Below are 41,897 nucleotides of genomic sequence, written 5' to 3'. Positions count from 1 at the left end.
ATGCTGAGCGACTACCGGGAGCCGCGCACGCCCGAGCGCATGGCCGCGGCCCTGCGCAGCCTCTCCTCGCAGCCCAAGCCGTCGGAGGTGGTCATCCCAGGCCTCCTCGACGGACTTGACCGGGTGCAGGAGCGGCTTAAGGCTCTCGTGGAGACCAGGGCCCCGTTCGCGCCTGCCTACCATCAGGCCGCCGAGTAAGAAGACGAATGCTTCCTTCGAAGACAGCCCGACGCATCGCGGTCGTCGTGAAAGGCTATCCGCGCCTGTCCGAGACCTTCATCGCGCAGGAGGTCCTCGCCCTCGAACAGCGCGGCCTGAACCTCGAGATCTGGTCCCTGCGCCACCCGACCGAGCGCGCGGTGCATCCCATGCACAAGGCGATCAAGGCGCCCGTCGCCTACCTGCCGGAATATCTCTACGAGGAGCCCCTGCGGGTGCTGCGGGGAGCGGTCTGGAGCCTGAGGCAGAAGGGCTTTGCGGCGACGATCCGGGCCTTCTGGCGCGACCTGAAGCGCGATTTTTCGGCCAACCGGGTGCGCCGCCTCGGCCAGGCCTTCGTCATGGCGCGCGAGATGCCCGCGGAGGTTCGGCACCTGCACGTCCATTACCTGCACACGCCCGCCTCCGTCGTGCGCTACGCCGCCCTCCTGACAGGCCGCAGCTGGACCTTCTCGGCCCATGCGAAGGACATCTGGACCACGCCCGACTGGGAGAAGCGCGAGAAGATGGCGGAGGCGCTGTGGGGCGTGACCTGCACGGCGCAAGGGGCCGCCCATCTCCAATCCCTGTCGCGGCCCGAGCAGGTCACGCTCGTCTATCACGGGCTCGACCTCTCCCGCTTCCCGGCAGCGCCCGAGAGCCGCCTCCTGCGGGACGGCTCCGATCCGCTCGATCCGGTGCGGATCGTTTCCGTCGGGCGCGCGGTGGCGAAGAAGGGATACGGCGATCTCATCCGGGCTCTCGCCGCCCTGCCGCAGGACCTGCACTGGCGCTTCGCCCATGTGGGCAGCGGCGAGCTGCTGAATGCCCTCAAGGCCCAGGCCAAGGATGCCGGCATCGCCGACCGGGTGGCCTTCCTCGGCTCCAAGGCGCAGCCCGACATCATCGCCCTCCTGCGCGAAGCGGACCTCTTCGTCCTGCCGTCGAAGGAGGCGAAATCGGGCGACCGGGACGGGCTGCCGAACGTGATCATGGAAGCCGCGAGCCAGGGGCTTGCCATCATCGCAACCGATTTCGCCGGCATCCCGGAATTCATCCGCAGCGACGTGGAGGGGCATCTCGTCCCGCCGGGCGACTGGGAGGCGTTGTCCAACGCCCTCAACATGCTGGTCCGCGACCCGGAGAGGCGCAAAGCTCTCGGCTCCGCCGCCTTCGCGCGCCTGCGCCGCGACTTTTCCATGGAAGGCGGCATCGACATTCTGGAGGCGCGCCTGCGCGCCGCGATCGACAGCCCTGCCAGAGAGCCGGAGCGGGTGTGAGCACCGCGCGGCCCGTTGCGTTCTACGCCCCCCTGAAAAGCCCGAACCATCCCCTGCCCTCGGGCGACCGCACCATGGCGCGCCTGCTGATGAAAGCCCTCGACCGCGCAGGCTTCCGGCCCGAGCTCGCCAGCGAGCTGCGCAGCCTCGACAAGGCCGGCGACCGGCAGCGCCAGGAGGCGATCCGGCAGACGGCCGAAGACGAGGCCTCGCGCCTCATCGCGCATTACCGGGCGCTGCCGGAGAGCAGCCGCCCCCGCCTGTGGTTCACCTACCATGTCTACTACAAGGCGCCGGACTGGATCGGGCCCCGGGTCGCCGAAGCGCTCGGCATCCCCTACGCCGTCGCGGAAGGGTCCCGGGCGGCAAAGCGCGCGGGAGGGCCGTGGGCGCTCGGGCACGAGGGAGCGGAGGCCGCCCTCGACCGGGCCGACGCGGTTTTCGTCATGACGCGCCACGACCGGGAGGCCCTCGAAGCGGCCCGCCCGGACCGGCAGGCGCTCATCGACCTGCCGCCCTTCCTGGATCTGGAGGACTGGCCCGCGCCTGAGGCAATCCCTTCCCGTGCGAGCGAAGCGCGGCTTCTCACGGTGGCGATGATGCGCCCCGGCGACAAGCTCGCCTCCTACCGCATCCTCGCCGCCGCTCTCGATGCCATCGCCCATCTGCCCTGGACCCTCGACATCGTCGGCGATGGCGAAGCCCGCGCGGAGGTGGCAAGCCTCTTCGCGGCCCATGCCCATCGCGTGCGCTTCCACGGGCAGATGGACAGCGCCGGCCTCCGGGCGCTCTACGGGTCCGCCGACCTCTTCGTGTGGCCCGCGGTCAACGAAGCCTACGGCATGGTGCTGCTGGAGGCCCAGGCCATGGGCTGCCCGGTGGTTGCGGGCGCCTATGGCGGCGTGGCGAGCGTGGTGCGGCACGGCGAAACGGGATGGCTGACGACACCCGGCGACGCCGCCGCATTCTCCGATGCCGTGGCCGGGCTGCTGCGCGACCGGAAGCGGCTGCTGAGCCTCGGCCTGCATGCCTGCGACTTCGTCAGGCAGGAGCGCGATCTCGAGAGCGCCGCCCTCCGCCTGCGCCATGCGCTCGACCCGCTCACGCGCTAGGTTGCTCCCATGAGTCTGCGCGTTCTCATCGCCGTCACCCACCTTCTCGGAGCAGGCCACCTGACGCGGGCGGCCGCCCTCGCCCGCGGCTTCGCCCGTGCGGGCCACGCGACCACCCTCGTGTCGGGCGGAACTCCTGCCCGCCTGAACGATCTCGACGGCGCCCGCGTCGTCCAGCTGCCGCCCGTGCGCACGGCAGGCACGGACTTCAGGACCCTGCTCGACGAAAATCTCGCCCCCGTCGACGACGCTTATCTCGCCCGGCGCAGAGACCTGCTGCTCGACACCCTGAGGTCCACGCGCCCCGACATCCTCATCACCGAGCTCTTTCCGTTCGGCCGCCGCGTTCTGGCCGCCGAGTTCGACGCCCTGCTCGAAGCGGCTCGGGGCCTGTCCCCGCATCCGCTCGTGCTGTGCTCGATCCGCGACATCCTCGTGGCCTCCTCCAAGCCCGAGCGGATCGAGGAGACGCATGCGCGCCTGCTGCGCGACTACGACGCCGTTCTCGTGCACGGGGATCCCGGGTTCCTCCCGCTCGAGGCGTCGTGGCCGGTGAACGAGCGGATCGCACCGCTCATCCGCTACACCGGCTATGTGGACGAGAGCGAGGAGTCCGTGCCGGCGGCCGAGCGGCGCGGGATCGTGGTGTCGGGCGGGTCGAGCGCGGCAAGCCTGCCCCTCTACCGCGCGGCCATCGAGGCATCGCGGATCGTGATCGACCGGCCCTGGCACGTTCTCGTCGGGCGCGGGGTCGCGGAAGCGGAGTTCGCGACCCTGCAGGCCACCGCCCCGTCCCATGTCATCGTGGAGCGGGCCCGGCCCGACTTCCGGCATCTGCTCGCAGGGGCCGAGCTGTCGGTCAGCCAGGCCGGCTACAACACGGCGGTGGACCTGCTGCGCTGCGGCGCAAGGGCCATTCTCGTCCCCTTCGAGGCCGGACAGGAGACGGAGCAGCGCCTTCGCGCCGAGCGGCTGAAGGCGCGGGGCTTTGCGGAGATCGTCCCCGAGGACGAGCTTTCGCCGGAGCGTCTCGCGGAGGCGATCCGCCAGCGGCTGGGGCAGCCCCCGCCCCCCTCTCTGTCCATCCCCACCGACGGCGTTCGGCAAAGCGTCGCGCTCGCGGCCGGTCTGGTGCGCCCTGGGCCCGCCCTGCATCGATCCATCGACTGGCGCCCCCTCGACGAGGCTCTGGAACGAGCCGGGGATCGGGGCTTCTCCCTCGGCTTCTGGTGGCGCGACGACGATGCGGCAGCCGAAACGCCCCAGCTCGACCGGCTTCTGCGGCTCGCCCGCCGCTACGAGGCCGGGATCGGCCTCGCCGCCATCCCGGCGACGATCCGGCCCTCGCTGGCCGCCCGCCTGGCCGAGGAGGAAGGAGCCTTCGCCCTGGTGCATGGCTGGAGCCATGCCAATCATGCCCCCGAAGGCGAGAAGAAGGCCGAGTTCGGGTCTCACCGGGATGTGGCGATCATGGCCGCGGAAGCGGAGCGCTCCCTGCAGGCGGCCCGCGCGAGCCTCGGCGCCCGGCTCCTGCCCGTCTTCGTGCCGCCCTGGAACAGGATTGCGAAGGAACTCGTGCCCGTCCTGCCGCGCCTGGGCTTTGCCGGCCTGTCCACCTTCACCGACCGAACAAGGGCCCGCCCTGCGGAAGGGCTCGTCCAGGTCAACACCCACGTCGACCCCATCGACTGGCATGGGACCCGCAGCCTCGCCGAGCCCGAGCGGATCGTGGCGAGCCTCGCCCGGGCCGTCGAGCGGCGGATCGCGGCCACGGCGGACAGGGATGAGCCCATCGGCTTCCTGACTCACCATCTCGTCCACGACGAGGTCATCTGGTGGTTATGCGAAAAGCTTATCGCTCACCTGGCCGCCAGAAACATCCGCTTCCTGCCGCCGGATGCGTGCTTTGGAATGGAAACAAGATTGCAATTGCGATCTAATGAGATCTGATGCGTTATGCTCATAGGTCTGGAGGAGCATATGGAAGCGCCACTCCTGTCGGTTCGCCAGCTGACGGTGGATTTCAGCACCGATGCCGGAGACTTCCGCGCGGTGGACGGCCTCACCTTCGACATTCCGAAGGGCAGGACCGTGGCGCTCGTCGGCGAATCCGGATCGGGCAAGTCGGTGACGGCCCAGGCCATTCTCCAGATCCTCTCGAACAAGGCCCGGATCGCGGGCGGCTCCATCCTCTTCAACGATCCCTCGGGCGGGCAGAGCGTCGACATCGCGGCGCTGAAGCCGGAGAGCGATGCGATGCACGGACTGCGCGGCGGGCGCATCGCGATGATCTTCCAGGAGCCGATGACGTCCCTGTCGCCGCTCCACACCATCGGCGACCAGATTTCCGAGGCCCTGATGATCCACGCCAGGGTGGATCAGGAAAAGGCCAACCGGCGGACCATGGAGGTGCTCGCCCGGGTCGGCTTTCCCGACCCGAAGCGCGCCCTGCGGACCTACCCGTTCGAGCTGTCCGGCGGCCTGCGCCAGCGCGCCATGATCGCCATGGCGCTCATCACCCGCCCTGCGCTCCTGATCGCCGACGAGCCGACGACGGCCCTCGACGTGACCACGCAGGCGCAGATCCTCGACCTCATCAAGGAACTCCAGGCCGAGACGGGCATGTCGGTGCTGCTCATCACCCACGATCTCGGCGTCGTGGCGAACGTGGCCGACGAGGTGGTGGTCATGTATCGCGGGCGGGTCATGGAAGCGGGCTCCCGCGAGGAGATCTTCCGCAACGCCCAGCATCCCTACCTCCAGGCGCTGATGCGCGCCGTCCCCCGCTTCGCCATGGCGGAGAACGAGCGGCTGACCCCGATCCGCGAGGTCGGAAGCGCGAGCCTTGCCTCCGCCGGCGCGCCGGCGCGCCCCCAGCCGGCAGGCCCGATCCTGAAGGCCGAGCGCCTCACCAAGTGCTTCACGCTGCGCTCCGGCTGGTTCTCGGGCCGCACGCAGCAGATCCGCGCCGTCAGCGAGGTCGACCTCGCGCTTCCCGCGGGCCGGACGCTGGGGCTCGTGGGCGAGTCCGGCTGCGGCAAGACCACCGTGTCGAAGATGATCATGCGGGCGATCACGCCCGATTCCGGCCGGGTGCTGTTCGACGACGGCACCGGCCCCAGGAACGTGCACGAGCTGGACGGCGATGCGCTCACCGCCTACCGGCGGTCCGTGCAGTTCATCTTCCAGGATCCGTTCTCGTCGCTCAACCCGCGGATGACGGTGTACGAGATCCTCACCGAGCCCCTGCGCATCCACGACATCGGCACGTCGGACGAGCGCTACGAGCGCGCAAAGCAGCTGCTCGACATGGTCGGCCTCGACCAGCGTTCGCTGCGCCGCTATCCGCACTCCTTCTCCGGCGGCCAGCGCCAGCGCCTCGGCATCGCCCGCGCCCTCGCCCTCGAGCCCCGGGTGCTGCTCTGCGACGAGCCGGTTTCCGCCCTCGACGTGTCGGTGCAGGCGCAGGTGCTCAACCTGCTCAAGGACCTGCAGGCGGCGCTCGGCCTGTCCTATCTCTTCGTGTCGCACAACCTCGCCGTGGTGGATTACATCGCCGACACCATCGCGGTGATGTGCCGGGGCTACATCGTCGAGGAGGCGCCGAAATCGTCCCTCTTCCGCAACCCGGTCCATCCCTACACCCAGGCGCTTCTTGCCGCGGTTCCGGACCCGGACATCGACCGGCCGCTCGACTTCGCCAAGCTGCGGGCCGGCCGCTTCTCGCATCCCTCCGAATGGCCGGAGCCTTTCCGCATCGAGCCCGGCGGGTACGGGGCCATGAAGGAAATCGAGCCCGGCCACAAGGTCCGACTGGGATCGCCGGCAGCGCGGGAGGCTGCGTGATGACGCACACGATCCGAAACCTCTCCTCCGCATTGGCCCTTGCCGCTGCGCTCCTGGCGCCGCCGGCCTGGGGGCAGGACTACAAGGAGCCGCCCTTCTTCGGGAACCTGCCGAAGGACAAGAAGCTGCCGCCCATCGCCGAGCGGCTTCCGAAAACGCCCATCGTGGTCAACACCTCGGGCCAGTACGGCGGGGAGATCGTGACCCTGGTGCCGCGCCCGCGCGACATCCGCTACATCTCGACCTACACCTATACCCGCCTCGTGGGCTACGACAGGAGCCTGAACCTGCAGCCCGACATCCTCGAAAAGTTCGAGAACGAGGACGACCGGATCTTCACCTTCACTCTGCGCGAGGGCCACCGCTGGTCCGACGGCTCGCCCTTCACCGCGGAGGACTTCCGCTACTACTGGGAGGACGTGGCGCAGAACCTGGATCTCTCCCCCGCCGGCCCTCCGGAATTCATGCTGGTGGACGGCAAGCCGCCGCGGTTCGAGGTTCTGAACGAGCGCACGGTTCGCTACACCTGGGACAAGCCGAACCCCCGCTTCCTGCCGCAGCTCGCCGGCCCGCTCGATCCCGGGATCTACCGCGCCTCGGCCTATCTCAAGCAGTTCCATGCCAAGTATGCCGACAAGGCTGCGCTGGAGGAGAAGGCCAAGCAGCAGAAGCTGAAATCCTGGGCGGCGCTCCACAACCGCATGGACGACATGAAGGAGCAGACCAACCCGGCCCTGCCGACCCTCATGCCCTGGCGCGTGACGAATGCGGCCCCTGCCAACCGCTTCGTCTTCGAGCGCAATCCCTATTACCATCGCGTCGATGCGCAGGGGCAGCAGCTGCCCTATGTGGACCGGATCCTCATGGACGTGTCGGCGAGCGGCCTCTTCGCCGCCAAGGCCAATGCGGGCGAGGAGGACCTCCTGTTCCGCGGCCTGTCCATGGGCGACATTCCCGTGCTCAAGGAAGGAGAGAAGGCGAAGGGCTACACCACCCTGCTCTGGCCCTATGCGCGCGGCACGGAGCTCGCGCTCTACCCCAATCTCAATGCGGTCGATCCGGTCTGGCGCCGGCTCAACCGGGACATCCGGTTCCGCCGCGCCCTGTCGCTCGGCATCGACCGCCGCACGCTGAACAACGCCCTGCTCTTCGGCCTCGGCACGGAAGGCAACAACACCGTGGTGGCGGAAAGCCCCCTCTTCTCTCCCGAGCTGCGCACCGTCAACGCCACCTACGACCCGGCGGAAGCCTCGCGCCTGCTCGACGAGATCGGGCTGACGGAGCGCAACGGCGCCGGCATCCGCCTGCTGCCCGACGGACGCGAATTGGAGATCATCGTCGAGACCGACGGCGAGAGCAGCCTCGTGGTGGATGGCCTCACCCTGATCGGCGAGTTCTGGCGCGAGATCGGCGTTCGCCTCTTCGTGAAGCCGCAGGACCGCACGGTGCTGCGCAATCGCTCCTATGCGGGCTTGACCGTGATGGTGGCCGCGCCCGGCCTCGACAATGCGATCCCGACCGCCATCATGCCGCCGACCGAACTCGCGCCGATGCGCCAGGACAACTACGCCTGGCCGAAATGGGGCCAGTATGTGGAGACCAAAGGCAAGAACGGCGAACGTGTGGACATTCCGGAGGCCGAACGCCTCCTCAAGGCTTACGAGACCTGGATGAACACCGGCAACCGCGACGTTCAAAGGGCGGCATGGCGCGAGATGCTGCAGAACCATGCCGAGAACCAATGGACCATCGGCACGGTCGCCGGCGCCCTGCAGCCCATCGTGGTGAAGAACGGCCTGCATGGCCTTCCCGCCAAGGCGCTCTACAGCTGGGAGCCGACGGCGATGCTCGGGATCTACCGGCTCGACGAGATCTACTGGAACAGAGCCGCCGTCAAAGAGGCCCGTCGATGATCCGCTTCCTGTTGCGTCGCATCGTCACCATGGCGGTGACCCTGCTGATCATTTCGGCGCTGGTGTTCTTCATCATCAAGCTGCCGCCGGGCGACTTCCTGACCAATCAGATCGCCGAGCTGCGCGCCCAGGGCGAATCCGCCTCCGTCGCCAAGGCGGAGTTCCTCATCAAGCAGTACGGGCTCGACAGGCCGGTGTGGCAGCAATACCTCGTCTGGCTCGGGGTGATGCCGGGGCCCAACGGCTTCTCGGGCCTGCTGCAGGGCGACTGGGGCTGGTCCTTCGAATACGACAAGCCCGTGGTGGAGGTGGTGGGCGACGCGCTCTGGCTGACGCTTCTCGTCAACTTCGCGGTGGTGATCTTCATCCATCTGATCGCGATCCCGATCGCCATCTACTCGGCCACGCGGCAATATTCCATCGGCGATTACTTCGCGACCTTCATCGGCTATATCGGCCTTGCGACGCCCAGCTTCCTGCTCGCGCTGATCCTGCTCTATTACATGAACCGCTGGTTCGGCATCTCCATCGGCGGGCTCTACGATGCGCAATATGCGGGCGAGCCCTGGACCTGGCCCAAGATCCAGTCGCTGCTCTCGCATCTCGTGGTGCCCACCGTCGTGATCGGGCTCGGCGGCACGGCGGCGATGATCCGGCGCATGCGCGCCAATCTCCTCGACGAGCTCGGCAAGCAGTACTACGTCACCGCGAAGGCGAAGGGCCTCGGACCCACCAAGGCGCTGCTGAAATATCCCTTCCGCATGTCGCTCAACCCCTTCATCGCCGATATCGGCAACCTGCTGCCGCATCTCGTGTCGGGCTCGGTGCTGGTGTCGCTGGTCCTGAGTCTTCCCACGGTCGGGCCGATCCTGCTGAACGCCCTGAAGAGCCAGGACCAGTTCCTCGCCGGGTTCATCCTCATGTTCGTGGCCGTGCTCACCGTCGTCGGCATGCTGATCTCCGACCTGCTGCTCGCCTGGCTCGATCCGCGGATCCGGATGGGGGGCGGACGATGAACACAGCCGTCACGGCCAAGCGCCACTACGTCGATCCGGCCCCCTTCGATCCCGGCACCACCGAGCCGGTGGGCACCGGGAGCGAGAGCTTCTACCGGGCCTCGTCCTGGCAGCTGATCTGGTGGAAGTTTCGCCGGCACAGGGTGGCTCTCGCCGCGGCCTTCGTGCTCCTGTTCTTCTATGCCCTCGTACCCTTCGTCGAGGTGATCGCCCCCTACAACCAGACGAAGCGGCACGGCGATTTCCTCTATGCGCCGCCCCAGGGCATCCACCTGATGCACGAGGGGCGGCTCATGCGTCCCTTCGTCTATCCCTATACCTACAGCTTCGACCTGGAGAACTTCCGGCGCGTCTACACCCTCGACACGTCGAAGCCTCAGCCCATCCGGTTCCTCTGCCGCGGCGATGCCTACGAGTTCTGGGGCATGTGGCAGACGGACCTCCACCTGTTCTGCCCGCCGGAGGGCGGCACGATGTTTCTGCTCGGCACCGACAGGCTCGGGCGCGACCTGCTCTCGCGCATCATCTACGGCGCGCGGATCTCGCTCACCATCGGCATCGTCGGCATTGCCGTGTCCTTTGCGCTGGGGCTCTTCTTCGGCGGGCTGGCCGGCTATCTCGGCGGCTGGGTCGATCACGTGATCCAGCGCATGATCGAGATCCTGCGTTCGCTTCCGGAGCTGCCCCTGTGGCTTGCGCTCTCGGCGGCGCTGCCGCCGAACTGGAGCCCGATCCTCGTCTTCTTCGGCATCACGATCATTCTCGGCCTCCTCGACTGGCCGGGGCTGGCCCGCGCCGTGCGCTCGAAGCTGCTCTCGCTGCGCGAGGAGGATTTCGTGAAGGCGGCGGAGCTGATGGGAGCCTCCAAGCAGCGCATCATCGCGCGCCACCTGATCCCCAACTTCATGAGCCACCTGATCGCCTCGGCAACGCTCTCGATCCCGTCCATGATCCTCGGCGAGACCGCCCTCTCCTTCCTCGGATTGGGCCTGCGCCCTCCCGTGACGAGCTGGGGCGTGCTGCTCAACGAGGCGCAGAACCTCGCGGCCGTGCAGCTTCACCCGTGGCTGCTCTTCCCGATGGTGCCTGTGGTGATCGTGGTTCTCGCCTTCAACTTCATGGGCGACGGCCTGCGCGACGCGGCGGATCCGTATCACTAGAGCTGTTTCCATTGACATGGAATCAGCTCTTGTCTTGGCTTGCCGCAATTTTGACGGCGAACCGGGTCCACTTCGCCGAGAGATGCTCTAGGCATCAAAGCTGTTGTCCTCGGCCTAAGGGAATGCGAGACATCCTGCTGCGATGACGTTGGCAGAGGTGTTCCGTGGCCGAGTACCGGATTGATGCATCCCCCAAGACCGTTCACTGGGGCTATTTCGACGCGGGCATTCCCCCGCTCATCACGGTGGATTCAGGCGACACGGTCACGATCTCGACCATCTCCGGCAGCCCGGAGGCGATGCCGAAGCCTCCCTTCGCGATCCCTGAGGCGCTCGCGGCCGTGCATGCGGCGCAGCGCCCCAAGCTGCCGGGCCATATCTGCACCGGCCCGGTGGCTCTGCGGGGCGCGAAAGCAGGCCAGGTGCTCGAGGTCCGCATCCGGGACATCCAGCTGCACTATGACTGGGGCTACACCTATGTGGCGCCGCAAAAGGGTGCGCTGCCCGACGATTTCGACGAGATGCACCTCATGCACATTCCGCTCGACCGCGAGCGCATGACAGGCCGCATGCCCTGGGGGCTGGAGCTGCCGCTAAAGCCCTTCTTCGGGGTGATGGCCGTCGCGCCGCCCGCCGCCTGGGGCAGCGTGAGCACGCTCCCGCCGCGCCGCAACGGCGGCAATCTCGACAACAAGGAGCTGGTGCCGGGCACGATTCTCTACCTGCCGATTCACGTGGACGGCGCCCTCTTCTCCGTCGGCGACGGACACGGCGTCCAGGGCGACGGGGAGGTCTGCGTCACCGCCATCGAGACCGGGCTGATCGGCACCTTCGAGCTGCACCTGCGCGAGGACATGCATCTCGCCTGGCCCATGGCCGAGACGCCGACGCATGTCATGACCATGGCCTTCGATCCGGATCTTGACGATTGCGTCGTCATCGCCCTGCGAAGCATGATCGATCTCGTCGTCGCCCGCACCGGCATCACGAAGGCTGAGGCCTATGCCCTGTGCAGCCTCGCGGCTGATCTGCGCATCACGCAGGTGGTCAACGGCAACAAGGGCGTCCACGTGATGCTCGACAAGAGCCTGCTGCAGAAGGCGCAGCGCTAGAGCTGTTTCCATTGGCATGGAATCATCTCTTTTCTTGGCGTGCCGCATTTTTGACGGCGAACCGGATCCACTTCGCCGAAAAATGCTCTAGAGCGGTTTGTCGCCATTTCGGGCGGAAAACCGGTTTCCACTTTTCCTGAAAGGGCTCTAAGCGCCCCCAGGCGGCGGCTCGTCTCCGAAGATCGAGCGGCCGCCATAGGCATGCGACTTCGCCGTCTCCCGCCTGACATGCTCCTCCACGTCGGGGCCTGTGGCATGGCGTTCGAGGGCGCGGGCCTGATCGTCGAGGCGCTTGAGGGCGAAAAGCTCCTCCTGCTGCCCGAGCTTCGCCTTCCGGACGGCGGATTTCAGCACGCGGATCGTCTCGTCATAGACCCGCACCGGCACCGGATAGGGATGCCGGTCCTTGCCGCCATGGGCGAAGGAGAAGCGCGCGGGATCGCTGAAGCGGCACGGCGTGCCGTGCACGACCTCCGCCACCATGGCGAGGGCCTCCACCGTGCGCGGTCCCACGCCGGGCGTGAGCAGCAGATCGGGAAAATCCTCAGGGCCGCGATCGGCTGCCGCCGCAAGACTTCCATGAAGCCGCCGCAGCACCACGTCTTTCGAGCGAACGTCGTGATGCTCGGGCATCACCAGATGCGGCAGCAGGGGCTGCGGCGCCGGATCCGCCCGGCGCTCTTCGAGGGCCAGGAACTTTCGGGCGACGCCGTCAGGTCCGAGCGAGTCCAGAAGCTCGATCTGCGCCCTGCGCGAGGCCGCGGCCCGCCGGTCGGTGAGGTTGACGATGGTGCCCTGTCCTTTGCCGTCGATGGCCGTGTGCGGCTCCTCCACGAAGCTGTCGAGATCCTCCGAGAGCCAGTGGTAGCGGCGCGCCTGACGGCGGCCGTCATTCATGCCCTGCTGCACGACCGCCCATTTACCGTCGTCGGTGACGATGAAGCCGTGGAGATAGAGGTCGAACCCGTCCTGGATCGCCGCGCTGTCCACCTTCGCCACGAGGCGGCTTGCCTTCGCGAGGGCCGCGCCGTCGAAGCCCACACGCTCACCGATGGCGACGAGTTCGTGCGGCGTCTGCCGCGAGTGCTTCCCGCGTCCGCCGCAGACGTGGATGCCGAGCTCCTTCGACAGCGGCGTCAACCCACGCTTGAGGGCGCCGATCACGCTGGTGGTGATGCCGGAGGAATGCCAGTCCATCCCCATGACTGCGCCGAAGGACTGGAACCAGAAGGGATGGGCGAGCCGTCGCAGCAGCTCGTCCCGCCCGTAATGGTGCACGATCGCCTCGCTGACCACCCCGCCGAGCCGCGTCATGCGGTCCGCCAGCCATTTCGGCACATGGCCGGAATGCAGCGACAGATCGGCGCTTCCGGCGCGCTTGGCCATAAGGTGGAATCTCCACGAACTGAGTGATGCAGCAGATCCTATGCCATAAGCTGCAAAGAAAAAGGCGCCCGGAGGCGCCTTCTTTTGTTCTTATGCCTTACCGGCGGCGGGGGCTCTTTTCGAGCCAGGCCACCTGGGCTCCGTCGCTCCGGCCGCCGGAGTGCCGTTGCGCCTGGCCTGCAGGCTTCTGCCCTTGGGCCGACCGCTGGCCCTGCGCGGGGCGTTGCCCCTGTGCGGGACGCTGCTGGTTGCCCGCCGCATGACCAGCCTGGGGCTGACCGTTGCCGGCAGGCTTGCCGCCGCGGCCGCGGCGGCGCTTCGGCCCCTTGTCCGCATTGGGATCGGCGCTGCGCGGCTGGCCGTGGCCCTGGTGGCCGCGCGCATGAGGAGCCGGGCGGCCCCGCTGCGGCTCACGACGCTCGGAAACCTCGCCGGCCGCCGGAGCGGAAGGAAGGCCCTCGGGCAGCGGCATGACCGGCACCTTGAGCCGGGTCAGCTTCTCGATGTCCTTCAGGTACGCCTTTTCCTCGTCGTTGCAGAACGAGATGGCGAGACCCGTCGCCCCCGCGCGGGCCGTGCGGCCGATGCGGTGAACGTAGGATTCCGGCACGTTCGGCAGGTCGTAGTTGATGACGTGGGACACGCCCTCGACGTCGATGCCGCGCGCGGCGATGTCGGTGGCGACCAGAACCCGGCACGTGCCGGCGCGGAAGGCTGCAAGCGCCTTTTCACGCTGCGGCTGGGACTTGTTGCCGTGGATCGCCGCTCCTGCGATGCCTGCCTTGTCGAGGCCGCGCACCACCTTGTCCGCGCCGTGCTTGGTGCGGGTGAAGACGAGGACGCGCTCGATCGACGGATCGCGCAGGAGCGTTTCGAGCAGCACCTGCTTGCGGTTCGTCGGCACGAAGATCACGCTCTGCTCCACGCGCTCGGCGGTGGTCGCCACCGGGGTGACGGCCACATGGGCCGGATTGCGCAGGAAGGCCTCGGCCAGGGTCGAGATCGTCTTCGGCATGGTGGCCGAGAAGAACAGGCTCTGGCGCTCCTTCGGCAGAAGGGTCACGATGCGCTTCAGCGCATGGATGAAGCCGAGATCGAGCATCTGGTCGGCCTCGTCGAGAACGAGGATCTCGATCTCACGCAAGGACAGGGCCCTGCGGTCGATGAGGTCGATCAGGCGGCCGGGCGTGGCGACGAGCACGTCGACGCCTTGGGCCAGCGCCTTCTCCTGGCGGGAGATGGTGACGCCGCCGAACACCACATCCGTGGTGAGGCGCAGGTTGCGGCCATAGGCCTTGAAGCTGTCGGCGATCTGGCTGGCGAGTTCCCGGGTCGGGCTGAGCACGAGCACGCGGGGGCTCTTGGGCTTGCGCGGCTTCGGGTTCGCGTTCAGGCGGTGCAGGATCGGCAGCGCGAAGGCGGCCGTCTTGCCGGTGCCGGTCTGGGCGATGCCGCACACGTCGCGGCCGTCCATGGCATAGGGAATGGTCTGGGCCTGGATCGGGGTGGGCTTCTCATAGCCTTCGGCCGCCAGGGCCTTCAGGATCGGCTGGGCCAATCCGAAATCGGTGAAGAGTGTCAAGGGAGGTGTATCTTTCGAACGGATGCGGTGAGCCGCAAAGCAGGTTCGGCTTCGAAAAAGCAAAGGCGCTTCAGGGCTCTGTAGGGAAACAGCCCGCGTGATGGGGCCGTCTTATGATGGAGCGATTGAAGAAGGGAACCGGGGTCTTCGCCATATCGCGAATATCCGTCACGCAGTCCCGCTCAAGCTGTCCAGTGTACCGGACGCCGTCGCCTGCTGTGCATATGGGGGCTAAAAACCTATCCGTCAACCTCAGGGAGTGACATAAAGCAAGAATGTCACCCTCCGGCCCCATGCCCTGGCGCGTCGTCTCGGCCCTTTCGATCACGCATCTGATCTCCTACGGGACGCTGTTCTATGCCTTCGCGCTCCTGATTGAGCCTATGGAGCGGGATCTCGGATGGTCGAAAACGGCGCTCACCGCCGCCTTCTCGCTCGCCCTCGTCTCCTCCGCCTTCTTCGCCGTACCCGTCGGGCGGCTGATCGACCGGGGCTACGGGCGGTGGGTGATGACCGGAGGCTCGGTGCTGGCCGCCCTCCTCCTCGTCCTCTGGGCCTTCACGGAGAGCTACCCCGGCTTCGTGCTGATCTGGATCGGCATGGGAGCCGCCACGAGCGCCGTGTTCTACGAGGCCGGCTTTGCGGTGCTCGCCCTCAACCTCGGCCTGTTGGCGCGGCGCGGCATCACCATCATCACCCTCGTGGCGGGGTTCGCCAGCACGGTCTTCATCCCCCTCCTCCACGTGGTGATCGATGCCTATGGCTGGCGCGGCTCGATCCTGGCGATGGCGGCCCTGAACCTGGGCATCTGCGCGGTGCTGCACGCCTTCAGCATCCCGGCCTCGCCGGAGCGGCCGAGGCACAGGGCAGCGGACAAGGCCACGCTTCCGGCCTCGAATCTGCACCGCGTGCTCGCCAACCCGGTATTCTGGCTCTTCGTCGCCACCAACATCCTGCAGGGCATCATCTCCACGGGCATCCCCGTGCACCTGATCCCGATCATGCTGGAACGGGGGTTCACCCTCGATGCGGCCGTGGCCGCCTATGCGGTGATCGGGCCGGCCCAGGTGGCGGCGCGCTTCCTCACCGGCTTCGGCGAGCGGGCCATGAGCCTGAGAGGGATCGGGGTCGCCACCATGGCGCTGAGCGCCCTCGCCTTCCTCCTGCTGCCCTTCATCCCGGCCGGATCCTGGCTGATCCTGGGATTTGCAGGCCTCTACGGCGCGGCCAACGGCATGATCACCATCGTGCGGGCGCTTCTCCCGCCGGAGCTGTTCGGGCGCGACGATTACGGCGCCATCCAGGGCATGATCGCGATGCCGGTCCGGATCGCCATGGCGGGCGCTCCCTTTGCCTTCGGCGCCCTGTGGGCTTGGCGGGGCAGCTACGACGCGGTGCTCTTCTCCTGCCTGGGGATGGCGCTGGGCTCGCTCGTCGCTTTCGTGCTAATCCTGGCGCTCGCCAAGGAGACCTGAACAGGGCCCAAAAATCGCTTGCCTTAGGCGGCTAAAGAAACCATGTGCAGGGCACCGGGACGGCCCGGGCTCAAGGAAAGACGCGTTCCGTGACGACAGTGACTGATCTTCTGATTGTGGGCGGCGGCATCAACGGCGCGGGCATCGCGCGCGACGCCGTGGGCCGGGGCCTCTCCGTCGTGCTCTGCGAACAGGGCGATCTGGCCGGCTACACCTCCTCCGCCTCCACAAAGCTGATCCACGGCGGCCTGCGCTACCTCGAATACTACGAGTTCCGCCTGGTGCGCGAAGCCCTGTTCGAGCGCGAGCGCCTGCTGGAATCGGCTCCCCACATCATCTGGCCCCTGCGCTTCATCCTGCCCCACGAGAAGGGCATCCGCCCGGCCTGGTTCGTGCGCCTCGGCCTCTTCCTCTACGACCATCTCGCCCCGCGCAAGAAGCTGCCGGGCACGGAAGGCATCAAGCTCACCAAGCACCCCGCCGGCCAGGCCCTGAAGCCGGGCTTCGACACCGCCTTCGTCTATTCCGACTGCTGGGTCGAGGACAGCCGCATGGTGGCGCTGAACGCGCTGGATGCTTTCGAGAAGGGGGCCGACATCCGGGTGCGCACCAAGCTCACCTCCGCCCGCCGCGACGGGCAGACCTGGATCGCCACCCTCCAGAACGTGGAGACGGGCGAGAGCCAGGAGGTGCGCGCCAAGGTCATCGTCAATGCGGGCGGGCCCTTCGTGGCGGACGTGCTCAACGCCAAGCTCGGCCTCAACACCCGCAAGAGCGTGCGCCTGGTGAAGGGCAGCCACATCGTGGTGCCCAAGCTCTTCGACACCAAGGAAGCCTTCATCCTCCAGAACACGGACAAGCGGATCGTCTTCGCCATTCCCTACCAGGAGAAGTTCACGCTCATCGGCACCACGGACATTCCGGTGGAAGCCGTGCCGGACAAGAAGGTCGAGATCAGCCCCGACGAGATCCAGTATCTCTGCAACGTCGTGAACCACTTCTTCAAGCGCCAGGTGACCCCGGCGGAGGTGGTCTGGACCTATTCCGGCGTGCGCCCCCTCTTCGACGACGGTTCCTCCAACGCCTCCGCCGTGACCCGCGACTACGTGTTCGACATGGACGCGCCGCAGGGGCAGGCGCCGGTGCTGTCGATCTTCGGCGGCAAGATCACGACCTTCCGCAAGCTCGCCGAGCATGCCCTGGAGGAGCTCAAGCCCTTCTTCCCGGCCATGAAGCCGGCCTGGACCGAAACGGCCAAGATGCCGGGCGGCGACATGCCGGATGCGGATTTCGACCGCTTCTTCGCTACCGTGCGCCAGCGCTGGCCCTTCCTGCCGGAACACCTCGCCCATCGCCTGGCCCGCTCCTACGGCACCCGCATGGAGGAGCTTCTGGGCCAGGCCCAATCCATGGCCGATCTCGGCGAGGATTTCGGCGCCGGCCTCACGGCGGCCGAGGTCGACTACCTGGCTCGCCGGGAATGGGCGCGCAGCGCCGAAGACATCCTCTGGCGCCGCTCCAAGCTCGGGCTCCATGTGCCGGTTGACGCTCCGGCCAAGATCGATGCCTACTTGGCCAGGAAGAATGCGGCCTCCGTCGCCGCGCAATAGGATTCGGGGAAGGACATGGCTCAGTACGTCGGCGCCATCGACCAGGGCACGACCAGCTCGCGCTTCATCGTGTTCGACAGGGCCGGGAGCATCGTCTCGGTCGGCCAGAGGGAGCACGAGCAGATCTACCCCAAGCCCGGCTACGTGGAGCACGACCCGCTCGAGATCTGGCGCAACACGCAGGCGGTGATCCAGGAGGCCCTGGCCAAGAAAGGGCTGTCGCCCCGCGATCTCGCCGCCATCGGCATCACCAACCAGCGCGAGACCACGCTGATCTGGGACCGGCGCACCGGCAAGCCCCTGCACAATGCCCTCGTCTGGCAGGACACCCGCGTCGACCCGATCGTCGAGGAATTCGCGAAGGACGGCGGCCACGACCGGCTGAGGGCCAAGACGGGCCTGCCGCTGGCAAGCTACTTCTCCGGGCTCAAGCTGCGCTGGCTCCTCGACAACGTGCCCGGCGCGCGGGAGAAGGCGGCGTCGGGCGATGTGCTGTTCGGCAATATCGACACCTGGCTGGTCTGGAACCTGACCGGCGGCGTCGATGGCGGCTGCCACATCACCGATGTGACCAATGCCAGCCGCACGCAGCTCATGAACCTGAGCACCCTCGACTGGGACGGGGAGATCCTGAGCCTCTTCGACATTCCGCGCGCCTGCCTGCCGCAGATCCGCTCGTCCAGCGAAGTCTATGGGGAAGCGACCGGCAATCTGGCCGGCGTTCCGATCGCCGGCATCCTCGGCGATCAGCAGGCGGCGCTCGTGGGCCAGGCCTGCTTCCGGCAGGGCGAGGCCAAGAACACCTACGGCACCGGCTGCTTCATGCTCATGAACACCGGCGAGACGCCTTACGTCTCGGAATGCGGCCTGCTCACCACGGTCGGCTACCGTTTCGGGCAGGGCAAGACCGTGTATGCGCTGGAAGGCTCCATCGCGATTGCCGGCGCCCTGGTGCAGTGGCTGCGCGACAATCTCGGGATGATCGAGAAGAGCTCCGACGTGGAGGCTCTCGCCCGCAGCGTGGAGGACAACGGCGGCGTGACCATCGTGCCCGCCTTCTCGGGCCTCTATGCGCCCCACTGGAACTCCCATGCCCGCGGGCTCATCGGCGGCCTGACCCGCTATGCCACCAAGGCGCATATCGCCCGCGCCGCCCTGGAGGCCACCGCCTTCCAGACCCGCGAGGTGCTCGAAGCCATGGCGAAGGACACCGGCATCGCCGTGCGGGAGCTGCGCACGGACGGCGGGATGGTGGTCAACGAGCTGCTGATGCAGTTTCAGGCCGATATCCTGGACGTGCCCGTGGTGCGCCCGAAGGTGATCGAAACCACGGCCCTCGGCGCCGCCTATGCCGCCGGCCTCGCAACCGGCTTCTGGAGCGGGACGGACGAGCTGGTGCGGAACTGGGCCGTCGACAAGCGCTGGACGCCGGCCATGGAGGCCACGCGGCGCGAGAGGCTGAACGCCGTCTGGAACAAGGCCGTGACCCGTTCCCTCGACTGGGCGGATTGATCGTCAGGAAGAAGGCAGGGCGCTCGCCCCGCCCCTCCTCCCCGTCACGCCTCTGGCAGCGCGGCTCGGATCCGGCCAGCGAAGTCCGCCAGGATTTCAGGCTTCTCCATCTGACCCGTATGGGGCTTGAGCGGCACGCCCTCGAAGCGCGGGATCACGTGGAAGTGGATGTGGAAGACCACCTGCCCGCCTGCGCTTTCGTTGAACTGCTGGATCGTCAGGCCATCGGCCGAGAGAGCGGCCTTGGCCGCCTTGCCGACCACCTGCACCGCCTTCGCCAGTTCGGCGAGATCGTCGGGCTCGATGTCGAGGAGATTGCGGGCCTTCGCCTTCGGGATGACGAGCACATGGCCGTCGCCGCGGGGCATGACGTCCATGAAGGCGAGAACGCGGTCCGTCTCGTACACCTTGTGGCACGGCAGCTCGCCGCGCAGGATCTTCGCGAACACGTTGTTGTCGTCGTAGGTCATTCCCGCCTCGTTCCTTCTGGCTTCCGATCTGCGCCCTTCCGGAAAAGAGCGCATGGGTGCTTATTATACCGGCGCGCCGAGGCAATCATCCCCGTTCCGACGCATCCTGGTTCCGCGCCCTCTTCAACGGAATCCTTCGCAGCGGGGCAGAGGTTCAACTACATACCTTGGGCAATTCCCTATTCGCAAATATAGCCCCGCTCTTCTTCTGTATCGAGGTAAGTACCCTTTTGGTTCTTATTCCCATTAGCCCCATTATTGCCACGTTTGATCTGTCGATCTCTTCGCAGGAGCGTAACAATTCGTGAAGGCTGAATATTTCCATAAAAATTTTTGCAAAGGTTCCCTCTTCATCATCGGAACCATCGATTCCGCGAGCGGTTGAAGAAGCACGAACACCATTGATAAGGAGGCATGAAATGGCGCCAGGTGGTTCGACCTCGAAGCGTGGCTTCGCGTCGATGGACTCTGACCGGCAGCGTGAAATCGCCAGCAAGGGCGGCAAGAGCGTTCCCGCCGAAAAGCGGTCCTTCTCGCAGGATCGCGAGCTTGCGTCCGAAGCTGGCCGCAAAGGCGGTCAGGCCTCGGGCAATACCCGCGGCAATCAGGAATAATTTGCTTTAACCTATAGGTTTAGGGGCCGCCCAGCGGCCCCTTTACTTTTGCGCCGGTGCCGGAAAAGCGCCGTCAGAACCTGAGGGTGGATCCGACCGGATTCGCCTGGGCCTCGATCGGAATCTCCTGCGGCACGGCGCAGCCGATCATCGCATGGAATTCGGCAAGGCTCGGAGGCTCGAAGCGGAGGTCTCCTCCGTCGATGTGCCGGACGAGTTCGCCCGCCAGTGCCGTCATGAAATCCAGGGATACGATCTCGAGGCACTGCGCAGCCTCGCGCACGACCGGGGAGTCGGGGTTTCGCGACGAGCCGATGAGGGAGATGAGGCAGTACTCGTCCAAGCTCGCATGCCGCGACCCCACCGGCCGATAGGCGAAAGGCCGCCCTCTCTGCCGGGTCAGGGCAAAGGCCAGCAGCAGCGCATCCGAGATGATGCTCTTGGCCGCCTCCGGCCTGGTATAAGCCGCCAGGGCCTGCTCGGGCCCGTCGAGGAGGCAGAGGTCGTACTGGTCCTCCAGCCGGTTCAGGCAACGAAAGACATCGACCACCGGCACGATGCTGGGGTGGAACAGCACCGCGACCGGATTGGAGGCGGCCAGGGGCAGCTGGGCATCAGCCATGCAGATGGGATCCCTCGACCCCCGACCGCCCGCCGGAGGCAGCAACGGCCGTCGGCAGGACATGAGGCAGGGCCGGAACGACAAGGTGGCGCCTCAGCATGAGAGGACAGGTCACCTCGTCCTGGTGGCCGACCGGAATGATGCCGCTGAGCATGGAAGCAACGGACAGCTTGTCCCGCGCGGGGGAACTCGATGTCAGCCGGCAGAACTCGTCAGGCAGCTCCTCCTGGCAAAGCACGGCATCCAGTTCATTCGTCGCTGTCATGGCTTCCTCCGCATCGTTCGTTTCCCAACGGCAACGTATGCGCCAAGCCCCAGTTCCTTGTGCGGCAACAAGTCCAGCGTCCTCGCACTCTTGCCCCATGGAGCAGAGGGCAGAATTTCTTCTCCCCTGCGGGAACCAAGGCGCCGAGACCGCGTTGTTCAGGCAACCGGTCCGAATGCCCCCTTGGACTGGCACCTTTCAGGCGCAGCCCAACGGCTGCGCCTTTTATTTTGCCCGCCCTTCTCCTTAGCCTCGGCGAAAAGAAAGCGGCGCCTGGAACCCAGGCGCCGCCATATGTCGTCCTTAGCCGCCGATTACTGCTTCGGAGCAGTGGTCGTGCCCGTGGTCGTGCGGTTGTTGTTGTCGCCGTCCTCGTTGAAGGCAGGAGCGGCCTGGAGCTCGGCCTTGGTCATGCGGAGCATGACACGCTCGGGCTGGTTCTGGTTGCTCGACGAGCTCGTGTTGCTCGCGGTCACGTTGCTCGAGCCGGCAGTGCCCGAGCCGGTAGCGGTCGTGTTGCCGGCCGTGGTCGAACCCGTGGTGGCCACGTTGCTGCCGCCGGCATTGTTGCCGCTGGCGTTGCTGCTCATGGCCTGAACCTGCTGGGCGTTCATGAATTCCAGCGACCGGAACGGGACGGCCACGTCCTTCTCGCCGATCCCGAGGAAGCCGCCGACGCCGATCACGGCCGCCATGACCTGACCGTTGCGGTCGAGGATGACGTCGTTGATGTCGCCGATCGACTCGTTGTTGGCGCTGATCACCCGGGTGCCGATGAGGTCCGAGGCCATCATCTGGTTGGTTTCCATCTTGGTCATGAACTGACCCTGCATGGCCCCGCCCTGGCCCATGCTGGACGAGGACTGGCTCATCGTCGAAGAGCCGGACGAACCGGGCTGCATGGCCGGGGAGCCGGAGGTGGTGGTGCCGGTGCCCGAGGCGGCCGGGCGATCGGTCGGAGCAGACGGGGTGGTCTGCGTCTGTGCAAAGGCGGGCGCAGCCGCGAAAGCCGTCACGACGAGGCAAGCTGCCATATGCTTCTTCAGCATTGGATTTTCTCCTGAGGGTATATTGAATCGCGTTATGCGCCTTAAGTGCGCGAGGGCTAAACGCACAGCGTCAGCAACCGTTCCGAATATTGACTTATTCAAGCCAATGTTACCGGCATCAATGATGTAGAACTCGTATGTAAATACTTGGTACTTATTATGAGCAATAAACCGTCATGCCACCCAAACGGCAGCAGACGTTGAACAAGACTTTGACACTAGGAACCGTCAATAACGCCGATGGTTCCCGAACCATCGCGATCTGGGCCGCGGGCGCAATGCGGGATCGCCGGCCGTCGAATGCATCACGTGGGCATCGAGGGCAGAACCTCACGAGAGGGACTGCTCCAGCAGCGCCAGGCAAAGGCTCGGCATGCGGTCGCCGCTCGCCTTGGCCAGAGGGCTCACGTCGCCCAGGCATCCGATCGGGTTGCGGTTCTTCTGCGGCTTCTCGCGGGGCGTCTCGCTACCCTCGCGGCGGCTCACCGGATGCTGGGCCACGGGAGCCTGCATCTCCTCCTTGAGGGTCACGACGGGAAGATCCGTGTCGCGGGCCAGGGTCGTCACGCCGGAGCGCGGATCCGACCTGTAGAGCACGCGCCCGTCCCGGTCGCGCAGGATGACGGTGGCCTGGGAGATGCCCACCAGCTCGACGATCGAGACCGTGGAGGGCTGAGCCGAGGGAGCGGGAACCGCCATGCGGTCCCCCTTCGTCGAAGCGGACATCACCTCCGAGCGCGCCGCCCCCGCCAGGAGATCCGGCTGCCCTTGAAGAACCAGGGTGGATAGGGCGGGAACGAAGCCCCCGGCAACAAAGAACACCCCTGCCAGTCCAACGAGTGCCACAGGCGTCCGGAACATCCCTCTCTCTCCTGCTATCCCACCTCAGCAATTTGCAAAAACAACGCAACCGTAACTTTGATGTTCCTGATAGCTGCCGTAAGAGCAATGAATAAAAAGAGACATAAAAAGCCGGGAACCTTTAATTTCCATATGGCGTTCTTAAAGCACCGGCCTCCTGGTCCTCCCCGCATTCCCCTTGTGCATTGGCCGGCACCTTAGACGGGCTTCAGAGCCCGTCTTTTTTTGCGCCCAATACATCGGAGCAAAAGAAAAGCCCGGCCATGAGGCCGGGCGATTACTATCAGAAGTTTTCCTGACGGAGGTTCAGGCCGTCGCGGCGCGGGCCTCGCGGCGGCGGGCGCTCTGCTGGAAGAACAGGGCCTGGCTGATCACCGCCGAGACGTTCGCCGGCTGGAACGGCTTGGCGATCAGGAAGGCCGGCTCCGGACGCTCGCCCGTGAGGAAGCGCTCGGGATAGGCCGTGATGAAGATCACCGGCACCTCGAAGGACTTGAGCAGGTCGTTGACCGCATCGAGGCCCGAGCTGCCGTCGGCGAGCTGGATGTCGGCGAGAATCAGGCCGGGCTGCTTGGTCGAGGCAAGCTTCACGGCCTCGGTCCGCGTGCGGGCGACGCCGGTCACGTTGTGGCCGAGGCCTTCCACGAGGGCCTCCAGGTCCATGGCGATGAGGGGCTCGTCCTCGATGATGAGGATGTCGGTGGCCATGTCGGCCGCCAGCTCGCGGCCGGCCTCGTCGACGAGATCGCGAACGGTCCTCGTGTCGACGTCGAGAATCTGGCCGACCTCCTCCTCCGCGAAGCCCTCGAGGCAGGAGAGAAGGAAAGCCTGGCGGGGAAGCGGGGTGATCTGCCCGAGGCGCACCTCGGCCGGCAGATCGCGCTGGATCTGCTCGCTGCGGCCATTCACGGAAAGCGAGTTCCAGATACGCGTGAAGACCTTGAAGAGCTCCACTTTCACATTGCCGGAGGGGCCGATGGTTTCGGGCTCGCTGACGAGAGTCTCAAGGGTTGCGGCCACATAGGCGTCTCCAGCCATCTGGCTGCCTGTCAGAGCGCGTGCGTAGCGGCGAAGATATGGTAAATGCTGGACGACAAGCTGCGCTGTCGACATTCGCTTCCCCTTAACTGTGCTTTTGACCTGTTGTACCGATGATCCACTCAACGCGGCAAAGCTGCAAAAGTTCCACGTGCGGGAACCGAGCGCAGCAACAAGCGTTATTGCTCGAAAACGATTATACGGATACTGCCAAGGTTGGCTATCCCGCGGAAAATAAGGGATGGCAAGGGGACTCAGATGACGGTTGATAAGGGGAACAAGCTCGCTCGTCTCTCTTTGGACAGACCCTCGAGCAGCAAGCTTGCAACCGATCCAAAACTCGACAGCACCAGCCAGAAACGCATTGGAGACCAGCTCCGGGCCATGTACGACGAGCTCATGCAGCAGCCCGTCCCGGACCGCTTCAGGGAGCTGCTCGATCAGCTCGACAAAGGCAATGGGGGCAAGGGAGGGGCTCAATGAGCCCAGCCCCGGAGGCGGAGTTAAGGGAGGCCATTCTCGCGGCAGTCCCAAGCCTTCGGGCCTTTGCGATCTCACTCTCGGGGCAGGTCGACCGGGCTGACGATCTCGTCCAGGACACGCTGCTGAGAGCCCTCTCCAATCTTCATCGCTTCGAGCCAGGCACCAATCTGAATGCCTGGCTTTTTACCATCCTGCGCAACCTCTTCCACTCGGAGTACCGCAAGCGGCGCCGGGAGATCGAGGATCCGGACGGATCCTATGCCGGGCGCTTGAGGGTCCATCCCGAGCAGGGCTCGCATCTCGACTTCGAGGATTTCCGCAGCGCCCTCGCCAAACTGCCCAGCGACCAGCGCGAGGCGCTGCTTCTGGTGGGAGCCTCCGGATTCTCCTATGAGGAGGCGGCCCATATCTGCGGCTGCGCCGTGGGAACCATCAAGAGCCGGGTCAACCGGGCGCGCCTGCGGCTCGCATCCCTGCTGAACGTGGACGACATCGAGGATCTGGGCCCGGACAGCATGACCCGCGCGGCCATCCAGGGCTGAGGCTACAGGCCCTCCCTCCCCGGCAGCACCGCAAACGAAAACGCCGCCCTGTGAGGGCGGCGTTTCGATTCGATGCCAAGCCGCATCGCCAGGACGCATCACATGGGGGTCCGTCCACGCAGCAGGCCGATGACGGCGGAGATGGCGAACAGAACGATCGCAACGAAGAAGATCAGCTTCGCGATCTCGACGGCGGTGCCGGCGATGCCGCCGAAGCCGAACAGAGCGGCGACCAGGGCGATGATGAGAAAAGTGACTGCCCAACCGAGCATGGTGTTACCTCGCTGATTTTACTCTCGGCGATGAGCCGATGATGCTCCGACAACGCCAAGCGCGACTGTATGGTTCCGCTTCACCGGGCACCATTCACTGTGTTCATCGCCTGTTCAAAAGTATTGCTGCAGGCTTTTATTCGCATGGAACCTGCCCCACGCCCGCACGTTTTTCTGAACACTTGGGAGAGATGGTCGATGACTCGTTCGGTTGCCCTTCGTGCATTTTGGATCTTTGCTGTTTTGACTACGCTTTCGGCGATTACCGGCGCGGCCTCTCAGGCTGAAATTGCAGAAGTACTTTTCATGATCGGCGGGTCACTGGCGGCCGTCATGCTCTTCTTCGCCTTCAGTGTTCCGGAACAGCGCCTCGTGCCGGTCCGGGTGCGCCGCAGGCGCTGAGCCCCGATCGCAGACGTGAAAGAACAGGGCGGCTCCTGAGAGCTGCCCTTTTCGTCGTCAGGCCTCCGTCGGGTCGCCGCCGTTCGGATGCAGGACCGAGCCGGTGATGTAGGACGAATCCTCGCAGGCCAGGAAGAGAAAGGACGGCGCCACCTCGTTCGGCTGCCCGGGACGCTTCATGGGCGTGTTCGCCCCGAACTGCTTCACCTTCTCGGCGGGGAAGGTGGATGGGATCAGCGGCGTCCAGATCGGGCCCGGCGCCACGCCGTTGACGCGGATGCCCTCGCCCGCGAGCTTCTGCGCCAGGGAGCGGGTGAACGCGACGATCGCTCCCTTCGTGGCGCTGTAGTCGAGCAGATCCGAGCTGCCGCGATACGCGGTCACCGAGGTGGTGTTGATGATCGCAGCACCTTTCTTGAGGTGGGGCATCGCCGCCTGCACCATGTAGAAATAGCCGAAGATGTTGGTGCGGAAGGTGCTGTCGATCTGATCGGGCGTGATCTCCCCGATCTCTTTCTTGGGATGCTGCTCGGCCGCATTGTTGACCAGCACGTCGAGCTTGCCGAACCGCTGGATCACCTGATCCACCGCCGCGTGGCAGAAGCCGGGGTCGCCCACGTCGCCGGCGATGGTGAGGCAGGAGCGCCCTTCCCGCTCCACGAGGCGCTTCGTCTCCTGCGCATCCTCGTTCTCGTTCAGGTACATGATGGCGAGATCGGCTCCCTCGCGGGCGAAGAGAACCGCGACGGCGCGGCCGATGCCGCTGTCGCCGCCGGTGACGAGCGCCACCTTGCCCTGCAAGCGCCCGCTGCCGGGATAGCGGGGCTCGTAGTCGGGCCTCGGATTCATCTCGGTCTCGCGACCGGGCTGCTGGTCCTGCACCTGCGGCGGCAGGGTCTGTTCTTGCTCGGAGCTCATGGAAACATCCCTTGAGAGAAGTGGATGCGGAGCTCCGGCTGGCCCGTGGCGGCAGGCCGGGCGCAAGACGAAGCCCGCGTTGAGGCTCAACGCGGGCTCGGTAGGCGTGTTCCTGGGACGGGCGGGCGCTATTCCGCCGGATGCGGCCGCTCCGCCGTGGCCGGCGCCATCCTGAGAAGGTGGTAGAGAATGATCGCACCGAAGGTGGCCGTCCCGATGCCGTCGAGGGTGAAGCCGGCCACGTTCAGCTTGAAGTTGCCGGCGCCCAGAACCAGGGCCACCGCGACCGTGATCAGATTGCGCGGGTTCGAGAAGTCGACCCGGTTCTCCACCCAGATGCGGCCTGCCGTGGCGGCGATGAGGCCGAACACGACGATGGAGAGACCGCCCAGGACCGGACCCGGGATGGTGCCGATGAAGGCGCCGAACTTCGGCGACAGGCCGAGCAGCAGCGCGAAGGCGGCCGCGATGATGAAGACCAGGGTCGAGTAGATCCGGGTCACCGCCATCACGCCCATGTTCTCGGCATAGGTCGTCATGCCCGTGCCGCCGGCAGCGCCCGAGAGCATGGTGGCCAGGCCGTCGCCCATGAAGGCGCGGCCGAGATAGGGATCGAGGTTGCGGCCCGTCATGGCGCCGATCGCCTTGATGTGCCCGAGATTCTCGGCCACCAGGATCACGGCCACCGGAGCGATCAGGCTGATCGCCCGCATGTCGAAGACCGGGCTCTGGAAATTGGGAAGGCCGAACCAGGACGCCGCACCGATCTTCGAGAAGTCGATGGGCTGGCCGAGGCCGAGCACGTTGGCGCAGATGAAGTAGATGAGGTAGCCCAGCGCACCGCCGATCAGCACCGGCAGGCGGCGCCACATGCCCGGGGCATAGACCGCGACGAGGCCGACGGCGACGACGGTGGCCAGCGCGATCCAGCGCGCGAAGTCGCTGCCGTTCTGGTTGTCGGGGGTGACGCCCGAGGCGCTGTTGATGGCGATGGGTGCAAGCACCAGGCCGATGGCGGCCACGATGGCCCCGGTGACCACCGGCGGCATGAGACGCTCGATCCAGCGGTGGCCCGCCAGCTGTACCACGAGCCCGATGAGGAAGTAGAGCGCGCCGGCCGCCACGATGCCGCCGAGCGCCAGGGGAATGTTCGGGTTGGGGCTGCCCACGCTTGCCCCCGTTGCCACGAGGACGGGCCCGATGAAGGCGAAGCTCGAGCCGAGATAGCTCGGCACCCGCCCCCCGACCACGAGGAAGAAGATCAGCGTGGCGAGGCCGGAGAACAGGATGGACACGTTCGGATCGAAGCCCATGAGGATGGGCGCCAGCACCGTCGCGCCGAACATGGCGACCACGTGCTGCAGGCCGACGACCACCATCTGTCCGGTCGGCAGCCGCTCGTCCGGCATGACGACCCCTTCGGTCTTCAGGCTCCACCGCGGCAGGAAACTGTCGGTCATGAGATCCCCCCAAACTATGACGCACCGGGCTGCACCGTAGACCCGGGAATGCCGGAATGGCTAGGGAGGATCGACACTTATTAACCGGCGAGAGCAACGGAATTCTGGACAAGACGCCTGCCGGCGTTCACATCTTCCTGCCTGCAACGAGCGAGGACGACGATGCGCAAGGATCATCACGCACCGGAAGGGACCGTGCACCGCCTCTGGATCGACAGCGACTGCCTGAAAGGCAACCTTCTCGGCGATCCCTCCCGGCGGCGTATCGACGTCTACGTGCCCGCAGGCCATGACGGCCGGGGCCTGCCCCTCCTCGTCGACCTCGTCGGCTACACGGCGGGCGGTCCCGCCCATACCAACTGGAAGAACTACGGCGAGAACGTGCCCGAGCGCCTCGACCGGCTGATCGGCTGCGGAGCCATGCCGCCCGTCGTGGTGGCCTTCCCCGACTGCTTCACGCGGCTGGGCGGCAACCAGTATGTCGACAGCGCCGCCATGGGCGCCTGGGAGACCTTCCTGATCCGCGAGATGCTGCCCTTCGTGGAAGGGCGGTTCGGCTGCGGCGGCAGCGGGCGGCGGGGCGTCTTCGGCAAGAGCTCCGGCGGCTTCGGCGCCATGGTCCATGCCCTGCGCCACGGCGGCTCGGTATGGGCCGCCGCCGCCTCCCATTCCGGGGATGTGGGCTTCGAGTATCTCTACCACCTGGGCGAGTTCGCCGGAGCGCTGCGCCACCTGGCCGGCCACGACATGTCCATCGAGGCCTTCCTCACCAAGTTCGAGGCCGGCCCCAAGGCCAAGGACAAGGACTGGCACACCCTGATGCTGCTGGCCCAGGCGGCGAGCTTCGACCCCGATCCTGGCCAGTTCTGCGGCATCCGCCTGCCCGTCGACATGGACACCTGCGAGATCATCGAGGAGCGCTGGGCGAACTGGCTGCGCTGGGACCCGCTGCGCATGGTGGATGATGCGGCCTGCCAGGAGAACCTGCGCAGGCTCAAGGCCTTCTACATCGATTGCGGCGACATCGACCAGTACAACATGGTCTACGGCTCCCGGATCATGCGCCGCAAGCTCCAGGCCGCCGGCATTGCCCACACCTACGAGGAGTTCCACGACGACCATTCCTCGGTGGACTACCGGATGGACATCAGCCTGCCGCTCCTGGCGAAGGCCCTGTCCTGACGGGAGCGCTCAGGCGCCGCCGGGCTCGTCCTCGGTGGGCAGCTCGCAGTGGTTGTGGATGTGTGTGGCGGCCAGGGCCGCATGGCTCATGCCGACCACGATCTGGTCCAGGCCGCGGACGATGTCGCCGGCCGCATAGAGGCCCTTGACGCTCGTCTGGCAATGGCTGTCGACGATGAGGCTCCCGGACGGGTCCTGCTCGGCGCCAAGCGCGATGGCGAGGTCGGAGCGGTACTTGAGCCCGAGGGCCGAGTAGAGCACGTCGAAGCGGTATTCCCGGCCGGCCACGTTGACGGCGGAGATCCGGTCGTTCTCCACCTCCAGGGACTCGACCGGAGCCTCGACCACCTTGATTCCGTTCTCGTCGATCCTGGCCCGCTGCTCGGCATCGAGCTTGAGGGTCTGGCCCAGGGTCAGCAGGGTCACATCCCGGGAATAGGTGCGCGCGATGAAGACCGCCTCCCCGATCCCATGGGCGCCATAGGCGATCACGGCGATCTTCCGATCGCGGGATTCGTAGCCGTCGCAGATCGGGCAGTAGCGGACGAGACCGCGCTGCACCGCGTTGGGCACGTCCGGCAGGTCCGGCTCGATGTCGACGGCTCCCGTGGCCAGCACCACGCGGCGGGCGGCGATCTGGCCCGTCGAGCCGTCATTGCCCTCCACCACCGCCACGAACCGGTCCGGCTGCTTGCTCAGGCCGGTGACCCGCCCGGCCTGGACCCTGGCCCCGTACTGCTCGAGATTGGCCCGCGCCCGGGCCAGGATGTCCTTGCCCGAAATTCCTTCCGCAAAGACCGGGATGTTGTGGCTCGTCGGGATCCAGGCCGCCCGGGGCGTGCCGCTGTCCACCACCGCAAAGCGCCGCTTGAACCGGGCGAGGTAAAGCCCCGTCGTCAGCCCCGCCGGCCCGCCTCCGACGATGAGGCAATCCAAAACTTCCCCGTTCCCGGCCATCCGTTGCTATCCTCCTGAAACTCTGCAGGAGGCACAACTCGCAAGAGGGGGAAAAGATCGGAAAAATGATATGGAGATGGATTCCGACGCATGGATCGAGAATGCCATCCGTCGAGCCGGTCATACGCCGCGCAGCAATCATCGATGGGCCATACAGCCTCAACCCTAGATCCGCTCGACGAAGAGATCGGTCGTCCGCCTCGGGTTACGGCTTGAGCGCTCCTGTCCGCCCCGTCACTGATCAGCCGTCTTGATGCCTATGAAAGGCGCCAGCTTTTCCCTCAATGGCTCGCTCAATGATCTGGCGAATGTTGCGGTCATGTGGTGGCTGTCGCGATAGACCATGGTACCGCCAATGATCGCAGGACAATGCTGCGCGTCGCAAAAGTAATCGGAGAAGTCGAGGATCTCGACGTTTAACATCTTCGCCGTAGAATAGAGATTGTTCCGCCTCAGTGCGCGCTCCCGCCGCGGGACACACTTGGCGATCCACTCCTTGTTGCTCTCGATGCATTTGCCGACATCGAACGAGGGCCGTGGGATCGAGCGGACATGGCGGACATCCAGCCCCAGATCGATCAGGCGTTTCCAGGTGGCAGCCAAAGCCTCTGGGGTGACCTTTCCTTCACCGGGGGAATGAGAGATGAGGATCACATCGGGCCGCTCCCGCGCAACCCAGTCGATCACGTTCTTGGACCATTGCGCGCATTCCGTGTAAGGGCGCTTGAGATCCCCATCGTAGATGGGCTCCACCGAGAAGATGCAGGCCGACTTCGCCAATCCGCGGAAGTAGATGGGCTGCGTGCGCGCAAGCTCTTCGAAGGCCGGAAACCAGTGCGTCGCATGGGAATTGCCGATCATGACGATCTTGGTGCCTGCTTGCGGATTGCCGTAATCGCATGTCAGGACCTCGGTTGCCTCGACCGTCTGATGGCATTTGGCTGCATAGGCGGAGGATACGTCCGCCCTCACCTTTTCCAGCCTCGGCACCATCCTCGCGGGATCTTCCCGTTTCCAGTCGTATTTTGGGTCGAGCATGGCCAGAGCGCCGCGCGGCTTGCCTTGTACGACGGCATCGGCCGGCTCGAGGGCCTCCCGCGCCAGATAAGCCGCCCCCACGGCGACGATCACGGCGATGCTGGCGACACCGGTTGCCATGGTACGCCCCACCGCAAAGCCCGATCGACGGAAAGGATCCTCGACCCAGATCTTGCTGAGATGGGCCAGAGCCAGAGAGGCCAGCAGAAGCACGGCGCCGGAACGGGGGCCGATGGCGCGCCCCGTCAGCTCCCCATAGAGCACGATCAGCGGCCAGTGCCAGAGATAGAGCGAATACGAAATGTCGCCGATATACTGGAATGGACGTGCGTTCAGAAGCGGAGCAGCCGACCAGGGCGACTGGGCCCCGCTCGACAGGATCACGGCCGCCGCCCCGAGCGTGGGCAGCAGAGCCGCGTAACCGGGAAAGGACGTGGCGTCGCTGTAGGCCAAGCAGGCCGCGGCGATGGCCAGGAGACCGGCCGGCCCGAGCCCTGCACGGACGAAAGGCGGGGGAGCGAGCCTGGCCCGGAACACGGCGAGCGCTCCGCCCAGGGCCAGCTCCCAGGCACGGGTAGTGGTGGCGAAATAAGCCACGCCGGGGTTCTGGGGGGTGAGCGTGATCGAATAGGCCAGGGAGGCCGCGCCGATCAGGCCGATCATCCAGCCGAAGGCGGCGCGCGGGGTCACGGCGGTTCTGCGGACGAGGGCGATGAGAGGCAACAGAATGAGCGGCCAGACGATGTAGTACTGCTCCTCGACCGAGAGCGACCAGAAGTGGTTCATCGGCCCCTTGGCATCGTCGGCCAAGTAGTCGACAGCCTGGGCGGCAAGAAACCAGTTCTGGACGTACAGCGCGCTCGCCACCAGGCTGCCGGCGATGTTCGGCCATTGGGAGCGCGCGAACAAGGGCAGGCACAGGGCCACCGTGAGCGCGACCAAGGTGGCGGCCGGCAGGAGACGCCGGATCCGGCGGGCATAGAAGCCGGTTACGCTGATCCGGCCGGTGGCTTCGAACTCCTTGAACAGCGAGCCGGTGATCAGGTAGCCGGAGATGACGAAGAAGACGTCCACTCCTACATAGCCGCCCGGCACCGCCGCCGGCCAGAGATGGTAGAAGAGCACAGCCAGGACCGCCACGGCACGAAGGCCCTGGATCTCCGGAACAAGGTGATGCCGGGTGGGAATCATAACTAAACTTTATAACTAGAGTATTCGTGGGACATATTCGGAAACCGGCTCCATTTGCAAGCTTGAGCGGGTCTCTGTCGGTTCTGCGGCAAACGTGGCCCGCTGGCGGCAGCCTTACCCGGATCCGTGGGGGTCAAACCGGCTTGCCTCTTCGCAAGATATCTTGTCACATGAGGTTGCCTTTACGCCCCCTCGTCGCTAACGCATTGTCCCAGCAAGAGCATTCAAGCGGACATGATGCGAACCGTACTCCGAGCGGCCCTCTTCCTCGTTCCTCAACCGGTCAGGCGGTGGATGAAGGCCCTTCTTCCTTCCAGGGTCGCTGGAGCCATTTCCAGGCGTGCCGCGCTTCCCGCTTCCGCTCCGAAAGCCCCGGACGAGAAGAGGCCCCTCAAGAAGGACCAGGAGAAGGCGGAACAGCCGCCGCGCGAGGCCCCGGCCAAGCAATTGTTCGATGCCGCTTGGTATGTCACTCGATATCCAGATGCCCCCACGGATCCTGACGAAGCATTCCGGAACCATCTCGAAGCGGGCATGAGGAAGGGCCGCTTTCCCAACCCCTTTTTCGAGAACTTCCGCCGCCCCGCTCGGGCGCATATTCCGCAAGAGCATCTCTATCGGGTGACATCCTCCCCCATCCTCTGCCGCGTGCCTCCCACGAGGTATTTGACGCCCTATCAGACCAAGACCCGACTCCATAAGCTCTACAACACGTTCGACGAGTATCTCCGCCGGGCCATGATCAACCCTGACACGATCGGTCCCGAGCTGTGGGAAAGCGATCTCCGTGTCGTCGCCTATATGGACAACAGCAAGCGAAAATTCGCAGCCGACGCGTCGACGGCGCCTCAGGATGCTCTGGTCAGCGTCATCATGGCCACACGCAATCGTGCGCCCATCGTTGCCGATGCGATCCTTTCGGTCCTGATGCAATCCTATGAGAACTGGGAGCTGATCGTCGTCGACGATGCGAGCGACGGCCATGAGACAGAGATCGTCGTCCGGCAGTTCGGCGACAGCCGTATTCGCTATCTTCGCCTTGCCGGGCGGACCGGAATCGGTGGAGCCCGCAATGCCGGAATCGAACGATCGGCCGGCAGCCTCATCGCCTATCTCGACGATGACGATCAATGGGATCCCGATTGCCTGCTCATTCTCTCGAGCCGAATGCGGCTGCAGGGCGCACGTCTGGCCTATGGCGCCCTTGCCATGTGGGAGGGGTTCGATCCCGCTGCACGCTTGGGAGCAGCTTTCAAGGGTATTCGGTTCGCGCCCTTCAACCGGAGCCTTCTGGAGAATACGGACTACATTTCTCCGACAACCCTCATCCATGAACGCGACCTGCTGAACGAGGCAGGACGGTTCGATGCCTCCCTGAAACGGCACGTCGGCTGGGACTTCGCTCTCAGGCTGACGGAAGTTGCAGCGCCGGTTGCCATTCCCTGCCTCCTCGGCCATTCCTTCCAAGGGAAGGCGGATGACGGCGGTCCGACGATCCCTGACGGGGACTCCGATCTGGACGAGATCCGGTCAAGGCTCGCCCTGCGAGCGGATTGGGCGCAGCCCTTCACGACCAGCGATGGGAAGTCGCACTTGGCTGTTTCCACCGCAGGAAAGGCTCGCGAGCGCCGGCTGGAGAAGTTATCGGGATTGCCCGTCGAGCCGGTTCAGATCGTCATCCCGAACTACGAGTCCGCCGGCGAGCTGGAGATGTGCCTGCGCTCCATTGCAGAGCATACAAGAACTCCCTATCGCATCGTGATCGTCGACAACGGATCCTCGGACGAGACTTATGCGGAACTCGAAAAGCTCCCGGGGGCTTTCGACAATGTCCGCCTGATCAGAGAGAACAGCCATTCCGGCTTCAGCTACGCCGTGAACCGGGGATTGGCTGAGGTGATCGATCGCGACGAGAAGATCCTGATCCTCAACAACGATACGCTTGCCACACCCGATTGGCTCGATGAATTGCGCTACGTCATGTTCAAGCACGAGGATGCAGGAATGGCCGTTCCCCGCCAGGTTCTGCCGGCAAACAGCAGGATCTTCAGGGTTCACGTGCCCGGGGCAACCGGGGCGCTCGAATGCGACATCAACCTTTCGATCCACCACAGCAACATCCTCGATCCGGATTTCGACCGGGATGATGGCCTGATCGAACTGACCTATGCGCCCCTCTTCTGCGGCCTCGTGCGGCCGGAGGTGATCAAAGCGGCCAACGGTCTCGACAGCGCCAACGCTCCGCATTACCGCTCGGACTGGATCCTGTGCGACTTCATGCGAAGGCACCTCCGCCAGCGGATCGTCTACACGCCGCACAGCAAGGTCTACCACCTCCAAGGGGTCGCGACGGACAGGAGAAGAGTCTCCGAAGGCTTCCTGGACCAGCACCCTTCCCGGAGCGCCGCTTCAAGCGTTCCGGACAGCACGGGTCAGACGCAAGCCAAGTCTCAGTAGCGCGCCTCATCCGCACCTGACCCTACTCATTGCCCAGTATCCGCTAGAGATCAGAGGATGGGAGAGCGGATTCAACTATGATGCAGGCACTCAGATTCAGTAAATTTGCTTTCGATAGAGCTCAATACATGCGACCGGAACAAGATCGATCCGAGAGTTGATCACCTCTTCATTATCGGCTACTTGACCGCCATTCAAACTCTGGCTGGGGTGGCGCTGGTACACCTGGAACGTGAACAATCCGTCGCAGAACCACCGCTTGGAGCAACTAGGCAATGACAGAAACCTCGACGGTGTCGACCTCTCCTGACCGCTCCAGGCTCCGGACGATTGTGCATCTGGTACAGGACGTGTCGAAGATCGGCGGCATTCCCGGGCGCGTGCGCAACACCATCGCCGCCGCCCAGGGCCGCCCCATCCGCCACGTCTGCCTCTCGGCCAAGCGCGATCCGGCCTTTGCGCCCGCGCCCGACACCTTCGTGGCCGACGAGGATGAGGCGGGCGTGCTCGCCTTCCTGGCCGCCTGCCATGCCACCGACACGGTGGTGGTCACCCCCAACTCCGTCTTCCGCGCCTTCTCCCCCGCCATCCAGGAGCAGCTGGCCCGCCTGCCCCTCCTCCACATGGCCTCGGGCCAGCTCGCCTTCATCCTGCAGGACTCGGAAGTGCTCGCCCATCTCGACTTCATCGACAGCTACAGGGTCTCGCGCATCCTGTGCCTGTCGGACATGGACATGAGCTTCCACCGCCAGATGGGCCTCCACGAGCTCACCAAGATCCGGCTGCCGGTAGCCACCCGCGCCCACAACGGCTACAGCCCCGAGACCAACCGCTTCGTGACCTATGTCGGGCGCATCGACTTCCACACCAAGGGCGCCGAGCGCCTGGTGCCGGTGGCCAGGCTGATGAAGGAGCGCGGCCTGCCGCCTTTGCGCATCTTCACCACCGACAGCCTGAACTCGCCGGATCTGGCGGCCTTTCTCGCCCTGCTTGCCGAGGCGGGGCTGAGCGAGTGGGTGGAGATCGTCTACAACGTCACCGACAAGCAGGTTCTGTACGGCGAGGCCTCGGTGGTGCTGCTGCCGTCGAAGAAGGAGTCGTTCGGCAACGTCATCCTGGAGGCGTTCTCGTTCGGGGTGCCGGTGATTGCCACGAGCTATGCCCCCGGCCCGGCGGAGGTGATCCGGCATGGCGAGGACGGGTTCCTGCTCGACGAGTTCTCGGCCGAGGCGGTGGTGGGGCTGCTGGAGGGGCTCTCGCCCGAGCGGCGGCTGGCGCTGTCGCAGGCGGCGTTTGCGCGCCATCGCGACTACTCGATGGAGCAGTACCTGAGCGCCCTCGAGAGCATCGCCGCCGATGCCGCCCTCGCCTTCCCGGGCAAAAACAGGGTCAGAGCCTTCCCAAAAATCAGAGCGGCAGAGGTGCTGAGAGCGCGACTGAAGGAGGCTCGCAGGGAGATCCGATTGATGGAGAAGGAGATGCGACATGTGAAGGAGTCATTCTCCTGGCGCATGACCGAGCCCTTCCGCCTCATGAAGATGAAGTTGAGCCGCAAGCCCCATCAGTAGGTTGAGCCGCCGCATAAACAGAGATCCACCCATGAATCCCATTCTGACGGTCGGCGTCACCACTCACAATGAGCGGGAGAATATCGCGGGCCTGCTCGACCGCCTTGCGCAGCTCGATGACCGGCGCTTTCGGATCGTGCTGTTCGACGATGCCAGCACGGACGGCACCGCCGCTCTGGTTGCCCAGCACCCTCTCTCCAAGAAAAGCCACTTCAAAGCTCATTTGGCTGAAGCCAATTTCGGTTCGCCTTCCATCGGGCGCCAGTTCATCGCCGATCAGGCCGAAACCCCCTATGTCACCTTCGTCGATGGCGACGACCTCATCCAGCCCGATGCGCTGACGGCCGTGGCGGCCCGCCTGGCGCCGGGCTTCGATATGATCGTCACGCCCTTCATGAACGGCCGGCGGAGAGAATTTCCGCGGTTCGTGGATCCTCAGCAGCCGATCAACAGCCACACGATCACCCGCATTCTCTCGGGCATCGGAGGGAAAATCTACAACCGCGATGCGCTGAGGCTGCATACCCAGGACAGCGTGAAGGGCCGCAGCGAGGACGTGCGCCTGAACATGCGGATCCTCCTGGGCGGCTTCGATCGTGTCCAGATCATCGACACCGCCCCCTTCTATCTGATCGCAGCCTCCCGCAAGTCGACGCTGTCCAAGAACATCCTTCTTCCGGAGATCGCCGCCCGGGTTCAGAACTACCAGGTTCTGAAAGAGCGCTACGGGATCGACGATACCTATATCAAGAACCTGCACCGCAACCTGCTCAAGGTCGTCCGCGACGATCCGTCCCTGACGGAGGATCAGAGACTGACCTTACGCAAGGCGCTGAACGACATCATGCCGTTCAAGCTCCGGACGATTGTGCATCTGGTACAGGACGTGTCGAAGATCGGCGGCATTCCCGGGCGCGTGCGCAACACCATCGCCGCCGCCCAGGGCCGCCCCATCCGCCACGTCTGCCTCTCGGCCAAGCGCGATCCGGCCTTTGCGCCCGCGCCCGACACCTTCGTGGCCGACGAGGATGAGGCGGGCGTGCTCGCCTTCCTGGCCGCCTGCCATGCCACCGACACGGTGGTGGTCACCCCCAACTCCGTCTTCCGCGCCTTCTCCCCCGCCATCCAGGAGCAGCTGGCCCGCCTGCCCCTCCTCCACATGGCCTCGGGCCAGCTCGCCTTCATCCTGCAGGACTCGGAAGTGCTCGCCCATCTCGACTTCATCGACAGCTACAGGGTCTCGCGCATCCTGTGCCTGTCGGACATGGACATGAGCTTCCACCGCCAGATGGGCCTCCACGAGCTCACCAAGATCCGGCTGCCGGTAGCCACCCGCGCCCACAACGGCTACAGCCCCGAGACCAACCGCTTCGTGACCTATGTCGGGCGCATCGACTTCCACACCAAGGGCGCCGAGCGCCTGGTGCCGGTGGCCAGGCTGATGAAGGAGCGCGGCCTGCCGCCTTTGCGCATCTTCACCACCGACAGCCTGAACTCGCCGGATCTGGCGGCCTTTCTCGCCCTGCTTGCCGAGGCGGGGCTGAGCGAGTGGGTGGAGATCGTCTACAACGTCACCGACAAGCAGGTTCTGTACGGCGAGGCCTCGGTGGTGCTGCTGCCGTCGAAGAAGGAGTCGTTCGGCAACGTCATCCTGGAGGCGTTCTCGTTCGGGGTGCCGGTGATTGCCACGAGCTATGCCCCCGGCCCGGCGGAGGTGATCCGGCATGGCGAGGACGGGTTCCTGCTCGACGAGTTCTCGGCCGAGGCGGTGGTGGGGCTGCTGGAGGGGCTCTCGCCCGAGCGGCGGCTGGCGCTGTCGCAGGCGGCGTTTGCGCGCCATCGCGACTACTCGATGGAGCAGTACCTGAGCGCCCTCGAGAGCATCGCCGCCGATGCCGCCCTCGCCTTCCCGGGCAAAAACAGGGTCAGAGCCTTCCCAAAAATCAGAGCGGTCGAATATTTGACCATGCAGCCGGTCTCCGCCTTCCTCATGCGACGCTACCGCGTGAGAGAAAGGATGTTTTCTCTGAAGGTCTTTCTGGTAGAGCGGGTACTTCCCTGGCGAGTTGTGAAGGTTACCAAGTGGGTCAAGGCGAAATTCTCTGGAAAGACTTAGATATTTTAGCCGCACTCACATATTTTGTTTATGCCATGAAATGCAAATATTAATCAACATTTATCAGAATACATAGCGCCGTTTATAAATGGATTTTCCTAAGTTAATCGATATTATGACATAGGCACTAATTTGATATGTCAAAGAAAAATTTTTATCCTTCAATATGAAGCTATTAATCTTCTCGACAATTTTTCCAAAAAGGCCATACATTTCTTGGCCGCACTAGAATTAAACGCTAAACCTTGACTGCTTTCCTAGTCTCGTGTGACAACTCCAAACGTTTCGCTCCGCCTCAAGTAAAGGGAGACTCCTTGATGACTGAATTGAGGTTTTCCCCATGCACAATCCGCCCAGGTGAACTCACCCAGTATGCCAATCTTCTAAGGGCTTGCTTTCCAAAGAGTCATGATCGCTACACTGATAGATATCTTTCCTGGCTCTATCTGGAAAACCCGGACGGACCAGTGGTCGGATTTGACGCTTGGGACGGAGATAGCCTTGCCGCCCACTACGCTTGCATTCCCATTAGAGCGCATTTGGCTGGGGGTGAGGCGAAGGTGCTTCTATCCCTCAATACGGCTACTCATCCATCTTACCAAGGACGTGGTCTCTTCACGAAACTTGCTCGTCTTACCTATGAGAGAGCGGCAGAGAGCGGATATCTCGCCGTGATAGGAGTAGCAAACGCCAACAGTACGCCCGGATTTCTAACTAAGTTATCATTTCAGCATGTTGCCTCACTAAAAGCCCTCATCGGATTTGGCCCGCTTCGCGTCACACCTGAGATCGTTCAGAATCGTTCATCCGATTTCGTAAGATTGTGGTCGCCTCAGGCCCTTGCTTGGCGCTTGGCAAACCCCTTCCGACCTGTGCGAGTGGCAGCAGCTAAGCCGGGGCTGGTAGCTTTTGGAGCCTCCACAGGAATCCCTGGGTTCACTGCGTGGTCCGAGCGCCCAGTGGATGCTAGCTGGAACATCAAAGCAAAGCCATCCTTAACGGCTACCGGAGCTCGAGTATTCCTTGGCCTTCTTCCAGAAGGCGAACGTCACAGTTCATTCTTTTGGAATATCCCGGCACGTCTGCGGCCCGCACCTCTAAACTTTATCTATAGACCCCTCCGGGAAACTGCACCCAAGAAAATTGTGGCGGAGCGGATATTCTTCGATTTTCTCGACTTTGATGCGTTCTAATAATGCCCAAAACTAAACTGTTCCTCCTGCCGCATCAAGACGATGAATTTGGCGTCTTTCACCTCCTGGATGTAGCTGTCGCTGCAGATAACCAACCTCTGATCGTTTACCTTACGGACGGTGCCTTTGGGCGCGCAACTGCTGCTATGCGGAATGCGGAAAGCACAAACGTCCTCGAGCGCCTTGGAATTAGGAAAGAACGCATCTGGTTTCTTGGTCTAGAACAATCAGTTCCAAATTTAGGACTTCGGCATCATTTAGAAAATGTGTTCACAAGCCTATTAGCATACCTCCAATACATGAACGCTGAAATAGAGGGGATTTATTCACCGGCTTTTGAAGGCGGGCATCCAGACCACGATGCTGCAGCTCTGCTTGCTGTTGCATTGGGTCGACACCTTAACATCTCGAATCAAATTTGGCAGTTTCCTCTCTACAATTCCTATAGATGCACCATTAGACCCTACAGAGTCCTCACTCCTATCTTGGAAGCAGGAGCTGTGTTGCGCGAGCAGATTCCGCCAGCACGCCGGGCAGAGCACCTCTCTCTGTGCCTTCACTACCCGTCGCAAGCGCGTACATTTGTAGGCCTATTCCCGTTTATCCTAGGTCACTACATTGCGAGCGGCACTCAGCAGCTTCAGCCACTCCACCCCTTGACGACCTTGACTCGACCTCACGATGGTTTGCTGCTGTACGAGCGTCGCCGCTGGTTAACATGGGCCGCATTCGAGCAAGACGTCAGGGACTTCCGAATGCTAAGGCTCTCATAATCTGCTCAGAGAGCCTAATCCATCCACAATGCGTCAATAAGCTTCCATTTCCATCTGCCCGTTCAGGCCGGGCAACATTGCTCACACGATTGCAAATTGGTACAGAGCACAGATTGATTCCAGATAGGCAGAGAATATCATTGATCGCGGTAGTCATCCCAACGTATCGAGCGAGATCAAGCATTCTATCAGTTCTCGCCCAAATTGGTCCAGAAGTAGACAAGATTTTTGTTATTGATGACTGCTGCCCTGAAAAGACGGGAAGTTTAGTTGAGGAAAAGTGTACTGACCCTCGAGTTACCGTAATCAATAATCCGACGAACCAAGGGGTAGGCGGAGCGACTCTCAGGGGGTACCAAGCTGCGGCCCAGCATGGCGCCACGGTTATCGTCAAGATTGATGCCGATGGTCAGATGGACCCGACCCTCATTTCGGATTTTGTGAAGCCAATTCTATCCGGCAGAGCCGATTACACCAAAGGGAACCGCTTTTTCAACGCAGCTTCCTTGGCGCCGATGCCTCCCATCCGGATATTCGGAAATGCAATCCTCTCTCTTATGACCAAATTTTCAACAGGCTACTGGAACATCTTTGACCCTTCGAACGGTTATACAGCAATCCATAGCAGCCTCATTCCTCTCCTTCCTGCCAACCGCATTGCTAAGCGCTTTTTCTTCGAAACAGATATACTTTATTACCTGGGCTTGCTACGAGCGGTAGTTCTCGACATACCGATTATGGCCCACTATGGGGACGAAGAAAGTAATCTTAAAATAAAATCGATCCTAATTCCATTTCTGGGAGCTCATTTCGCCCGGTTCTGGAGAAGAGTGGCCCTGCAATACTTCCTCCGAGATTTCTCCTTTGCGTCTTTGTGCATAGCCGTGGGAATGCCGCTGTTTCTATTCGGTCTCCTTTACGGAGGTAGCAATTGGATCGTTCATGCAATTGCAGGAACTGAAACACCCACTGGAACCATCATGCTCGCTACGGCATCGCTGTTGCTCGGGATCCAGTTTCTGCTCTCATTCTTTTCGGCGGATATTGCCACCGTACCACGCCATCCACTCCACACACTGCTCAGCCACCATATTCTTGGTGCCGTCGCGAGTTGTGTAGGAATTCGGGTGGCGCGATCTCCGGTATGAAGATGGTATTCGGTCAGGCGGCGAGGTCAATCGTCTCCTTTGTTTCTGATGCTTGTGGGAGTGTCTTCCAGCCGTC

The 41,897-nt window shown here is 64.3% G+C and carries 35 protein-coding genes and 1 pseudogene; 23 read left to right on the top strand and 13 right to left on the bottom strand.

All coding sequences use genetic code 11. The annotated features are described in order from the left end of the window. The 9 genes and pseudogenes from GR303_RS22210 to GR303_RS22170 form a co-directional block, all read left to right on the top strand. Positions 1-198, top strand: a pseudogene (locus GR303_RS22210) (nickel-dependent hydrogenase large subunit); the annotation flags it as partial. 8 nt (positions 199-206) lie between these two features. Then, the gene (locus GR303_RS22205) at positions 207-1,478 is read left to right on the top strand and encodes a glycosyltransferase (protein WP_161726276.1); all 1,272 of its coding nucleotides are present in this window, start codon (positions 207-209) and stop codon (positions 1,476-1,478) included. Further along, positions 1,475-2,590, top strand: a complete 1,116-nt coding sequence (locus GR303_RS22200) for a glycosyltransferase family 4 protein (protein WP_343038495.1) — start codon at positions 1,475-1,477, stop codon at positions 2,588-2,590. The genes GR303_RS22205 and GR303_RS22200 overlap by 4 nt, the downstream gene beginning before the upstream one ends. Positions 2,591-2,599: 9 nt before the next feature. After that, a complete protein-coding gene (locus GR303_RS22195) occupies positions 2,600-4,540 on the top strand; it encodes a glycosyltransferase (RefSeq protein WP_161726274.1) in 1,941 nt (646 codons plus the stop codon). Between the two features lie 30 nt (positions 4,541-4,570). Beyond that, positions 4,571-6,436, top strand: a complete 1,866-nt coding sequence (locus GR303_RS22190; RefSeq protein ID WP_161726272.1) for an ABC transporter ATP-binding protein — start codon at positions 4,571-4,573, stop codon at positions 6,434-6,436. Beyond that, entirely contained in the window at positions 6,436-8,349 is a 1,914-nt protein-coding gene (locus GR303_RS22185) for an ABC transporter substrate-binding protein (protein WP_161726270.1), read from the top strand. Before GR303_RS22190 ends, GR303_RS22185 begins: the two co-directional genes overlap by 1 nt. Continuing rightward, positions 8,346-9,365 (top strand): ABC transporter permease, encoded by a 1,020-nt coding sequence (locus GR303_RS22180; RefSeq protein ID WP_161726268.1) that lies wholly within the window; start codon positions 8,346-8,348, stop codon positions 9,363-9,365. Before GR303_RS22185 ends, GR303_RS22180 begins: the two co-directional genes overlap by 4 nt. After that, a complete protein-coding gene (locus GR303_RS22175; RefSeq protein WP_161726266.1) occupies positions 9,362-10,525 on the top strand; it encodes an ABC transporter permease in 1,164 nt (387 codons plus the stop codon). Before GR303_RS22180 ends, GR303_RS22175 begins: the two co-directional genes overlap by 4 nt. Positions 10,526-10,689: 164 nt before the next feature. After that, entirely contained in the window at positions 10,690-11,637 is a 948-nt protein-coding gene (locus tag GR303_RS22170) for an acetamidase/formamidase family protein (RefSeq protein ID WP_161726264.1), read from the top strand. A gap of 147 nt (positions 11,638-11,784) precedes the next feature. Here the strand turns inward: GR303_RS22170 and GR303_RS22165 are convergent, their stop codons facing one another. Together GR303_RS22165 and GR303_RS22160 are read right to left on the bottom strand one after the other, a co-directional pair. Continuing rightward, entirely contained in the window at positions 11,785-13,023 is a 1,239-nt protein-coding gene (locus GR303_RS22165) for a DUF763 domain-containing protein (protein WP_161726262.1), read from the bottom strand. Between the two features lie 97 nt (positions 13,024-13,120). Then, positions 13,121-14,605: a DEAD/DEAH box helicase gene (locus GR303_RS22160; protein WP_161726260.1), complete on the bottom strand. Its 1,485-nt coding sequence runs from the start codon at positions 14,603-14,605 to the stop codon at positions 13,121-13,123. A 275-nt stretch (positions 14,606-14,880) separates the two neighbouring features. On the opposite strand from GR303_RS22160, the gene GR303_RS22155 reads away from it, so the two are divergent. The 3 genes from GR303_RS22155 to glpK all read left to right on the top strand — a co-directional run bounded on the left by GR303_RS22155 (position 14,881) and on the right by glpK (position 19,202). After that, entirely contained in the window at positions 14,881-16,080 is a 1,200-nt protein-coding gene (locus tag GR303_RS22155) for an MFS transporter (protein WP_161726258.1), read from the top strand. Between the two features lie 89 nt (positions 16,081-16,169). Continuing rightward, positions 16,170-17,690, top strand: coding sequence for a glycerol-3-phosphate dehydrogenase (locus tag GR303_RS22150; protein WP_161726256.1), 1,521 nt, complete (start codon positions 16,170-16,172; stop codon positions 17,688-17,690). A gap of 15 nt (positions 17,691-17,705) precedes the next feature. Next, the gene (gene glpK / locus GR303_RS22145; RefSeq protein WP_161726254.1) at positions 17,706-19,202 is read left to right on the top strand and encodes a glycerol kinase GlpK; all 1,497 of its coding nucleotides are present in this window, start codon (positions 17,706-17,708) and stop codon (positions 19,200-19,202) included. Positions 19,203-19,246: 44 nt separating this feature from the next. On the opposite strand, the gene GR303_RS22140 is transcribed toward glpK, so the two are convergent. Next, entirely contained in the window at positions 19,247-19,672 is a 426-nt protein-coding gene (locus tag GR303_RS22140) for an HIT family protein (RefSeq protein WP_161726252.1), read from the bottom strand. 419 nt (positions 19,673-20,091) lie between these two features. Here GR303_RS22140 and GR303_RS22135 point away from each other — a divergent pair, with 419 nt between their 5' ends. Beyond that, positions 20,092-20,286 carry a con-10 family general stress protein gene (locus GR303_RS22135; protein ID WP_161726250.1) on the top strand — a complete coding sequence of 65 codons (195 nt, stop codon included), beginning with the start codon at positions 20,092-20,094 and terminating at the stop codon, positions 20,284-20,286. A 73-nt stretch (positions 20,287-20,359) separates the two neighbouring features. Here GR303_RS22135 and GR303_RS22130 read toward each other — a convergent pair whose 3' ends face one another. From GR303_RS22130 to GR303_RS22110, 5 genes are all read right to left on the bottom strand, one after another. Next, entirely contained in the window at positions 20,360-20,908 is a 549-nt protein-coding gene (locus tag GR303_RS22130; RefSeq protein ID WP_161726248.1) for a hypothetical protein, read from the bottom strand. Then, positions 20,901-21,173: a hypothetical protein gene (locus tag GR303_RS22125; protein WP_161726246.1), complete on the bottom strand. Its 273-nt coding sequence runs from the start codon at positions 21,171-21,173 to the stop codon at positions 20,901-20,903. Before GR303_RS22125 ends, GR303_RS22130 begins: the two co-directional genes overlap by 8 nt. A gap of 314 nt (positions 21,174-21,487) precedes the next feature. Then, positions 21,488-22,222 carry a PRC-barrel domain-containing protein gene (locus GR303_RS22120; RefSeq protein WP_161726244.1) on the bottom strand — a complete coding sequence of 245 codons (735 nt, stop codon included), beginning with the start codon at positions 22,220-22,222 and terminating at the stop codon, positions 21,488-21,490. Positions 22,223-22,552: 330 nt separating this feature from the next. Beyond that, the gene (locus GR303_RS22115) at positions 22,553-23,083 is read right to left on the bottom strand and encodes a hypothetical protein (protein WP_161726243.1); all 531 of its coding nucleotides are present in this window, start codon (positions 23,081-23,083) and stop codon (positions 22,553-22,555) included. A 306-nt stretch (positions 23,084-23,389) separates the two neighbouring features. Next, positions 23,390-24,196 (bottom strand): response regulator, encoded by an 807-nt coding sequence (locus GR303_RS22110; RefSeq protein ID WP_161726241.1) that lies wholly within the window; start codon positions 24,194-24,196, stop codon positions 23,390-23,392. Positions 24,197-24,379: 183 nt separating this feature from the next. Here GR303_RS22110 and GR303_RS22105 point away from each other — a divergent pair, with 183 nt between their 5' ends. Continuing rightward, positions 24,380-24,604: a NepR family anti-sigma factor gene (locus tag GR303_RS22105; protein ID WP_161726239.1), complete on the top strand. Its 225-nt coding sequence runs from the start codon at positions 24,380-24,382 to the stop codon at positions 24,602-24,604. Beyond that, positions 24,601-25,146 (top strand): sigma-70 family RNA polymerase sigma factor, encoded by a 546-nt coding sequence (locus GR303_RS22100; RefSeq protein ID WP_161726237.1) that lies wholly within the window; start codon positions 24,601-24,603, stop codon positions 25,144-25,146. The genes GR303_RS22105 and GR303_RS22100 overlap by 4 nt, the downstream gene beginning before the upstream one ends. A gap of 98 nt (positions 25,147-25,244) precedes the next feature. Here GR303_RS22100 and GR303_RS22095 read toward each other — a convergent pair whose 3' ends face one another. Further along, positions 25,245-25,418, bottom strand: a complete 174-nt coding sequence (locus GR303_RS22095) for a DUF1328 domain-containing protein (protein ID WP_099508668.1) — start codon at positions 25,416-25,418, stop codon at positions 25,245-25,247. Between the two features lie 69 nt (positions 25,419-25,487). Between GR303_RS22095 and GR303_RS24495 the strand changes: the two genes are divergently transcribed. After that, on the top strand, positions 25,488-25,820 hold the full coding sequence (locus GR303_RS24495) for a hypothetical protein (RefSeq protein WP_210254036.1): 333 nt from the start codon (positions 25,488-25,490) through the stop codon (positions 25,818-25,820). 57 nt (positions 25,821-25,877) lie between these two features. Here the strand turns inward: GR303_RS24495 and GR303_RS22085 are convergent, their stop codons facing one another. Together GR303_RS22085 and GR303_RS22080 are read right to left on the bottom strand one after the other, a co-directional pair. Next, complete coding sequence (locus GR303_RS22085) at positions 25,878-26,738, bottom strand: SDR family oxidoreductase (protein ID WP_161726234.1); 861 nt, start codon at positions 26,736-26,738, stop codon at positions 25,878-25,880. A gap of 128 nt (positions 26,739-26,866) precedes the next feature. Continuing rightward, positions 26,867-28,198 (bottom strand): solute carrier family 23 protein, encoded by a 1,332-nt coding sequence (locus tag GR303_RS22080; protein WP_161726232.1) that lies wholly within the window; start codon positions 28,196-28,198, stop codon positions 26,867-26,869. Positions 28,199-28,360: 162 nt separating this feature from the next. Between GR303_RS22080 and GR303_RS22075 the strand changes: the two genes are divergently transcribed. Then, a complete protein-coding gene (locus GR303_RS22075; RefSeq protein ID WP_161726230.1) occupies positions 28,361-29,380 on the top strand; it encodes an alpha/beta hydrolase in 1,020 nt (339 codons plus the stop codon). Positions 29,381-29,389: 9 nt separating this feature from the next. Here the strand turns inward: GR303_RS22075 and GR303_RS22070 are convergent, their stop codons facing one another. Both GR303_RS22070 and GR303_RS22065 read right to left on the bottom strand, forming a co-directional pair. Continuing rightward, positions 29,390-30,337: an NAD(P)/FAD-dependent oxidoreductase gene (locus GR303_RS22070; RefSeq protein ID WP_161726228.1), complete on the bottom strand. Its 948-nt coding sequence runs from the start codon at positions 30,335-30,337 to the stop codon at positions 29,390-29,392. Between the two features lie 234 nt (positions 30,338-30,571). Next, positions 30,572-32,566 carry an acyltransferase family protein gene (locus GR303_RS22065; RefSeq protein ID WP_161726226.1) on the bottom strand — a complete coding sequence of 665 codons (1,995 nt, stop codon included), beginning with the start codon at positions 32,564-32,566 and terminating at the stop codon, positions 30,572-30,574. 666 nt (positions 32,567-33,232) lie between these two features. On the opposite strand from GR303_RS22065, the gene GR303_RS22060 reads away from it, so the two are divergent. The 6 genes from GR303_RS22060 to GR303_RS22035 all read left to right on the top strand — a co-directional run bounded on the left by GR303_RS22060 (position 33,233) and on the right by GR303_RS22035 (position 41,821). Beyond that, entirely contained in the window at positions 33,233-35,023 is a 1,791-nt protein-coding gene (locus GR303_RS22060) for a glycosyltransferase (protein WP_161726224.1), read from the top strand. Between the two features lie 275 nt (positions 35,024-35,298). After that, entirely contained in the window at positions 35,299-36,591 is a 1,293-nt protein-coding gene (locus GR303_RS22055) for a glycosyltransferase family 4 protein (protein WP_161726223.1), read from the top strand. Between the two features lie 31 nt (positions 36,592-36,622). Beyond that, on the top strand, positions 36,623-38,707 hold the full coding sequence (locus GR303_RS22050) for a glycosyltransferase (RefSeq protein ID WP_161726221.1): 2,085 nt from the start codon (positions 36,623-36,625) through the stop codon (positions 38,705-38,707). Between the two features lie 317 nt (positions 38,708-39,024). Continuing rightward, positions 39,025-39,900, top strand: coding sequence for a GNAT family N-acetyltransferase (locus GR303_RS25565; protein ID WP_161726219.1), 876 nt, complete (start codon positions 39,025-39,027; stop codon positions 39,898-39,900). Between the two features lie 2 nt (positions 39,901-39,902). Beyond that, positions 39,903-40,673 (top strand): PIG-L deacetylase family protein, encoded by a 771-nt coding sequence (locus GR303_RS25560; RefSeq protein WP_161726217.1) that lies wholly within the window; start codon positions 39,903-39,905, stop codon positions 40,671-40,673. A gap of 140 nt (positions 40,674-40,813) precedes the next feature. Continuing rightward, positions 40,814-41,821: a glycosyltransferase family 2 protein gene (locus GR303_RS22035; protein ID WP_246205830.1), complete on the top strand. Its 1,008-nt coding sequence runs from the start codon at positions 40,814-40,816 to the stop codon at positions 41,819-41,821. The last annotated feature ends 76 nt before the right edge of the window (positions 41,822-41,897 follow it).

The sequence above is a fragment of the Microvirga arsenatis genome (genome assembly GCF_009910705.1).
GTDB classification, from domain to species: Bacteria; Pseudomonadota; Alphaproteobacteria; order Rhizobiales; family Beijerinckiaceae; genus Microvirga; species Microvirga arsenatis.
The sequence above is the reverse complement of the archived record's forward strand: the minus strand, read 5'-3'. Positions and strand labels throughout refer to the sequence as shown.

Bases quoted from the DNA above. Each gene is read 5' to 3' on its own strand.
- GR303_RS22205 (WP_161726276.1), top strand. From the start codon at position 207: ATGCTTCCTTCGAAGACAGCCCGACGCATCGCGGTCGTCGTGAAAGGC.
- GR303_RS22195 (WP_161726274.1), top strand. From the start codon at position 2,600: ATGAGTCTGCGCGTTCTCATCGCCGTCACCCACCTTCTCGGAGCAGGC.
- GR303_RS22190 (WP_161726272.1), top strand. From the start codon at position 4,571: ATGGAAGCGCCACTCCTGTCGGTTCGCCAGCTGACGGTGGATTTCAGC.
- GR303_RS22185 (WP_161726270.1), top strand. From the start codon at position 6,436: ATGACGCACACGATCCGAAACCTCTCCTCCGCATTGGCCCTTGCCGCT.
- GR303_RS22180 (WP_161726268.1), top strand. From the start codon at position 8,346: ATGATCCGCTTCCTGTTGCGTCGCATCGTCACCATGGCGGTGACCCTG.
- GR303_RS22175 (WP_161726266.1), top strand. From the start codon at position 9,362: ATGAACACAGCCGTCACGGCCAAGCGCCACTACGTCGATCCGGCCCCC.
- GR303_RS22165 (WP_161726262.1), bottom strand. From the start codon at position 13,023: ATGGCCAAGCGCGCCGGAAGCGCCGATCTGTCGCTGCATTCCGGCCAT.
- GR303_RS22155 (WP_161726258.1), top strand. From the start codon at position 14,881: ATGTCACCCTCCGGCCCCATGCCCTGGCGCGTCGTCTCGGCCCTTTCG.
- glpK (WP_161726254.1), top strand. From the start codon at position 17,706: ATGGCTCAGTACGTCGGCGCCATCGACCAGGGCACGACCAGCTCGCGC.
- GR303_RS22140 (WP_161726252.1), bottom strand. From the start codon at position 19,672: ATGACCTACGACGACAACAACGTGTTCGCGAAGATCCTGCGCGGCGAG.
- GR303_RS22135 (WP_161726250.1), top strand. From the start codon at position 20,092: ATGGCGCCAGGTGGTTCGACCTCGAAGCGTGGCTTCGCGTCGATGGAC.
- GR303_RS22130 (WP_161726248.1), bottom strand. From the start codon at position 20,908: ATGGCTGATGCCCAGCTGCCCCTGGCCGCCTCCAATCCGGTCGCGGTG.
- GR303_RS22125 (WP_161726246.1), bottom strand. From the start codon at position 21,173: ATGACAGCGACGAATGAACTGGATGCCGTGCTTTGCCAGGAGGAGCTG.
- GR303_RS22120 (WP_161726244.1), bottom strand. From the start codon at position 22,222: ATGCTGAAGAAGCATATGGCAGCTTGCCTCGTCGTGACGGCTTTCGCG.
- GR303_RS22115 (WP_161726243.1), bottom strand. From the start codon at position 23,083: ATGTTCCGGACGCCTGTGGCACTCGTTGGACTGGCAGGGGTGTTCTTT.
- GR303_RS22110 (WP_161726241.1), bottom strand. From the start codon at position 24,196: ATGTCGACAGCGCAGCTTGTCGTCCAGCATTTACCATATCTTCGCCGC.
- GR303_RS22105 (WP_161726239.1), top strand. From the start codon at position 24,380: ATGACGGTTGATAAGGGGAACAAGCTCGCTCGTCTCTCTTTGGACAGA.
- GR303_RS22100 (WP_161726237.1), top strand. From the start codon at position 24,601: ATGAGCCCAGCCCCGGAGGCGGAGTTAAGGGAGGCCATTCTCGCGGCA.
- GR303_RS22095 (WP_099508668.1), bottom strand. From the start codon at position 25,418: ATGCTCGGTTGGGCAGTCACTTTTCTCATCATCGCCCTGGTCGCCGCT.
- GR303_RS24495 (WP_210254036.1), top strand. From the start codon at position 25,488: ATGGTTCCGCTTCACCGGGCACCATTCACTGTGTTCATCGCCTGTTCA.
- GR303_RS22085 (WP_161726234.1), bottom strand. From the start codon at position 26,738: ATGAGCTCCGAGCAAGAACAGACCCTGCCGCCGCAGGTGCAGGACCAG.
- GR303_RS22080 (WP_161726232.1), bottom strand. From the start codon at position 28,198: ATGACCGACAGTTTCCTGCCGCGGTGGAGCCTGAAGACCGAAGGGGTC.
- GR303_RS22075 (WP_161726230.1), top strand. From the start codon at position 28,361: ATGCGCAAGGATCATCACGCACCGGAAGGGACCGTGCACCGCCTCTGG.
- GR303_RS22070 (WP_161726228.1), bottom strand. From the start codon at position 30,337: ATGGCCGGGAACGGGGAAGTTTTGGATTGCCTCATCGTCGGAGGCGGG.
- GR303_RS22065 (WP_161726226.1), bottom strand. From the start codon at position 32,566: ATGATTCCCACCCGGCATCACCTTGTTCCGGAGATCCAGGGCCTTCGT.
- GR303_RS22055 (WP_161726223.1), top strand. From the start codon at position 35,299: ATGACAGAAACCTCGACGGTGTCGACCTCTCCTGACCGCTCCAGGCTC.
- GR303_RS22050 (WP_161726221.1), top strand. From the start codon at position 36,623: ATGAATCCCATTCTGACGGTCGGCGTCACCACTCACAATGAGCGGGAG.
- GR303_RS25565 (WP_161726219.1), top strand. From the start codon at position 39,025: ATGACTGAATTGAGGTTTTCCCCATGCACAATCCGCCCAGGTGAACTC.
- GR303_RS25560 (WP_161726217.1), top strand. From the start codon at position 39,903: ATGCCCAAAACTAAACTGTTCCTCCTGCCGCATCAAGACGATGAATTT.